Source organism: Streptomyces sp. NPDC048506 (assembly GCF_040651315.1).
In the GTDB taxonomy this organism is placed as follows: Bacteria; Actinomycetota; Actinomycetes; order Streptomycetales; family Streptomycetaceae; genus Streptomyces.
This window is the reverse complement of the sequence record NZ_JBEZIX010000037.1, coordinates 57,672-105,453: the sequence shown is the minus strand read 5'-3', so window position 1 is coordinate 105,453 and position 47,782 is coordinate 57,672. Positions and strand designations below refer to the sequence as shown.

The window sequence follows — 47,782 nt, the reverse complement described above, 5'->3', positions numbered from 1 at the left end:
TTAATGATCCGGCGCCCCCCGAGATCTACACATCCCACGACACACTCTTTCCCTCCCCGACGCTCTTCCGATCTGGTGGTGACAGCTGCGGTGGCGGCGCCGTACGGCGCCGCCTCTCTCACCTGCCCGGTCCCGGCTTCTCCCGGCCCTCTCCCGGCCTCTCCCGGTCGGGCACGGCTCGATCACATAGACGTCAGATCGGCATCAAGGGCGCCACTCGCTCCTGGCCCATCCGCGCGCGCAGGCCGGCGTCCGTCACATCGAGGCCCGCTTCCCGCGCCAAGCAGAGCAGAGTCGCCAGACCGGCGCCCGTACCCCCACATCCACGCCGCCGACCACGGTGACCACAACACACGGCCCCCACATGAACTCCGCTCCCCCAACACCCACTTGAAGCGGAACCACCGTTCGCTCTTTCTTCACTTGCCGGCTGCGGTCGAGGTCACACTGCTGCTTCTAAGGTTGCGCCGTGCCGCCCCCCTCGCTCGTCACTTCTGTCCGGAGGACAGTCATGACCGTAGTCAAGGCACCCCAGCGCAGGCGTCGTTCCCTCACCGCACTGGCCGGGGCCATGGCCCTCGCCGTCACCTCGATCGGCCTGTGGGCCACGACCGAGTCCACCGCCTCGGCCGTCACCCTGCCGGCGCCCGACCACGTGGTGGTCGTGGTGATGGAGAACCACGCGTACTCCCAGGTGATCGGCAGCTCCAGCGCGCCGTACATCAACAACACCCTCAAGGCGGGTGGCGCCAACCTCACCCAGTCCTTCGCCCTCACCCACCCCAGCGAGCCGAACTACTACATGCTGTTCTCGGGCTCCAACCAGGGCCGCACCGACGACAGTTGCGTCCCGGTCCAGTCCCTCTCCGCGCCCAACCTCGGCTCCGAGCTGATCGGCGCCGGCAAGACCTGGGCCAGCTACAACGAGGGGCTGCCCAGCCAGGGCTCGACCGTCTGTAGCAGCGGTCAGTACGCGCAGAAGCACAACCCGTGGTTCGGCTTCTCCAACGTGCCGCTCAGCACCGCGAAGACCATGACGCAGTTCCCGACCGACTACTCCACCCTCCCCAAGGTCTCCTTCGTCGTGCCGAACCTGTGCAACGACATGCACGACTGCTCGGTCTCGACCGGCGACTCCTGGATCCAGAACCACCTGGGCGCGTATGCGACGTGGGCGCAGACCCACAACAGCATGCTGGTCGTCACCTTCGACGAGGACAACAAGCAGTCGGGCAACCGCATTCCCACCGTCTTCTACGGAGCGCACGTCGCCCCGGGCAGCTCCAGCGGCACCACCTACAACCACTACAACGTCCTCCGCACCCTGGAGGACCTGGCCGGTCTGACCACGCACGCCGGCAACGCCGCCTCCGCCTCCGACATCGACGGCATCTGGAACTGAGGCCCGTGTACCTCACGGACTCCCGCAGCACCACGCCGACCGTCGTCCCGGACACCCGTCCGGGGCGGCGGCCCGCCGTCCCCGGCACGGTCCTGGCTCTCGGTGCGGTCAGCCTGATCACCGACATCTCCTCGGAGATGGTCACCGCCGTCCTCCCGCTCTACGTGGTCGCGGCCCTCGGCCTGTCGCCGCTCGGCTTCGGCCTGCTGGACGGCATCAACAACGGCGTCGGCGCGCTGGTCCGGCTGGCCGGCGGCCACCTGGCGGACCGGGGCGGCCGGCGGCACAAGGTGGTGGCGGGGCTCGGATACGGGCTCTCCGCCCTGTGCAAGCCGCTGTTCCTGCTCGCCCACGGCCTTCCCATGATCAGCGCCGTACTCGCCGCCGACCGCACCGGCAAGGGCCTGCGCACCGCGCCCCGGGACGCGATGATCTCGCTGGCCACCCGGCCCGAACACCGCGGCAGGGCGTTCGGCGTGCACCGCGCCATGGACACCACCGGCGCCCTGCTCGGCCCGCTGGTGGCCTTCGCCGTGCTCCGGGCGGCGGTCGACGGCTACGACGCGGTCTTCGCGGTCAGCGGCTGCGTCGCCGTACTCGGCGTCCTCGTCCTGGTGCTCTTCGTGCCCCGGAGGATCACCCCGGAGACCCCTCCGACCTCGACAAACACCGCTAACACAGCCAACACAGCCAACACGGGGAACACAGGGAATTCGACGGCCACGGCCCGCTCGATCACCGCTGTCGGGGCCACCCCGGCGCCCCGTACCGCATCCGGCCCCACCCTGCGCGAATCGCTCGCTCTGCTCCGCCGGCCCGGGCTGCGCCGGCTCACTCTGTGCGCCGCCCTGCTCGGTCTCACCACCGTCAGCGACTCGTTCCTCTACCTGCTCCTCCAGCGCGAAATGCACGTGCCCGCCCACCTGTTCCCGCTGTTGCCGCTCGGCACGGCCGCCGTCTTCCTGCTGCTCGCCATCCCGCTGGGCGCGTCCGCGGACCGTATCGGCCGCGGTCGGCTCTTCCTGGCGGGCCACGGCGTCCTGCTGCTCGGCTACGGCCTGCTGCTCTCCCCCGTCCACGGCGCCCCGGTCGTGGTCACGGTCGCCGTCCTCGTGCTGCACGGCGCCTTCTACGCGGCGACCGACGGGGTACTCGCGGCCGCCACCGCAGGCGCCGTCCCGGCCGAGCACCAGGGCGCCGGGCAGGCGCTGGTGGGCACCGGCCAGGCGCTGGCGCGCTTCGCCTGTTCACTCGCCTTCGGCGCCGCCTGGAGCCTGTGGGGCGGGCGAAGCGCCCTCGCCGTCACGGCCGCCGCACTGGCGGTCAGCGCGGTCGTGGCCTGGGCCGCCCTCCGATCGACCGGTGAGCCGCCGGCCGGCGAGGCGTCCGCCTGACCGGTGAACTGCCCCCAGGCACACCACCGTTGCCCCTCACCCCGCCCCCCTCGACACACGCACACCGTCGACCCGCGCACACAACGAGGTGCCGAATGACCCGAACCGCCCGCCTCACGATCCTGCTGGTCGCCGTACTGCTGTTGGGAACGGTCGGTGCCGCGGCGGTCCTGCGCGCCGCCGAGCGTTCCGGCGAACGCGACCGGCAACAGGCGGGTGGTCCGCCCGTCCGGACCGGCACGGTCTCGCTCCGCGCGCCCGCCCCCCACCGTCAGCTGCTGGTCCGCAACCTGGCCTGGGGCCCGCACCGCGACGAGATCGCCACCGTGGCCGCAGACCGGCCGAACGGGCCGCGCACCGTGTCCGGCGTCACGTGCCTGCGCTTCCACGCGGCCGCCGGCACCGGCATCTGCCTGCAAGCCGTGCACCACGCGCTGGAGGACACCTACCGGGCCGTCGTCCTCGACTCCCACCTGCGCCCACGCCATCAGTTCCCGGCGGCCGGCATCCCCACCCGCGCCCGTGTCGCGCCCTCCGGCCACCTCGTCGCATGGACGGTGTTCGTCAGCGGCGACTCCTACGCGGGCACCGCGTTCTCCACCCGCACCACCATCGTCGACACCCGCACCTGGGCGATCGACGACAACCTGGAGTCCTTCGCCCTCACCAAGGACGGCCGGCGCTACCGCGCCTCCGACATCAACATCTGGGGCGTCACCTTCGCCGACGACAACCGCTTCTACGCCACCCTCGCGACCGGCGGTCGGACCTACCTCGTCAAGGGGGACGTCGCCGCCCGCACCCTCACCACCCTGCACCGGAACGTCGAATGCCCCTCGCTCTCCCCCGACGGCACCCGGATCGCCTACAAGAAGCGCGTCCCGGGAGCCTCGCCCGACGCCCCGTGGCGGCTGTACGTACTCGACCTGCGCAGCATGACCGAGACCCGCACGGCCGAGCAGCGCAACATCGACGACCAGGCGCTCTGGGCCGACGGCTCCACCCTGGTCTACGCCCTCCCCAGCGACTACGGCTCGGACCTGTGGACCATCCCGGCCGACGGGAGCGGCAGGCCCCGGCGCCTGATGGTCTCCGCCCTCGCTCCGGCGTACCTCGGCACCAGGTGAACGACGCCGACGATTCCCCTGCGAACCTCACCACGACCACGTGCCGCCCGGAACGGGCCGTCGTTGCTCTCCTGGCGAGGGGTTCCAGGGGCGGGCTCGTGCCGACGTGCCCATGTGCCCTCACCGTCTGGGGCCACTCGGCCCATGCGCCTGCTCCCCCGGTCTCGCGATGCTGGAAGCAGGAGAGGAAGGGGTCCGCGGCTTCGACTCCGCGGAGGTGGATCATGAGCGGCTCAGTCGTCGTCGGAGTGGACGGCACCGGGAACAGCGTGCCCGCGGTGCGATGGGGTGCCGCCGAGGCGGCGGGCCGCGACCTGCCTCTTCACCTGCTGCATTCGTTGACCTCACAGCCTCCGAGCGTCCGCGACGCGCACCGGGCCACCGGCAGAGAGCGCTGCGGCGCCGAGGTGCTGAACGCGGCCGAAGCGGCGGCGCGCGCCGCGCATCCGGGAATCGTGGTGACGACCGAGCAGGTCTCCGAGGACGCGGTGGCCGCCTTGACGGAGCGCAGTGGACGGGCGTCGATGCTGGTGCTCGGATCGCGTGGGCACAGCGCCATCAACGGCTTCCTGCTGGGCTCGGTCAGTCTGCATGTGCTCGGAAGCGCACAGTGCCCGGTGGTCACCGTGCGCGAGGACCAGGCGGTCGCGTACGCCGAGCCGGAGGTCGTGGTCGGGGTACGGAACATGGGGCTGGCGGACGAGCCGGTACTGGACTTCGGGTTCACGGCCGCCGACACCCACCACACCGGCCTGCGGGCCGTGCGGGTGCGTCAGCCGGCCGAGCTCGGATACCTCGTACCGGACGCCGCCGACCTCTCCCCCGATGACCCGGAGCTCGTGCTCGGCGAGCGGAAGGCGCTCACCGACGCCTTGCGCACCTGGCGGACGAAGTTCCCCGAAGTCGACGTGATCGAGCACATGGAGAGCGGCAGAGTGGTGCCGGTGCTGCTGGCGGCCTCGTCGCGCGCGGGTCTGCTGGTCATCGGTCGCGGTGTGCGGCGCTCGCCCATGCTCCTCGGCCCCGTTGTCCTCGCCGTCCTGCACCACTCCCCCTGCCCCGTGGCGGTCGTTCCGGGCGCCTGAGCCCACCGTTCGACCGGCGGTACCAGCCTGTTCTCGCCATATCCCGCGGTCCGCAGACAACCAACCGCGCCGTTCCGCCATCTCTGCGGGTGACCAACGACTGGGGGAGACGATGAACTGGTCCAGGCTGATCGGGGCTGCGGCGGCCGGCCTTGTGCTGTGCGGGTGCGCCAGTTCGGCGGGCACGGCGGGAACGACCGGGGCATCGCGGGGCGCGAGCTCGTCCGCGCACGGCGCGCACAAGACCGCGGACGACACCACGCGTACACCTGCCGCCAAGCCCGCCGATCCCCTGTTGACGCTGAGCGGCAATCTCGACGCGCGCCCCGGGCAACGGGTCGACATACGGCTCGACGACGTCCGCTGCGCCCCGGAGGACGACGCGGTGACCGCCGAGTCACCCGCGTTCGGCAAGCCGGTGCGGCTGAAATGGCACGAGGGCGCCTGCGGGGCTCTGACGTCCCTCGCGATGACGGCGAAGCCCGGCTGGTACCCGCTCAAGGTCACCCTCGCCGGCCGCACCGTCGCCCACGACAAAATCCACGTCGTGCGCTCCCAACGCCCGTCGTTCACCCTCACTCTGGCGTCGGAAACGGCCCGGCCCGGGGAACCGTTGTGGCTGAACTTCGACGACCTGTACCCCGGTGAGCGAGGCACCGACTTCACCGTACGATCCGTGGCTCTGCGCCGGCCCGTGCGTCTCGCCCACAGCGAGCAGTACGACTACTACAACCCCCGGGCCTTCGTGGCCAGGTCGGAGCTCCTGCCCGGTCTGGCCGACGGCACCTACACCTTCGAACTGCACGGCCCGCACGGTCACCGCATGGCCGAGAAGCGCCTGACGGTCCGCGCGTCCCGCCCCGGCGACCCCGACTACCGCGGCAAGGCGCACGGCCCCGACCTCTACGCCCCGCCGACCGGCTACGCCGACAGCCCGCACGGGCACGGCTTCACGGTCCGTGCCGGAGGGCAGGTCGCGGTCATGTGGCACGACGTGTATCCGGACCCGGGCGAGGAGACCCGACTGACCGCCAGCTCCCCGGCGTTCACCCACGTACTCCACCTCAGAAGCGACGACAGCAAGGCCGCCGACGGCGACGACCCGCGCTTCGTCAACACCGCCACCGTCCGCCGCGACCTCAAGCCGGGCCGCTACCCCGTGACGGTCGTCGCCCACCACGGCCGTGTGCGGAAGACCAGCTATCTGACGGTGACGGCACGGTAGGTCGTCGGCGGGGGGCGCTGCTCCCCCGCAGCCCCGTGGCACCGCCGCGGCCGTCCACCGGCCCGGCCGGTGGCTCCCGTCTCGCTCGTGTCACTCGTGCGGGACCACGGCCACCGGGCACGTCACATGGTGGATCGCGGCGTGTGCGACGGGTCCGACGCGCGGTGCGAGCAACGGGCGGTGGCGTCTGCGGCCGACCGCCAGGAGTTCGGCCCCGGAGACCGTCTGGATCACGGCTCGGGTCGGGCTCTCCGGCAGCACCGTCAGCTGCACCGGTACGTCGGGGAACCGCGCCCGCCACGGATCCACGGTCTCGCGGAGTTCCCCGTCCGCTTCCTCGGTGATCTCCTCGGCCACATCGGGGTCGACTCCCCAGGGCGCGTAGGCGTGCACGGGGAGGGAGCGTCCGTGCACGGCGTGCAGCGGCAGTCCACGGGTCGCCGCGGCGTCGAAGGCGAAAGCGAGCAGCGGTTCGCAGGGACCGTTCAGGCTGACGCCGACGACGATCCGCGGCTGCTCGGCCGAGGGAACACCCTCCGCGGACGCGGACCGCTGCGGCTTCGCGCACCAACTCCCGCGGACCAGGACGACCGGCCCTTCGGCCCGGCCCACGACGTCGAGACTCACATCGCCGAGCACATAGCTCTCCCATGTGGTGAGCGCCCGCGTCCCGAGCACGACCATGCGGGACTCGTCCGCCGCACGCAGCAAGGCCACATCGGCCTCGGAACCCACCAGGTCCTCGACGACCTGAAGATGAGGATGGCGGTCCCGTACCTCGTCCAGCGCCTGGCGCACGATCCGGCGGGCTCCGGCGTTCTGGTCTCGTTCGGGTGGTGTGTCCGGTGCCTCGGCGGCGAGCAGTATCCACGCGTGGAGGAGCCGCAACACGGCGTTCCGCCGGTCCGCCTCGTCAGCAGCCCACCGTGCGGCCGCCAGACTCTCCACTGATCCGTCGAGCCCCACCGTGATGACTTCTGGCTCCATGGCTGTCCTTCTTCCGGGGCGGAGAGCGCGTGCACCTCCCGGGTCACCGCCGTGGCCGGCCCCTGTCATCAAGCCTGCTGGACGCCCCGCATCCGAGCAAATGATCGTGGCGCGCAGGGCGCCCCGTTCTCCTTCCACGGCCCTCGTTCACGGCCTGATGGTCAGTACCTCGTCCACCGGCCGGCGCGGCGTGAGCGGCCCCTGGGGGCCGTAGCCCAGGCGCAGGATCATCTGGACGTTGCCGGTGCCGTGGAGCGGGTCGCGCAGCAGCCAGCGCAGGTCCGGCCACTCCAGGGCCTGGGTCGCGAAGGAGCTGGCGAGCCCTTCGCGGGTGGCGAGCAGCAGCACGCGTTCCAGGGCCTGTCCGGCGCGCAGCCAGTCGGCGGGGCCGTCACGGGTGGTGCTGAGGGAGGCCAGTTGCGGCCGCTCCTCGAACGCGGCGTAGGCGCGGCCGGCGGGCGAGTGCCGGCCGGCGAAGTCCCGTACGGGGGCCGCGCCCCCGAACTTCGCGGGGCCGAAGGCGTAGTCCGGCACGCCGTCGGCGGGCGATTCGGCGGAGGTGTCGCGGGTCCAGCTCCGCTGTTCGGCCTCCCGGGCGTCGTCCATGCGGTCGTAGCCCTCGGCGTGCACGGTCAGGTCGAGCACGGCCTCGCGGTGCCAGGTGGTCAGGAACGCCAGCCGTGCCCCTTCTCTGGCCGCTGCCTCGACGAGGGCGTCACGGACGGCGTCCGGAATCCGTCGCTCGGCGAAGGGGTAGCGGCTGGTGTGCCGATCGCGCATCACGCGGTAGAGGCCGGAGAGCGACGCGTCCAGGGGCTCGTGCGGGGCGTCGAGGCGCAGCGCGGCCAGCAGGGCGGGAACGTGGGGGTCGGGCAAGAGGGTCGTCGCGGTCCGGATGCCGGCGTGTGCGGCGGCGGCGCGCAGGTTCAACAGGGCCGCGCCGCAACCGAGATGGAGACCTCGGGTGGTGGGGTCGGCCATCGGCATGGCGCGGTCGAGGTCCGCGGAGAGGGTGAAGGTGCGGCTCGCGCGGGAGTAGTCGAAGTGCCACGGCTGGGCGTTGTGCATCGACGGGGCCGTGATGGCATCGGCGACCAGGGCCTTCACGGCGGTGTCGTCGAGGGTGGTGTGGGTGAGCACCGGGGCCTCCCGGGCGGTGTCGGATCGTGCCGGGGCGGGGCACGGACGGTGGATCCACCGGCTCCTTCAGCGTGGGGTCGTCGTCGTGTGTGCAGTCAGGGGCCATAGGGCCCTTGTTGCGGACCGGTCGGCCTTCGGGGACGGCGCCGAGGCCGCCGAAGGGCCCTCCACGCGGCTCGGCGCGAGCGCCGGCGCCGCGTCGTACGGCCCGGATCCGACGCCCGGTCCCTCCGCTCACGAGGTGCCCCCCGGCTCGTCGCACTACCGTGGGTGGTGTGGCCGGGCCGTGGACGCCGGCCGCAGCGGAGGGTGTCGTGGGCGAGGATCCCGACCGGACGGAAGGTGCGCGTCCGCGTCTGGACGCGCTGCCCGACGACCTGCTGGAGCGCCTCCGCAGCGCGGAGCAGGCCACCGACCGGCCGCGTCACCTGCTGCTCGAAGCGGTGCTGTCGGTGGGCTCGGGGCTGAAGCTGTCGCATGTGCTGCGCCGGATCGTCGAGGCCGCCGTCGTGCTCTCCGACGCGGAGTACGGAGCGCTCGGTGTGATCGGCGAGGACGGCCGGCTCAGCCAGTTCCTTCCGGTCGGGGTCACCCAGGAGCAGATCGGGACCATCGGTGCCTTCCCGGCCGGCCACGGAATCCTCGGTGAGCTGATCCGTCACCCCGCTCCGCTGCGGCTGAGCAGGCTCGACGAGCATCCGGCGTCCTACGGATTCCCGCCCCACCACCCGGCGATGCACTCGTTCCTGGGGGTGCCGATCAGGGTGGGGGACGAGGTCTACGGCAATCTCTACCTGACCGAGAAGCGCGGCGGCGGGCAGTTCAGCGCCGAGGACGAGACCCTGCTGTCGACGCTTGCGGTGGCGGCGGGCGTGGCCATCGAGCACGCCCGGCTCTACGAGGAGGCTCGCTACCGCCAGGAGTGGCTGGAGGCCAACAGCGAGATCGTCGCCGGGCTGCTGCCGGGTGCGGACGACACCGACGTGCTCGCGACGATCGTCGAGCACGCGGTGCGCATCCTCTCCGCCGACCTCGGCGTCCTGGCTCTCCCCGTCGAAGGTGACCGCCTGCGCACGGATTTCGCGTCCGGTGTCGACGCCGAGGCGCACCGTGGCCTGGTCCTGCCCCACCGGGGGTCGTTCGCGGGCGCCGCACTCGACGCCCATAGCCCGCTGATCAGCGAGGACATCGAGCACGACCCCAGGGTCACCGCCGGCCCGCCGCGCTGGTGGGGGCTGGGGCCCGCCGTGGCGGTCCCGATGGCCACCGGCGAACGGGTCCGCGGAGTGCTCATCCTGGCCCGACTCCGCGGACGCCGTTCGTTCACCGAGCCGGAGACCGCGCCGCTGCTGACGTTCGCCGGCCAGGCCGCGCTGGCGATGGAACTCGCCGAGCAACGGGCGGCCGCGGAGCAGGTGACGCTGCTCAAGGACCGCGACCGGATCGCCCGCGACCTGCACGACCTGGCGATCCAACGGCTCTTCGCCATCGGCATGACCCTCCAGAGCGCGGTCCGCTTCGTGGACCACCCCGAGGCCAGCGAACGGCTGCTGCGCGCGGTGGACGACCTGGACGAGACCATCAAGATCATCCGGGCCACCATCTTCGGGCTGCGCACGCGCGACGCGGTGCGTGGCAGGCAGGGCCTTCGGGCCCGGACGGTCACCGCGTTGGACGAGGCGTCACGGTCGCTGGGGTGCACACCGTCGCTCCATATGGAGGGTCTCCTGGACACGGACGTACCGGTCGGGCTCGCCGAGCACGTCATGGCGGTCCTGGGGGAAGCGCTGAGCAATGTCGCCCGGCATGCACGCGCCAGCGCGGTGGACGTCTCCCTGGTCGTGCGTGAGCGTCGGATCACCCTGACCGTCGCGGACAACGGAGTGGGGATCCCCGAGCACGGCCGGCGCAGCGGCCTGCTCAACCTGGCCAAACGGGCGGAGAGCGCCGGCGGCGGGATGACCGTCGAGCCCGGACTGCACGGCGGCACCCGGCTGGTGTGGTGGGCGCCGCTTCCGGGGTGACGCCCCGGCGCCGGCCCTCCGAACTGCCGGGCGCCCGGTCCCGCCCGCGGCGACGCAGCTCGACTCCGTCCCCCTACCGTCTCCCCATCGGCTCCCCACCGTCGCTCTATCGGCCCGTCCCTCTATCGGCCCGTCTCCGTTCCGGGCAGCGGGCCGCCCCGTGTGGCGAGAACCGCGGCCTGGATGCGTCGCTCGACGCCGAGTTTGGCCAGCATCCGTGAGATGTGGTTCTTGACGGTCTTCTCGGACAGGTAGAGCCGCGCGCCGATTTGACGGTTCGTCAGCCCCTCGCCGATCAGGCCGAGGATCTCCCGCTCCCGTGGCGACAGTCCGGACAGCGCGTCCTCTTCGGGCTCCGCTTCGCCCTCCTCCTCACCCCGCAGCCGGCGCATCAGCCGTGCCGTGGTCGCCGGGTCGAGCATGGACCGCCCCGAGGCGACCGTACGCACGGCGGCGACCAGATCCGCCCCCTTGATCTCCTTCAGCACATAGCCGGCGGCGCCCGCCATGATCGAGTCGAGCAGCGCGTCGTCGTCGTCGAACGAGGTGAGGATCAGGCAGGCCAACCCGGGCAGGCGCGAGCGCAGCTCACGGCACACGGAGACGCCGTCGCCGTCCGGCAGGCGGACGTCCAGCACCGCGACGTCCGGACGCAGTGCCGGGCCCCGGGCCAGGGCGTGATCGGCCGTCCCGGCGTCGCCCACCACCTCGATGTCGGGCTCGGCATCGAGCAGATCCTGCACCCCGCGCCGGACCACCTCGTGGTCGTCGACCAGGAAGACGCGGATCGGCCGCCGTGGTGAGAATGTGCCCGTCTCGCTCATGACGCCCTCCGGGTGGGAAACGCGCCCCTGATTCATCCTGGCGCCCACGGTGGCGGTGCGCCAGGGCCGAAAGGTCCCGGCCGGGCCTGCCGCCCGCCCGCACCGGCACGATCGGGACCGTTCGGCCCTCTCCCGCGCCGGCCTGCGGTGGGATCCTCGGAACAGCAGGTGAAGGGGGTGCGAGATGGCTCCGGGAAAGCTCCATCCGCCGTGGCGGCGTGAGCCCCTCCGGCGTGGTACGGACGTGGCGCAGTCCTGGATGGCTCTGGTCACCGGGCTGGTCATCGCGGTGGCGGCGCCGGTCGCCGGGGTGACCGCCGGCCAGGCGGTGCACACCGCCTCCGTGCAGCAGCGCGCCGGCTGGCACACCGTCACCGCCGTGGTGACGAAGGAACCGCCCGCCCGCATCGGCGTGGACACCGGTGGCGGCGCGGGTGGCCGGGTGCACACGACGGTGCGGTGGACGGCACCGGACCGCTCGGTGCGGACGGGAGACACCGCCGTGGCGCCCGGCGCCCGCGTCGGGGACCGCACCACCGTGTGGCTGGACCGGCACGGCGCACTGGTACGGGACCCGGGTACGCCCGCGGACGCCCTGGCCGTGAGCGTCGCGGCCGGCACCGTGGCGGCCATGGGCACCGGACTGCTGCTCCTCGGCACAGACCGGGCCGCCGTCCGTCTGCTGAACCACCGGCGCTCCGCCCAGTGGGAGAAGGAGTGGGCGGAACTCGATGCGCAATGGCGGCGCCACCGGCAGTGAACGCACCGCTCCCGGAGTCCCGGCCGGAAGCCGCCCCGGCGATCACCTCGTCCCCCGCACAATGCCCGGCCTCAGCTGCCGGCCGGGGCGGAGCGGACGGGGCGGAGCGGACGGGACGGAGCGGGCAGGTCACTGACCTGCGGAACCGGACGACGACGGGGGGAAGGTCACGGTGAACTCGGTGTGCCCGGGGCGACTGGTCATCGCGACCCGCCCGCCGTGCGCGGTGACCACGGCCTCCACGATGGCCAGCCCCAGCCCGGTGCCGCCGGCCGCCCGCGAGCGACCGTGGTCGACCCGCACGAAACGGCCGAAGACCTCGTGCCGGACCTCTTCGGGCACGCCGGGGCCGTCGTCCTCGACGGTCAACCGGGTGCCACGGTCGTCGGCCGCCAGCCGCACCGTCACGGCGGTCCCCGGCGGGGTGTGCGTACGGGCGTTGGCGAGCAGATTGCCGACGACCTGGTGCAGTCGGTGTTCGTCACCGGTCATGGTCACCGCCGTCTCGGGGAGGTCGAGCAGCCACCGGTGGTCCGGACCGGCGGCCCGCGCATCGTCGGCCGCATCGAGTACCAGCCGGGTCAGATCCACCGGCTCGCGCTCCAGGGCGCGGCCGGCGTCGAGGCGGGCGAGCAGCAGCAGATCGTCCACCAGGCGGCTCATCCGCTCGGACTCGGCCTGGATCCGTTCCAGGGAGCGCCGGACCTCACCCGGCACCGGTCCCTGATGTCGGAGGGCGAGTTCCGCGTGGCCGCGGACGTTGGCCACCGGCGTGCGCAGCTCGTGGCTGGCGTCGGCGGCGAAGTGCCGGAGCCGATTCTCGCTCGTGTGGCGACGCGCCAGGGCGTTGCCGACGTGCCCGAGCATCCGGTTGAGGGCGGTGCCGACCTGTCCGACCTCGGTGCGCGGGTCGGCCACCGGGACCGGTGCCGGCATCGCCACCTCGCCGCTGGCCAACGGCAGTTCGGCCACGCTCGCGGCCGTGGCGGTGACGCGCCGCAGCGGGCGCAGCGACAGCCGTACCCACAGCGTCCCCAGCACTCCGGTGACCAGGAGGGCCCCGCCGAACACCGCGGCCTCGACCGCCTCCAGCCGGTGCACCGTCTCCTCGACCGGATGCAGCGGCAGGCCCGTGATCAGGACGTCACGGTCGTCGCCCGGGACCGCGTTGACCCGGTACCGCCCCAGCGCGGACAGCCGGATGCCGTGTCCGGAGCCGTCGGTCGGGAGGGCGGCCAGTGCGCGGCGGTCGTCGGCGGACAGCGGCACCGCGGCGTCCGTCTGGCTCCGTACGACGGCCGCCTGGGTCGGTGTGCCGCGCAGCAGCCGGGCGCCGAAGGTGCCCTCGGACTGGCCGCGGGTGTCCGGCCGGTTGTCGGCGTCCGGTCTGGACTCGTGCTCCAGGCTCACCGCGAACCGGCCGGCGGAGGCGGAGAGCTGCTGGTCCAGGCGACGCACCAGGAACCCTTCGAGCGCCACGACCGTGGTGACGCCGACCGCGAGGCAGGCCAGCGCCAGCAGCGCGACCAGGCCGGCGGTGAGCTGGCTGCGCAGCGTGCGGGGGACGAGCCGTTTCACGAGGGCTCCGGCTTGAGGACGTAGCCGACCCCACGGACCGTGTGGATCATCGGGGTCCGACCGGCGTCGATCTTCTTGCGGAGGTAGCTGATGTAGAGCTCGACGACGTGTGACCGGCCGCCGAAGTCGTAGGACCACACCCGGTCGAGGATCTGCGCCTTGGACAGCACCCGCCGGGGATTGCGCATCAGGAACCGGAGCAGCTCGAACTCGGTGCGGGACAGCTCGACCAGCTCGCCGCCGCGGACGACCTCCCGCGCGTCCTCGTCCATGACGAGGTCCCCGACGACCAGCCGGTCGCCCTCCGGCTCGTGTGCCATACCGGCCCGGCGCAGCAGACCGCGCAGCCGCGCCAGCACCTCCTCCAGGCTGAACGGCTTGGTCACGTAGTCGTCGCCGCCCGCGGTGATCCCGGCGATCCGGTCCTCGACGGCATCACGTGCGGTGAGGAAGAGGACGCAGACCGTCGTCAGCTCCCTGCGCAGCAGGTGCAGCACCTGCAACCCGTCGATGTCGGGCAGCATCCAGTCCAGGACGACGGCGTGCGGGCGGAAGGCCCGTGCGACGTCGAGCGCGGAGGCGCCGTCGGCGGCACTGCGGACCTCCCAGCCCTCGCCGGCCAGGGCGCCGGAGAGCACCTCGGTGAGGTCCGGTTCGTCGTCGATCACGAGGACGCGCACCGGAGTGCCGTCGGCGCTGTGCAGCGGGGCGGGCGTGCGGTGAGTGTGCATGGTGACTCCAGCATCCCGTCTGCGGGGGCGTGCGCGGGTATGAGCCGGCTCTGAGTTTCCTGTGAATCGCCCGGCGGGGGTGCTGCTCAGAAGGTCTTCAGAGGTTGCGCTGCCACGCTGGCGCCGACCACGGAAGGGAAAGACCCCATGAGCACCCTCTCGCACCCCCGCCGCGGTGCCCCGGGCAGCGCCCCGCCGCGCCGGCTGCCGTCTCCGGCGCCGCTGCTGGCGCAGGGCGCCGTCTGGGCGGGTGCCGTCGGCGTCCTGGCCCTGTGGTGGACCGGCACCGCGTCGGTGGTGGGTCCGGCGGGCTGGCTCACCGGCGCCGGCCGGATCACCGGTCTGCTGGCCGGCTACGGCTGCGCGGTGCTGGTCGCGCTGATGGCCCGCGTTCCGCTGCTCGACCACAGCCTGGGCACCGACCGCCTAGCGCGCTGGCACGCCATGGGCGGGCGCTACACCCTCTCCCTGGTGCTGGCACACACCCTGCTGATCATCTGGGGCTACACCCTCACCTCGCAGAGCGGTGTCCTGCACGAGACGACGACGCTCGTGCTCGACTACCCGGACATGCTCAAGGCCACCGCGGGCTTCCTGGTGCTGGTCGGCACCGGTGTCCTCTCGGCGCGGGCCGCCCGCCGAAGGATGAGCTACGAAACCTGGCACTACCTCCACTTCGCCACCTACCTGGCCGTTTTCCTCGCCTTCGGCCACCAGCTCTCCAACGGCGCCGACTTCGTGGGCCGGCGGCCCGCCCAGCTCGGCTGGTACGCCCTGTACGCGGCGGTGGCGGTGCTGATCGTCTGGTACCGCTTCGTGGTCCCGGTGCGACGGGCCCTGCGCCACCGGCTCCGCGTCGCCGACGTCCGCCCGGAGGCGCCGGGCGTGGTGTCGGTGCACCTCACCGGGGAGCGACTGGCCGAACTCGGCGCCCGGCCCGGCCAGTTCTTCCGCTGGCGCTTCCTGGCGCCGGGCCTGTGGTGGACCGCCAACCCCTACTCCCTCTCCGCGCCGCCGCACCCTCACCACCTGCGCATCACGGTGAAGGAGGCCGGCGGGCACAGCGCGGCCCTGGCGCGGCTGCGGCCCGGCACCCGGGTGTGGGCCGAGGGCCCCTACGGCGCCTTCACCGAGGCGCGTCGCCGGTCGGCCAAGGTGCTGCTGCTCGGGGGCGGCGTGGGCATCACCCCGCTGCGCGCGCTCTTCGAAACCCTCCCCGGCGAGGTCACGCTCGTCTACCGGGCGCGGCGCCCGGAGGACCTCGCGCTGCGCGCCGAGCTCGATGCGATCGCCGCCGCCCGTGGCGCGGCGGTCCACTACGTCGTCGACGAACCGGCGGCGTTCTCGGCACCGTTGACGGCCCGGGCGCTCAAGGGCCTGATACCGGACCTGGCCGCGCACGAGGTGTACCTGTGCGGTCCGCCCGGCATGACCGGCGCCGCCCGACGCGCCCTGCGCGGTGCCGGCGTGCCCCGGCACCGCATCCACCACGAGTCGTTCGAGTTCTGAGGAGCCGCCGTGCGCCGAGCCGTTGTGACCGCCGTGTCGACCAGTGCGCTGGTCGTCATCCTGCTGTCCCTCAAGCCGCACCAGCCCGCCGACCTGACCGGCGCCCCGGCCCTGCCGGGCGCCGCACCGGCCCCGTCGCCCACCGGGCGTCCGCAGCGGGGCGGCCACCCGGCCGACGGCACCTACACCGGTTCCCCGATCAGCACCCGTTACGGCACCGTACAGGTCGCGGCCACCGTCAAGTCGGGCAGGCTGACGGCCGTCACGGTGCTGCACGCGCCGTCCGAGAACGGCCGTGACCGGGAGATCGCCGCCTACGCCGTGCCGCGCCTGACGCAGGAGGCGCTCAACGCGCACAGCGCCCGCATCGACGCGGTGTCCGGTGCCAGCTACACCAGCGCCGGCTATATCCGGTCGCTCCAGAGCGCCCTGGACCGGGCCGGTGTCTGAGCCCCGGCGCGGCCTGCGCCACGTCGAGCGGGCGATGGGCACGGTGTTCTCGTTCGACATCCGCGACGCCCGCACCCCCGCCGTCGAGTCCGCCCTGCACGACGCCGTCGCCTGGCTCCACCACGTCGACGCGGTCTTCTCGACCTACCGTCCCGGCAGCGCCGTCAGCCGGCTCGCGCGGGGCGAGATCGGTCTCGACGCCTGCCCCGCCGAGGTGCGCGAGGTCCTCGACCTGTGTGAGCGGGTGGGGCATGCCACCGGCGGCTGGTTCAGCGCCACCCCGGACGGCACCCTCGACCCGTCCGGACTGGTCAAGGGCTGGGCGGTGGAACGCGCCGGGCAGATCCTGCGGGCCGCGGGCGCCCACCACACCTGCGTGAACGGCGGCGGCGACCTCCAGCTCAGCGGGGAGGCGGCACCCGGCACCCCCTGGCGCATCGGGATCGCCCACCCGCTGCGCCCCGGGGAACTGTGCACCGTCGTCACCGGACGCGACCTGGCCGTCGCCACCTCGGGCACCGCCGAGCGGGGCGCCCACATCCTCGATCCGCACACCGGCGCCCCCGCCCACGGCCCCGCCTCGGTCACCGTCGTCGGCCGCCGCCTGACCACGACGGACGCCTACGCCACGGCGGCCTTCGCCATGGGCGCCGGCGCCCGGGGCTGGCTGGCGGGGCTCGACGGTTACGAGGGCTTCGCCGTCACCCGGGACGGCGGGACCTGGCACACCCCGGGGTTCCCCGGAACGCAGCGTCGGCGCGGGCGGGATGACCGAGCCGAGGTCGATCTCATCCGCCGGTTGCGTCGGTGAGAACGGTGCGGAGCCGCTCGATGAGCGGGTTGGTGTCGTCGGCCCGCCACACCAGGTGCAGCGTGGTCGAGGTCTCGGCCAGTGGCCGGGGGGTCACGCCGATGCGGCGCAGCGCACGGTGCGAGTCGGCGAGCACCGCGGCACCGAACTTGGCCGCGACCAGGGCCAGCAGCGTCTGCACGCTGCGGCCTTCGGCGCTGATCTGCGGCACGACTCCGGCACCGTGACACAGCGCAATGATCTCGTCGTAGGACCGAGGTGAGACGTCTCGGGGCCAGATGACCAGGGGGATCTGGCCCAGTGCGGTGAGCGGGGCGGGTTCGGTGGGGTGCGCCAGCGGATGGCCGGCGGGCAGGAACAGCGTCAGCGGTTCCCGCCACCACACCTGGGTGGCCAGCCGGGCATCGCGCATCGGGAGGCGCTGGACCGCGAGGTCGTAACGGCCCTCCAGCACGCCGTTGGACATCTCGGCATCGTTGAAGCTCTCCTCCAGTTGCAGGTGCACCCGCGGAAGTTCCCGCCGCACGCGGCCCAGCGCTGCGCCGAGCGGTCCGTTGATGCCCGAACCGGCGAAGGTCACGACCAGCCGCCCGGTCATGCCCTGCGCGGCCAGCCGCACGTCCTTCAGGGCGGCCTCCGCCTCGGCGAGCACCGTGGCCGCACGCCGCACCAGCACCTGTCCGGCCTGCGTCGGGGTCAGCCCCCGCCCCTCCCTGACGAACAGCGGAGTGCCCAACTGGCGTTCCATCTCGCGGAGTTGGCGGCTGAGTGTGGGCTGCGTCAGATGCAGCCGCCGCGCCGCGCCGCTGATACTGCCCGCTTCCGCGATGGCAACCGCGTAGCCGAGTAGCCTTAGCTCCATCCATACCTCCTAGGCATGGCAAGTATAGACAGTCATGCTCGTGGAGCAGATCTGGACGACTCTCAGGCCAGGCTGGAGACAGCGCACCGGACGGACCGGAGCGCACACCTGATCCTGAGGAGAATCCATGAACCGCGAGGACCGCTACGGGTACGGCATGAAGGTGCTGGAGCAGGTCGACGGCGAGGCGGGACAGCGGATCGTCGACTCCCTCGCCGACACCTCACCGGAGTTGGGCCACCAGGTCGTGGCATGGGCGTTCGGCGACATGTACTCCCGCCCCGAACTTCCCCCGCGCGAGCGGCAGTTGGTCACCCTGGGCGTGCTCACCGCGCTCGGCGGCTGTGAAATCGAGCTGGAGGTGCACATCAACGCCGCGCTCAACGTCGGCCTCACGGCCACCGAGGTCACCGAGGCGCTGCTGCACTCGGCCGTCTACTGCGGCATGCCGCGGTCGATCAACGCCACACTCGTCGCCAAGAAGGTCTTCGCCGAGCGTGGCCTGCTCCCCCTCACCAACCTCGGCTGAGCGTCACCTCCCCAGTCGTCTCGATGCGTGACGGCCGTGGACGGGGTGCCGGAGCGGGAGGCCGAACGGAAGCAGCGGGAGCAGCGGGAGCAGACAAAGTCCACGGTCAGAACCCTTGGTTGCCTGGTCCTGCTCCCGGCCTTCCTCGCCGTGTGCCTCCTGCTCGTGTCGTGAGGGCGAGCGCGCGGGGCGGGCGCGCGCTCCGGTCCCGGGTGCGGCGGTGGAAGACGACCAGCCCCACACCGGTGAGGACGGCGAACCAGGCGAGCTGGAGGGCCAGGTAGTCGAGGGACGTGGCGGACGAGTAGCCGGCGGCCCTCGCCGCTTGGGTGGCACCGTGGGTCGGCAGTACGCGTTCGACGTCGCTCCCCGCGGCGTTGTTCGAGATCGGGTTCTGTAGGCCCGCGTCCACGATGCTGGTCATGATGATCAGGAACATGCCTTCGAGTTCCCCGCGCAACAGCGCCCCGAGCAGCACACCGAGCGCGCCGTAGGTGAGCGCCGCGGTGAACAGGCTGACGGCCAGCAGCCATGGCTGCCGCGGGTGCCAGAAGAGCGTCATGATCAGGGCCGCGTAGCCGGAGACGACCGTGGAGACCACGACCAGGGCGCACGACTTGGCCGTCACGAGATGGACCCGCGGGTATCCCGCGAGCGCCAGCCGGCGGTCGAACGCGCCCGAGGCGAAGGTGACCGAGAACATCATGAAGCCCGCGATCTGGGTGACCGTGTTGAGCGCCCCGGACATCTGACTGAGTTGGTTGCCGCGGGCCCACAGCGTGGCCCCCGTCGCGCGCAGGACGAACCGGACGGGAGCGTCGGAGATCACCAGATCGACCAGGAGCAGCCACATCGGCACGTACAACACGACCAGCCACAGGGCCAGCCGGTTGCGGAGGTGCTCGATCAACGCCATGCGGGTGGCGGCCAGGAAGTACATCTAACGGCCTCCCCCGGCCGTGGCGTCCGGCCGCAGCACACCGGCCCCCAGCCGGTACACCGTGTCGAGGCGTGCGGTGTCATGGGCGAGGTGCGAGATCACCAACACCGAGCGGCCACGGTCGCGCAGCTGCTGGGCCAGTTCCCAGAAGCGCAGGTAGGTGTCCCAGTCGAAGCCCTGGTACGGCTCGTCGAGCAGCAGCACCTCGGGGTCGTGCATCAGCGCGAGGGTCAGGTTGAGCTTCTGCCGGGTGCCGCCGCTGAGCGTGCCGACGCGTTCGTCCCGGCAGTCGGCGAAGCGCAGCCCGTCCATCAGCTCCTCACCGCGCCGTGTGTCGGGCAGCCGGTAGGCCAGCCGGAAGAACCACAGATGCTGGCGGACGGTGAACGCGTCGTTCAGCACGGCCTGTTGGGGGCAGTACCCCATCCGGCCGGTGTGGGAGGCCGCGCCGCCGGTCGGGGTCAGCTCGCCGCACAGGATGCGCAGCAGCGTGGTCTTGCCGGCGCCGTTCTCGCCCACCACACCGACCAGCGCGCCGTCGGGCACCTCGAAGGTGACGTCGCGCAGGACGAGCCGCTTGCCGTACGCATGGCGCAACTGCCGTACCTGTAGGGACATCGGACTCCTTCAGCGGTGGCGGTCCACGACGGAGAGGGCCAGTTCGGCGAGCCGAGCGGGGTGGGGCAGCGCGTCGAGTTCCGCGCGGGCGGCGTCGACGCAGGCGTGGGCCTGTCGCGCCGTCTCGACGGCCGCACCGGTCCTGAGCACGATGTCCAGCACGTCCCGATGCGCCGTGACGGGATCGACGTCACCGCGGAAGACCGTGGTGAGGCGCCGACGGTCGGCCTCGGACGCCGCCTGATAGGCCAGCACGACCGGCAGCGTCGGTTGCCGGTTGGCGACATCGCTCACCGCGGTCTTGCCGGTCACCCGGTCGTCCACCGTGTACGGCAGCAGGTCGTCGCGCATCTGGAACGCCTGGCCGATCAGCTCTCCGTAACGGCGCAGGTGTCCCTTCTGGGCGTGTGTGGCGCCCACCAGGATGGCACCGGACTCGCAGGCCGCGCCGATCAAGGCGGCGGTCTTGCCACGGATCACCCCGAGGACGGTGGACAGGCCACAGTCCAGGTCTTCCCGGATCTCCGTCTCCCTCATCATGGCGCGGCACATGCGGTTCAGCGCGTCGACCACCACGCGCACCGCCTCCAGCACGCGGTCCCCCGGCCGACCGCTGATCATCGCCGTGTAGCCCGTCATCGACAACGCGTCCCCGGCCAGCAACGCCTCGGCGATGCCGAACTGCTCGGCGGTCGAGGCCCGTCCGCGACGCACGGGGTCCTGGTCGACGATGTCGTCGTGGATCAGACTGGCCACGTGGAGGCACTCGAGGCCGGCCGCGAACGTGAGCACGGCGCCGACGTCACCGCCCACGGACTTCGCCGACTCCACGCACAGGACCGGGCGCAGGAGTTTGCCCGAGGGGAACAGCGCGTCCAGACAGACCAGTTCCAGGAGGTTCTCGCCATTGCCGACCCACCGGCGCAACTCGGCCTGGAGGAGCGGGATCAGAGGTTCGGAAGAAACGACCGTCATGCCTGGGCTCCTCCGCGTTCAGCAGGGAATCGTGCTGCGCCAGTGCGGCTGCCACACGGCCAGCGCGTCGGTGAGCGGCGGCCGCGGGGAGCGATGCAGTACGGCGGCGCCGTCGGCCAGTACCTCCCGCAACACCAGTGCGCAGTACTTCTCCACCACTCCCAGGAAACAGCCGCTGGTGCCGGGTTGCAGCGCGGCGACCAGGGTGGGAAGACGGCGGGTGATGCGTTCGGCTTCGAAGCGGACGAGTCCGGCCATACCGGAGGTCCACCGTCTCGCCCGGACGTCCTCGGCGCGGACCCCGAACCGGTCGAGATCTTCCAGGGGCAGGTACAGTCGCCCGTCGCGCAGGTCCTCACCGAGGTCGCAGAGCACGTCCATGAGCTGGCCCAGCTCGCCGAACTCGCGCAGCTCGGGCTCCAGTCGGCCGGCGACGTCGGGGCCCACCAGCAGTCCCACCATGAGGACCGTCGGGGCACCGGTCGAGTTCGTCGACCACCGGCGCAGCTCCTCGTACGTCGCGAACTCGGCGAAGTCGAGGTCCTGCCGCCCCGCGGCGAGGAAGTCCTCGCACAACGACACCGGCAGTCCGAAGGTACGGAACGTATGGGCTACGGCGTGCAGGACCGGGTCGGCCGCCCGGCCGGTGGCCAGGGCGGACAGCACGGCATCGGCGTACTCGTCGAACCGTCGCCGTCGCTGGTCGGCCGGGCCGGTGTCGGCACATCGGTCGACGGCGAACCCCATACTGATGACAGCCCCGACGTGGGGACGCAGCGCCGCGGGCACCGACCTCAGGCCCCACCAACGGGCGTTCCCCCCGTCCTGGTCGGCTGCGTCCCGAATGCATTCGACATAACACCGTCGCAGGGCCGGGTCGTAGATGCCGGCCTCATCCAGCCACCGTCGTACCAACACCCGCACAAGCCTTCCTGTCATATAATCGACTACTGTTGCGCACCTGCACCGAATGCCGTAGATGTTCGAACGGGCTCAATACTCGATTTCCGCACGTTCCCGCGCGCCGGAGAGCTCTGGGAATGTGGGGGCCTGTCGGCCAAGAGCAGTGCGCTCCGCCTCCGGAGCGCAGGGAAAGACGCGTGACGCGTCATCACGATAGTCGGCTGGGACCGCAGGCACCCAGGGCGCGTGACCTGGCGCGCGAGGCGGCGGCAAGCGTGCACGAAGCACACACGGCGCGTCGAGCCGTAAACGCGCGGATTCTTGAAGCGCCGGGAAATGCGCGCCCGGCCCGAAACCGGAAGAATTTCCCGGCGGCGCGCGGAGTCGTGCAGTCCGGCGTCCTTTCCCTGTGGCCGCCGCATAAAAGGGCGCTGAAGTCGCATCACGCATCGGGCCCGGGGAAGCGCGCCTGGTATCGGCATGACGAACTGATGCACACTTTTCCGTAACCGGTTCCTTCGCGGTCGATGCGACCACGTTCGGTTCGCGGGCGAGTGCGCTGCACCGGAGCCCGGGAGAGCCCGTGCCCGACTCGACGGAGGCCAAGGGTCACCGGGGAGGAGCGCTCGCCATGCCACAGGCCTTCTCACCGCCGCTGCCGACCCCCCGTGGCGCGTTGCCGCTGCTCGGACATCTGCTGCCCTTGCTGCGCGCTCCGCTGGCTCTGCTGGCTCTGCTGGCTCTGCTGGCCCAACACCCCGACGTCGCCCACCCGTTGCGCACCGAGGTCGACACCGTGCTCGACGGCTGGACGGCGGCCTACGACGACCTGCCCCGCCTGCACCTGACGGCGCGTGTGGTCAACGAGACCCTGCGCCTCTGGCCACCGGTGTGGGCCGTGCCCCGCGTCGTCACCACCGACACCCGACTGGGCGGCCATGACCTTCCCGCCGGCACCTTGGTCGTCTACAGCCCCTACCTCGTCCATCTCCGCCCCGAACTGTATGGCGACCCCGAGCGCCTCGACCCCGACCGGTGGATGCCGGGCCCCACCGCCCCGCCACGGGAGGCATGCGTTCCGTTCGGAGGGGGTGCTCGCAAGTGCATCGGCGACACCTTCGGCCTGACGGAAGCCACCCTCGCCCTCGCCACGATCACCCACCACTGGCATCTGGAGCCGCTGCCCGGCCAACGGGTCCGTCGTCCCGTACCGGGAGGCACCCTGCGACCCAGCCCGTTCCGGATGCGCGCGATCCGCCGACCATGGCGCTGATGAAGGGGCTGCGCCGGGACGAGGTACGGTCCGACATCGCCGCGGCGCGGGTCACCGCCCGGCAGTACGCCGGTGGTGGTGGCACGGCGATCCTCGGGTTCAGCGTCGGCGGGCACATCGCCATGCTCGGGGCAACGGCGATGCCCTTCGATCTGGTCGTCAACTACTACGGGGGGTGGCTGCTGGACGGTGGGATCCCGCTGGCCGAGCCGCTGCCTCCGGTCGCCGACAGCGAGGCCATCGCTGCGAACGCCGGCTTCGTGCTGGGGCTCTTCGGCGCGAACGACTTCGTGATGTCGCTCGACGAGTGGCACCGGATCGGCAGGCGCCTCGACGCCGCGGGCGTCGCCCATGAACAGGTCACCTACCACGAGGCGGGCCACGGCTTCTTCAACGACGAACGCCCCGACTACTACGACGCCGCGGCCGCCGAGGACGCCTGGCAACGGACGCTGAACGCGCTGGCGAAGCACGTCCGAACCGACTGAACGCGGTCGGCCCGGCGTCCTGGGTGCCGCCGGGGCCGCGGCCCCGGCGGCACCGTACTTCCTCAGTAACGCCGCGCCGCGCATGGAATCGACGCGATTCCGACACGGCATTTCCTGCCCGGGGTCAGGCGTCCGGCCGCCCACCGAGGGTGTCGCGCCACTGGCGGCAGGCGGCGGCGATGTGCTCGGCGGCGCCGTCGAGCAGCATGAGGCCGATCCGGTCGACGTGGCGGTTCCCCCACGACGCCCATTCCGTGCCGTCGACCCACTGGTTGAAGGCGCCGAGCGCGGGTCCGGTGTGGACCTGGTAGTTCACCGTGCCGGAGCTGTCCCCCGCCATGGCCAGGCGCGTGGTGTGGAAGAAGTACCACCGGAACACCTGGGCCATCTTCTGTTTGGGGTGCGCATCGGTCTCGGCGTCCAGCCCCCGGGAGCGGAGATAGACGCGGACCTCTTCCCAGACCTCCTCGATGCTCTTTCCGAAGTAGGTCCGCTCCAGGAGGGAACGCGTCTTTTCGGGGATCTCATCGAGGCTGTCGTAGTGGGAGTACAAGGAGAACAGTTTGTTGGCCCGGGTCGGGAAGAAGACGCCTTTCCGCAGTACCTGCACCTTGGCCCCCATCTCGAACATGTCGCCGGCGGGGGCGTATGCGGTATCGGCGATTCCGGCGTCCTGCAACATGTCCTTGACCGCGGGGCTCGTACCGGATTCCACCGTGCACTGGTTGATGGAACCGGTGAGCACATAGTCCGCGCCCAGCATGAAGGCCGCCGCCACCGCCGAGGGGGTGCCGAGGCCGCCGGCGAGGCCCATGCAGATCGCCTCGCGGTAGCCGTGGCGCTCCTGCGCCTGCCGCCGGAGGTCGAGCATGGCCGGCATCAGGACGGTGGCGACGCCGCCGTCCGTGTGCCCGCCGGAGTCCGCCTCGACGGTGATGTCATGGCTCATCGGCACCGTCCGGGCGAGCTCCACCTGCTCCTCGGTGAGCGCGTTCTCCCGGCGGAGCCCTTCCAGCACCGACTCCGGCGCCGGCGACAGGAACGCCTGCGCGACCTCCGGCCGCGAGACCTTGGCCACGACGCGGTGGTCGCACACGGTCTCGCCGTCCGCGCCGCGGCGCAGGCCACGCGCCCGGTAGAGGACGAGGGCGGGGGTCATCCGCATGAAGGCCGAGGCTTCGACGACGGGGACGCGGTGCCGCATCAGCAGCTCGACCAGCGCGCGCTCGGCGGCGGGGTCGTCGTGGTTGGCCAGCAGGTTGACGCCGTAGGGCTCACCGTCGGCCAGGCCCCGCTGCACGGCCCGCAGTTGTTGTTCGACCTCGGCCGGCGGCAGGCCGCCGGTTCCCAGGAAGCCGAGCATGCGGTTGCGGCCGAGCCGCACGACCATCTCGGCCGAGGCGATGCCCCGGTACATGCCGCCCACCGCGTACGCGTGCCGCACGCCCATGCGGCGGCGGAACACGGCGCTGCCCAGCGCCGCAGCCGGAGTGTCGGACGCCGGGACCGGGGTCCCGGACGCCGTAGTCGGAGTGCCGGACGCCGTAGTCGGAGTGCCGGACGCCGTAGCCGGCGTGCCGGAAGCCGCAGCCGGCCGCGGGGCCGAGCGGATCTGCTCGATCAGCCTGCCGAGCACCCGGCCGCCGAGTTCGACGAAGTCGGTCACGCCACGGTCGAGGAGGTGACCGACGCTCTCGGTCCAGCGCACCGGCTGCACGATCTGGTCGACGAGCGTGTGGGCGGTCCGGCCGGGTCCGTACGGGCGCGCGGTGGCATTGGCGATCACGGGGGTCCTGGGGTCGCCGAGGGAGAAGCCCGCCATGAAGTGGGCGAAATCCCGCTGTGCCGGCCGCATCAGCGGTGAGTGGAAGGCGCCGGACACGTTCAGCCGGACACAGCGCACGCCCCGCGACTCCAGATACGGCACCAGTGCGCCGATGGTGTCGATGTCGCCGGAGACGACCTTCTGCTGCGGCGCGTTGTCGTTGGCCACGGTCAGGCCGCCGAAGCCGCCGTCGTCGAGGAGCGCGCGCAGCCGTGCCGGCTCGGTGCCGACCACCGCCGCCATGCCGCCGTCCCGGGCCTGCGCCATCAGGGCGCCCCGCCGTTGGACGAGGCGCAGCCCGGTCGCGAAGTCGAAGGCGCCCGCGGCGTGCAGGGCGCAGTACTCCCCCAGGCTGTGTCCGGCGAAGTAGGCCGGCTCGTCGCCGTTCTCCTCGCGCCAGCGCCAGTAGGAGAGCGCACCGACCACGTACAGCGCGGGTTGGGTGTACTCGGTGCGGCCCAGCTGGCGCCGCGGGTCGTCCAGGCACAGTTCGCGGACGGAGTACCCGAGCACCTCGGAGGCCTCTTCGGTGAGCGAAGGGCAGGAATCGAACAACTCCCGTCCCATGCCGCGCTGTTGGGCTCCCTGACCGGGAAAGACCACGGCCTTCATGTCAGTGTCCTCCCCGTGCACGGCCCGCGGGGGCGTCGTCGGCGGCGTAGAGCCGGTCGCACAGGCGCATCAGCTTGTCGAGCGCCTGCGGGGCCGTCATGACGTCGGCGTGCATGGCGGTGTCGACGTCGATCGTGAAGAAGTCGTCGATCGCGTCGTGCCACTCCTGCCAGTAGGCGCTGCCGTCTACCGTCGGCAGGTCCGGGTTCGGGAAGAGCACCATGTGCTCCTCGAAGGCCCCGAAGAACCGGCCGCTGCGGTTGCGCAGGTAGTAGCAGCTCAGGTCGTCGCGCCGCGGCAGGGGGTCCACCGTGTACGTCTCGCCCTGTGTGGCCTCGAAGTAGCGGGCCAGTTGGCCGACCCGGGCGCGCAGTTGTGCCTCGGTCTTGTGGACGCCACGTGCCAGGGCGGCGTCGACGAGGGAGTCGAGGAAGCGTGTGCTGTCGAGCGTGGCGTCGACCTCGTCGCGGCGCAGGATCGGGGTGGTGCCCCCGTGGGCGTCGAAGCGGTTGGCGCCGAGGATCAGGTTGACCGCGCGGAACGCGCTGACCTTGGCCACCACCTCGGGGTCGAAGTCCCCTCCGACGATCAGGGCGTTGGCCTTGTTGGTCGAGGTCGCGTCCAGCGTGTCCAGCATGACCAGCGAGCGCACGGTTGCGTCCCGGAGCTGGAGCTGTCGGACGACCTCGTAGGCGAACAGGCCGCCGAGGGAGAATCCGCCGATGTCGTACGGGCCTTCCGGCGCCACGGCGAGGATGGCGGAGGCGTAGTACTCGGCCATGGCGTACTGGCCGGTGAGGATGTCGGTGGAGTCGATCCACCCCTTGGGCTGGATGCCGTAGAAGGGGCGCGGGCACCGTGCGGCGAGCGGGGCGTAGGACTCGACGCCGCCGTTGCCGTGGTGGATCCAGAAGACGGGCCTGCCCGCGGTTACACCGTTCATCCGGACCAGTTCGGGGAAGTCGTCCGGCGACGCCGGCTCGGCCGGACGGGCCGTGGGTTCGGCCACGCGGACCGGGCCCGGCTCCTCCGCCGCGGCGGGCTCCGGGGAGGTCGCGGTGGACTCCGGGGAGGTCGCGGTGGACTCCGGAGAGGCCGTGGCGGGCTCCGAGGACATCGCGGCGGGCTCCGGGGACGTCGCGGCGGCGATGGCGTCGGCGACCTGCTGCAACGTCTCGCAGTCGGCTATGACGTCGAGGGTGAGGGCCGGGTCCATCCGCGTCTGTGCCTGGCTGAGGAACTGCATCATGAAGATGGAGTCGAAGCCGTAGGTGTGCAGGGGCTCGTCCCACCGCAGGGTCTGCGCGTCGACCTCCAGCAGGGTCGCCATGAGTTCTGCCGTCACGGCCGCCACGGTCGACGGTGCGGCGTGCGGTTCCGGTGCCTCGCCCGGCTCCGCGCGCTCGCCTTCGGGCTCCGCGGTCGAAAGGAACCGCTCCCGCATCCGTGCGTGGTCACCGTCCAGGGCGATGGCGCTCGGCAGTCGGGCCGCCCAGAGGCGGTCCAGCGCGTCCACGCCCACGGACGACCGCATCGGCCGCATCCCGACGGACTCCAGCAGGCTCACGGTCGACGCGTCGGCGCCCATGCCGCCCTTCTCCCACAGCGGCCAGTCGACCATCAGGGTGCGCCCCGACCGGCGGCCCAGGTCCGTCAGGGCGGTGCGGTGGGCGGCGTAACCGTCCATGAAGGCGTTCGCCGCGGCGTAGTCGGCCTGTCCGACGTTGCCGAAGGCGGCCATCGAGGAGAAGCCGATGAAGCAGTCGAGCGGCGTGCCGGCGGTGGCCTCGTCGAGGTGGCACAGCCCGCTGACCTTGGCCGCGAAGACGTCCCGCAGATCCGCCGTGCTCTTCCGGACGACGAAGCCGTCGCGCAGCACTCCCGCGGCGTGCACGACGCCGTGCAGAGCGCCGTACTCGGCCTCGACCTCGCGCACGACCCGGAACACCTCGGCGCGGTCGGCGACGTCGAGGGTGCGGTAGGCGGCCCTGGCTCCCAACGCGCGCAAGGCGGTGAGCAACTCCTCCTGGTCCGGTCCGGCCTGGCTGCGGCCGCACAGGACCAGGACGGGTGCCTCGACGCGTCGGGCGATGTCCTCGGCGAACAGGGCACCGAGCCCACCGGCGCCACCGGTCAGCAGGTACACCCCGCCGTCCCGCCAGGGCCGTTCCGGGGCTGGGGGCGCGACTTCCCGCCAGTGGGACACCTGTCGGCGTCCTCCCCGGTAGCGCACCGCCTCCTCATCGGAGTCGGCGCCGTCGCGCCGGAGTCGTCCGGCCAGTTCGGCCGGCGAGGGGTTCCCGTCCACCTCGATCCACTGCGTCAGCAGCTTGGGGTGCTCCATGCGGGCCGTGCGGAGCATCCCGCTCAGCCCGCGCAGCCAGGGCGCGTGAGCGGGGGTGACGACCTGGATCAGGCGCGGCGGCCGGGCCGCCTCCTGCGCCTTGTCACGCAGCAGTTCCAGCAGGCGCACGGCGTATGCGGTACCGCGCGTGGCGAGCTCGCCGTCGGCCTGCCAGCTCTCACAGCCACCTCCCACGGCCTCGCCCAGCGCGGCGGCATCCGTCTCCGGCAGTTCGCACAGCACGACGTGCCGGATCACGTCGTCGCCGGGGTGCTCGGGTGCCGCGCTCTCCCGCCAGTCCGCCTGGATCAGCAGCGCGGGCGGGGCGGCGGAGGCGACGGCGGGCACCGTGCTGGGCGCCGGGGTGCGCTGGGTGCGCGTGCCGAAGCCCAGCAGTCGCACGCAGACCCTGCCCTGCGGGTCGCAGAGTTCGACGTCCAGGCGGCGTACCCCGGAGTCGGGGCGGTCGTCCGCTGCCCGCCGCACCAGCGCCCAGCCCTCGGTCGGGGTGGGAGCCAGCACCTGCACCTCGCGCACGGTGAACGGCAGCGCCGTGCCGGAAGCAGTGCCGCCCCGCTCGTCGAGCGCCAGGCCCAGCGTCGCCTGGAGCGCGGCGTCGAGCATGGCCGGGTTGAGCGTCAACGACGAGGCCGCCGTCCCCGGCAGGCGCAGGCGGGCGAGCGCCATGTCCTCGCCGTGGTAGAGCGCCTCGACGGCCCGGAAGGCGGGCCCGTAGCCCAGGCCCATGCGCGCGAACGTCGCGTAGCACTCGGCCGCGTCGCGCCGGGACGGGCAGCTCGCGCGCAGCGCCTCGATGTCGTGGGCGTCACCGGACGCGGTCAGCGCGGGGTCGGCCTGGGCGGTGCCCTTCGCGTGCAGGACGCGCTCCCCCTGGTGGTGGGCGTACACCTCGAACGTCCCGCCCGTGGGGTCCGTCTCGACGCCCAGTGCGCACGGCTCGGTGACCTCCAGGGGCCGCAGCCACACCACGTCGCGCAGTCGCACGCCGGTGGCGGCGGCGGTGGACGAGGTGGCGGCGAGCGCGTCGCACACGAAGGCGAGGTAGGCGGTGCCCGGCAGGACGGGTGCCTCGCCCACGCGATGGTCGCGCAGGTAGAACTCCTGCCCGTTCAGCTCCCGGCGGTAGGGCGAGGACCGCGTGCCCGGTGGTGTCCGCGTCGTGCCCTTCTCGTCGGCGGTCCAGTAGCGCTGTAGGCGGAACGGGTAGGTGGGCAGCGGGATGCGGCGCATCGGCCGTTCCCGGTACAGCCGCCACCAGTCGAGGGTGAAGCCGGCCACCCAGAGTTTGAGCAGGCCGGCGAACTTGCCCTTGGCCATCCAGCTGTCCAGGGCGACGGCGATGTCGTCGTCCCCGGCGAGCTCGCTCCACGGACCGATGCGCTGCGCCCGTCCGGTGTGGACGCCGCCGGCCCCGGAGCCGTCGAGGAATGCCGCCAGCTGCTCGCGCAGTTCGGTGAGCGAGTGGGTGAGGACGGCCAGCCGTTCGTCCATGGCGACGCGCCCCACTTGCAGGGTGTAGGCGAGGTCCGGCAGGTCGGCCTCGCCGATCCGGCCCGCGTCGAGCCAGTCGGCGAGCTGCTGGACCCGGGCCCGGAGCGTCTCGGGGCCGGCGGCCGACAGCACGACGGCCACCGGCCCCGGCGGGATGCTCGTGGGTGCCTCGGCGCGCGGCACGTACTCCTCCAGGACGACATGGGCGTTGACGCCGCCGAAGCCGAACGAGCTGACACCGGCCCGGCGCGGCAGCTCACGCCCCTCCGCGTCGCGCGGAGCGGGCCAGGGCTGCCGCTCGCGGACCAGGTGGAACGGGCTGCCCTCCAGGTCGATGTACGGGTTGACGCTCTCGCAGTGCAGGCTCTGCACCAGCGTGCGGTGCCGCATCTGCAACAGCACCTTGATCACGCCCGCGATGCCCGCGGCGAGTTCGAGGTGGCCGATGTTCGTCTTGACAGAGCCGATGCCGCAGTGGGCCTCCTCCACCGTCGCGCCGTGCTCCTCGTAGAGGGCACCGAAGGCCTCCTTGAGCCCGTTGATCTCGATGGGATCGCCCAGCGCGGTGCCGGTGCCGTGGGCCTCGATGTAGCCCACGGTCCGCGGGTCGATGCCCGCCTTCGCATAGGCCTGCCGGATGAGCATGGCCTGGGCCCTGGGGTTGGGGGAGGTCAGCGACTTGGCCCGGCCGCCGTGGTTCTCGGCCGTGGCGCGGATCAGGCCGTAGACGTGGTCGCCGTCGCGCTCCGCCGCCGAGAGCCTCTTGAGCACCAGCATGCCGACCCCCTCACCGCGGGCGTAGCCGTCGGCACGGTCGGAGAAGGTCCTGCACCGGCCTCCGGTGCTGAGCATCCCCGACCGGCTGAAGGTGAGGTGGCCGTCGGGGATCACGATGGTGTTGATGCCACCGACGACGACCAGGTCGCATTCGCCGCGTTCGATGGCGGCGACGCCCCGGTGGATGGCGACCAGGGAGCTCGAACAGGCGGTCTCGACCGGCTCGCTCGGTCCGTGGACGTCGAGGAAGTAGCTCATCCGGTTGGGGCCGACCGAGGGGACGCTGCCGGTGGGCGACACGCCCCGGCTGCCGCCGCTGCGTTCGGAGAGCAGGCCGTAGCCGGTGTCGCCCGTGCCGACGAACAGCCCGAGGCTGCTCCCCGCCAGGGCATCGGCGGCGTAGCCGGCGTCCTCCAGCGCCTTCCACACGTACAGCATCAGCAGCCGCTGCTGGGGGTCCATGTGCGCGGCGTCCTTCGGTGCGATGCCGAAGAACAGCGGGTCGAAGTCGGCGACGCCGTCCATGAAGCCGCCCCACTTGACGTCGGTGCGGCCGGGCTCCTTGAGGGGATCGCCGTAGTAGGCACGCCAGTCCCACCGGTCGGCGGGGACCTCCGCGATGCAGTCGCGGCCTTCGGAGAGGTTCCGCCAGAAGGCGTCGATGTCCTCGGACTGCGGGAAGCGGCCGCTGATGCCGACCACCGCGAGGGGATCGACGTCCCGCGGGTTCGGTCCGGTGGCGGCGAACGGGACCGGAGCGGATGCCGGCACACCGGCGGGTCGGGCGGACGGCGCGGCGACGACGGGTTCCCCGGCGGGCCCGGCGGCGGATTCCGCAGCGGGGACAGCGGCGGATTCCGCAGCGGGGACTGCGGCGGGGACGGTCGTGACGGGATCGGCGGTCCCTGCCGCGGGCGACCGCAGACCCAGGCGCGCGGCCAGCGCGGGACCGTGCTCCGCGGTCAGATGCGCGCTGAAGGCCCGGATCGTCGCGTGCTCGAAGAACACGGTGGGCGCGAGTTCGAGGCCGAGGGCGTCGTTCACCGTGTTCACCAGCTGGGTGATGACGATCGAGTCCAGCCCGTACTCGCTCAGGTCGACGTCCACGTCCAGGTCCGCCGCGCTCACCTTCAGCAGCTCGCAGACCGTCTCCACGACGACGGCGCTGACGCGTTCCGCCAGGGCGTCGGCGGCGACCCGGGCCTCGGCTTCGGCGGGGGCTCCGGAGGCCGGCCGGGTGGCCTGTGCCTGCTGCCAGCCGCGGATCAGGCCGAGCGCTTCGTCCCTGCCCACCCGTCCCTCACGTATGAGCCGATGCAGGTCGTCCAGGGAATCCACGGGCGTGGTGCTCATATCAGGCTCCTCTTGAACTCGTCCGCGCTCATTCCGCGTCGGCCGATGGCTTCGATCAGGTCCAGCAGATAGGCGTCGTCGGACCGCGACGAGGGCTCCGACGGTGGCTGGAGTGCCTGCCGGGCAGGCTCGCCGGTGGGGTGCGAGGGGTACCGGTGCTCGCCCGGGTCCGCGGTGTTCGTGTGCACCGGCGGGTGCGTCGCCGCGGCATCGGGAGCGTTCGCGGGGCGCGTGGTGTCGACCCAGTGGCGCCGCAGGCGGAACGGGTAGGTCGGCAGGGAGATCCGGCGCGGGCGCCGCCCGGCGTGGAGCCGGTCCCAGCTGAACTCCGCGCCCTGCACCCACGCCTGGAGCAGGCGTGCCCAGTCCCCCTCGTCCGCGGCGGCGAGGTCGTCCCGCGCCCCGAACCCGGCCGGTGCGGCCGGCAGGTCCGTGCCGCGCGGGACGCGGCCGCCGAAGACGTTGCCGGCGGGCTCACCGCGCAGCCAGGACTCCAGCTGCGCCCTGAGTTCGTCGACGGTGCGGGCCAGGCAGGCGAGACGCTCGGTCATGGCCGTGCGTCCCGTCTGCGTGGTGTGGGCGATCGCGGGGAGGTCGGTGTCGGCGTAGTCCCCGCGGCGGAGCGCCTCGACCCAGCGCGTGACGAGCGTCCGCAGCACGTCGGGGTGGGTCGCCGACAACAGGACCGGGATCCGCCCGGTGGGCGCCCGGTCCGGGGCGCTGCGCGGTACGTACTCCTCCAGGACCACATGGGCGTTGACGCCGCCGAAGCCGAACGAGCTGACGCCGGCCCGACGCGGCAGCTCACGCCCCTCCGCATCGCGCGGAGCGGGCCAGGGCTGCCGCTCCCGGACCAGGCGGAACGGGCTGCCCTCCAGGTCGATGTACGGGTTGACGCTCTCGCAGTGCAGGCTCTGCACCAGCGTGCGGTGCCGCATCTGCAACAGCACCTTGATCACGCCCGCCGCGCCCGCCGCCAGCTCCAGATGACCGATGTTGGTCTTGACAGAGCCGACGCCGCAGTGGGCCTCCTCCACCGTCGCGCCGTGCTCCTCGTAGAGGGCGCGGAACGCGGCCTTGAGGCCGTTGATCTCCACGGGGTCACCGAGTTTGGTGCCGGTGCCGTGGGCCTCGATGTAGCCCACGGTCCGCGGGTCGATCCCCGCCGTGCCGTACGCCTCGCGCAGCAAGGCGGCCTGGGCCCGGGGGTTGGGGGCGGTCAACGAGCTGCCCCGGCCGCCGTGGTTCTCGGCCGTGGCGCGGATCAGGCCGTAGATGTGGTCGCCGTCGCGCTCCGCCGCCGAGAGCCTCTTGAGCACCAGCATGCCGACGCCCTCACCGCGGGCGTAGCCGTCGGCGCGGTCGGAGAAGGTCTTGCACCGGCCTTCGGGGCTGAGCATCCCGGCCTTGGAGATGCTGATGTGGCCGTCGACGCTGACGATGGTGTTGACGCCACCGGCGATCGCCAGGTCCGACTGGCCCTGGCGGAGGGTCTGGACGGCCCGGTGGAGGGCGACCAGCGCGCTGGAACAGGCCGTGTCGACCGGCTCGCTCGGTCCGTGCAGGTCGAGGAAGTAGCTCATCCGGTTCGGGCCCATCGAGGGGGCCGCTCCGGTGATGTCGTACCCTTCGATCACCGGCGAGTAGCGTGTGACCAGGGTGCTGTAGCCGGTGCTGGTGGTGCCGACGATGAGGGCGGTGTTGCTGCCGGCGACCGCGTCCGCCGCGTAGCCGGCGTCCTCCAGCGCCTTCCACACGTACAGCATCAGCAGGCGCTGCTGGGGGTCCATCAACTCGGCTTCTTTGGGCGAGATGTCGAAGAACAGCGGGTCGAAGTCCCCCACGCCGTCCATGAAGCCGCCCGACGTCACATTGGACGTGTTGGGGTCCCTGACGGGGTCGCCGAAGTGCGCGCGCCAGTCCCAGCGGTCGGCGGGGACCTCGCGGGTGCAGTCGCGTCCCTCGCTCAGGTTCTCCCAGAACGCGTCGAGGTCGTCCGCCATGGGGAAGCGGCCGCTGATGCCGATCACGGCGATGGGTTCGTTCCCGGGCGTGCCGGCCTCGGACGCCCCGGCCGCCGGTGCACCGTCCTCCGCGGTGTCGGGCGCGGGCGTGCCGGGCCGCCGGGCGGGCGGTGCTGCCGCGGACGGCTCTGCCGGCTCCTCGGGCGCGCCGGTGACGCGGTCGGCGTGCTGGTCGAGAAGGTGCTCCACGAGCCCGTCCAGCGTGGGGTTCTCGAAGAACTGGGTGGGCGACAGGGAGAGTCCGAACTCCGCGTTGAGCTCGTTGGCGAAGCCGATGAACGAGAGCGAGTCGAAGCCGTACCGGGTCATCTCGGCCGCACCGGTGATCCGTTCGGCCGGGACGTCCAGCAGGACGGAGACGCGTGCGATGAGCTTCTTCAGCAGCGTCTTGTGCTGCGCCGCCCGGTCGGGCGTCGGCTCCGGTCCGGTCGGGCGCGGGGGCGCGGGCGGCGGGGCGAGCGTCCCGAAGCGGCGGGGATGGTTGTCGAGCAGGTGGTCCACGACCTCTCCCAGGGTCAGGTGTTCGGGGAACGGCTTGGGCGCCGCGGGCAGGGCGAACTCCGCGGTGAGCCGGTCGGCGAGCACGGTGAGCGAGACCGCGTCGAATCCGTACTCGCTCAACTCCACGGCGCCGTCGATCTCGTGTGCCGGGACGCCCAGCACGGTCGCCGCATGGCCGATCGTGCGGCCGAGGACCGTCGCGTGCAGGGCCGCCCGGTCGGGCGCGGCGACGGCGGTGGTCTCCGGTGCGGCCAGGAGGGTGGCGTCGATCCGGGCGCGGTCGCCGTAGACCGCCATCACATGCGGCTCACCGCTGCCGTAGGCGCGCATCAGCGCCTCCACGCCCTGTGGGGCACGCATCGGAGCCATGCCGACGGTCTCCCGCAGACGGCTCTCGGTGGCGGCGTCGACCGTCATGCCGCCGTCGGCCCACAGGGGCCAGCCGATCACGAGTGTGCGGCCGTGGCGTTCCTCGCGGGCCACCCGCTCCTGGCGCAGCGTCGCGTAGCCGTCCATGAAGGCGTTGGCCGCCGCGTAGTCGCCCTGGCCCGGGTTGCCGAAGGCCGAGAGCGAGGAGAAGGCGACGAAGCAGTCCAGGTCGAGGCCGGCGGTGGCCTCGTCGAGGTGCACCAGCCCGGCGACCTTGGCGGCGAGCACGTCCCGCAGGTCTGCGCCGCTCTTCGTGGCCAGGTAGCCGTCGCGCACCACACCGGCGGTGTGGACGACGCCGTCCAGGCGCCCGTGCTCGGCGACGATCGCGTCCACGCAGGCGGTCACGGCCTCGCGCCGGGCCACGTCCACCACCCGGTAGCTCGCCTGCGCTCCTGCGTCGGCGAGCGCGCGCACCAGCTCCCGCTGGCGGGAGCCCTCCGGTGAACGCCCGCACAGCACGAGGGTGGCACCGGGCGCCCGTGCCGCGATGTCGCGGGCGAACACCGCACCGAGCCCGCCGGCTCCCCCGGTGACGAGGTAGACGCCGCCGGCTTTCCAGGGCCGGACCGGCGGCGCGTCCTCGACGGCGGTCCACTGCGGCACCAGGCGCTGCCCGGAGGAGTACCGCACGGCCACGTCGTCGGGGCCGGCCGCGTCCGCGCGCAGGCGCTCGCACAGGGTCGCGGTGTCGACGGACGCCTCCACCTCGATGAGCTGGGTCAGCAGCCTGGGGTGCTCCATGCGGGCGGTGCGCAGCAGGCCGCCCAGGCCTGCGAGCAGCCGGTCCTCGCCGTCGGCGGGCACGACCAGCTGCAACAGCACCTGTTCGTCACGGGTCGCCGGGATGAGCTGCCGCAGCCGCGTCAGCACCGCCTCGGCGTGGTGGCCGTAGCGCAGGACCGGGTCGTCCTCCGCGGGCAGTGCGGCACACGGCACGCCCAGCCCGGCACCGACCTGCGCGGGATCCAACCCGTCCAACCCACCGAGCAGCACCTCGTGCCGCGCGACCGGACCGGACGCCCCGGTGGGCTCGGCAGGGCGCCAGCCGGCACGCATGAGGGTGAGCGAGGCGCCCTCGGACGGGGTGCCGGGCGCCCCTGACGTACCATCAACTACTGCCGTTTCACGCCTCGTTGACAGCACACGGGTACTGAAGCCGAGCAGGCGGACACACACCTGGCCGGCGTCGTCGCACAGCTCGATGTCGATACGGCGCACGGCCCCGTCGCGGTCGTTGGCGGCGGGCCGCACCACGGCCCACCCGCTGGCCGGGCTCGGCGCGAGCAGCTGCACCTCCTCCAGGACGAAGGGCAGTGCGGTGACCACGTCGTCGGTGTCCCGGGTCAACGACAGGCCCACGGTGGCCTGGAGCGCGGCGTCGAGCATCGACGGGTGCAGGGTCCAGGCGGCGCCGTCCCGTGCGGCCGGGGGCAGTTCCAGCCGCGCCACGACGAGCCCGGCACCGACGTGGATCCGCCGCAGGCCCCGCAGCGCGGGACCGTAGCCGATGCCCATACCGTCGAAGATCCGGTAGCAGTCCTCGTGTTCCACGGTGCGCACATCGCACTGGGCGCGCAGCGCGGCGACGTCCAGGCGGGCGGGCGAAGCCGCCGTGGCCGGTTCGAGGAGCCCCTGACCGTGCACCACGGGCCGCTCGTCCCCGGCCGCCGTGGTGATCTCGTAGCCGAAGCCGTCGTCCGACCGCCGCCGCAACGCGATCCGGACCGGGGTCGGCCCGGTGATGCGTGCGGGGCGCGACCAGACGACGTTGCGCAGGCGGACGCCGGTGGGCTCAAGGCCTTCGGCCCGGGCCGCCGCGTACGCCATCTCCAGGTAGGCCACGCCGGGGAGCACCGGCACGCCGTGCACGCGGTGGTCGTCGAGGAAGAACTCGCCTCCCGTCAGGTCGAGGGCGAAGGACGACGAGCCGGACTCGCCGGGTCGCCTTCGGCCTTCCAGCGGCGACCCGGCGGCGGGGGCACCGGAGCGGGGCGGGCGCGGGGCGGCCCAGTAACGCTCACCGGCGAAGGGGTAGGGCGGAAGGGAGAGGATGCGGAAACCGCCGTCGTCGAAGAGCGGGGCGAAACGCAGGTCGAGTCCCTGCGCGAAGAGCGCGGCCAGCTCGGTGAGGCCGTCGGTGCGGTGGCGCTCGGCCATCAGACGACCCGCCCGGGCGTGCCCGGCCGGGTCCTGGTGGCGGCGCCCGTCGGCCGCCTCACCGGTGACCACGCCCTGCGCCCGGCCCTCGCGCAGCCACGTCCGCAGGGCGGCGATCAGCTGTTCGCGGTCCGCCGCCACGCAGGCCCAGCGGTGGCCGCAGTGCCGGCGGCCGGTGGCCAGGGTGTGGGCCACGTCGCCCAGGTCGAGGTCCTCGTGCGCGAGAGCGTGCTCCAGCAGGCGCTCCACCTGGGCGCGGCGTGTGGCGTCGTCCTGTCCGGACAGCAGGATCAGCCAGCCCGGCCGCGGGGCGTGTCCGGCGGTCTCCGTGGCGGGGGCCTGTTCGATCACCGCGTGCGCATTGGTACCGGCCGCGCCGAAGGAGCTGACAGCGGCGCGGCGCGGACCGTTCTCCGGTGCCGGCCACGGGCGCAGACGGGTGTTGACGTAGAACGGGCTGCCCTCCAGCGCGATGGCCGGGTTGCTGCGGCGGTAGTGCAGCGACGGCGGCAGCTGTGCGTGGTCGAGCGCCAGCAGCACCTTGATGACTCCGGCCACGCCCGCGGCGAACTGGGTGTGCCCGAGGTTGGTCTTGACCGACCCCAGGGCGCAGCCGCCTTCCGGGGCGTCACCGAACGCGGCGCGCAGCGCCTCGAATTCGATGGGGTCGCCCAGCGGGGTGCCGGTGCCGTGCGCCTCGATCAGCTGGATGCCGGCGGGGTCGACACCGGCGCGGTCGTAGACGCTGCGCAGCAGGCGTTCCTGCGACCGGGCACTGGGCGCGGTGAGCCCGTTGGTCGTTCCGTCCTGGTTCACGCCCGACCCGCGGATCACTCCGTGGATGCGGTCGCCGTCGCGCAGCGCGTCGGCCAGGCGCTTGAGGACGACCACCCCGGCGCCCTCGCCCGGCACGAAGCCGTCGGCGCGCTCGTCGAAGGTGTGGCACCGTCCGCGGGCGGACAGCATGTTGGCGCGCACGGCGGACCGGTAGAAGATCGGCGTGGACTGGATGAACACGCCGCCCGCCAGCGCCATCGAGGTGTTGCCCTGGTGGAGGTCCTGGCACGCCTGGTGGATGGCCACCAGCGAGCTGGAGCAGGCCGTGTCCACCGACAGTGCGGGCCCCTGGAGGTCGAGGAAGTAGGAGATCCGCGAGGCGATGACCGAGGAGATGTTGCCCCACAGCGTCTGCGGCGGCGCGTCGTCCCCGATCAGCTGCTGGTAGTCGCTGGGCGAGCCGCCGACGTAGACGCCGCAGCCGCGGCCGTCGAGCCGTTCACCGGCGTAGCCCGCGTCCTCCAGTGCGTGCCAGCACTCCTCCAGGAAGATGCGCTGCTGGGGATCGGTGCAGGTCGCCTCCTTGCCGGACATGCGGAAGAACCAGGCGTCGAAGCGCTCGATGTCGTCCACGAAGCTTCCGTACTGGCGCGGCGCGTCGGCACCCAGTGCGTCGCGCAGGTCCCAGCGGGTGACCTCGCCGACCAGGTCGTCGCCCGCGGCGAGGTGCGCCCACAGGGTCCTGGCGTCGGGCGAGCCCGCGAAGCGGGCGGCGATGCCGACCACCGCGATGCCGTCGTCGGCGGGTCCGTTCGCGATCGGTGCGGGGGTGGTGGGTACAGAGGCCACGGACCGGGGTGCCGCCGGCTCGCTCACCGCGACCGCGGTGGCGTCGTCGGCCGGCGCGTCGCCGTGGGGGGCGGGCACCGTCCCGGTGGCCCGCTCCGGCGCTCCGCCGGCCTCGCCCACAGCCTCGCGCAGCACGCCGGACGACCGCAACCGGTCGCCGTACCGGTCGAGCAGATGGTCCGTCAGACGGTGCAGCGAGCTGTGCTCGAACAGCGCGGTGCTGGCGAGGTCGACGCCGAGAGCGCCGTTCACGGCCTCGACGAGCTTGACGCTCAGGATCGAGTCCACGCCCATGTCGGAGAACGACGCCTGCGGATCGATCTCGTCGGGCTCCATCACCAGCACACCGCACACCTCGGTCAGCAGGCGGTCGCCGACCAGGTACCGCAGCGTCGGTGCGTCGGTCTCCGCGCTCCGCGGCGCGGGGGCCGGGTCGGCGGGCGCCGGCGGCGGGGAGGCGAGGGCGGATACGGGCGGCGGGGCGGAGAGGACGGGTGCGGTCGTCGCCACCCAGTAGCTCTTGCGCTGGAAGGGGTAGGTCGGCAGCGGCGTACGGCGCACGTCGAGACCGGAGAACAGCGGCGCGAGGTCCACCGTGGCGCCGTCGAGGTACCGGTCCCGCGCGCTGTCCAGCACGGCATCACCGCTCCGGTCGCCGGCACCGGCCGGCTCGTCCGCGAGCCAGGCCGTCAGCCGGCGCAGCAGCGCCTCGCGGCTGCCCGCGACGAACGCGGCGCGGTGGGCGAAGTGGTCCCGGCCGACGGCCAGCGTGTAGCTGACGTCCCCCAGTGCGGCGCCGGGGGTGCCGCGCAGGTGCGCCAGGAGGTCCTCGGCGCGCCGGCGCAGCGCCTCCGGCTGCTGGGCGGAGAGCACGAACAGCAGCTCGCCCGCCGCCTCCCGGCGCTCACCGCGGTCGGGGGCGTCCTCGACGACGAGGTGCCCGTTGGTGCCGCTGAAGCCGAAGGCGCTCAGGGCCGCCATGCGCCTGCCCTCGCCGTTCGGCTGCCAGGTCCGCAGCTCGGTGTTCACGTGGAACGGGCTGCCGGCGAGCCGGATCGCGGGGTTGGCTTCGTGGAAGTGGAGCGAGGGCGGGATCTGCCCGTGGCGCAGGGAGAGCACGATCTTCAGGAGGCCCGCCACGCCCGCCGCGGAGGTGGTGTGGCCGAGGTTGGTCTTGAGGGAGCCGAGCGCGCAGGAGCCGGGGCCGCCGGCCGGGCCGAACGCGTCGACCAGTGCCCGGCATTCGATGGGGTCGCCCAGCTGGGTGCCGGTGCCGTGCGCCTCGACCAGGCCGATGCCGGCGGGGTCGATGCCGAAGTCGGCGTGGACCTGACGGATGAGCCGCTCCTGCGACAGTGCGCTCGGTGCGGTGATGCCGTTGGTCGCCCCGTCCTGGTTGATCGCCGAACCGCGGATCACCGCGTGGATGTGGTCGCCGTCGGCCAGGGCGTCGGACAGCCGCCGGAGCACCACCACGCCCACGCCCTCGCCGGGGACGAATCCGTCGGCCCGGGCGTCGAAGGTGTGGCACCGGCCCGTGGGCGACAACATCCCGCCCCGGCCGGCCGCCAGGTAGGTCTCCGGCGTGGTCTGCACGCTGACCCCGCCGGCGATGGCCAGCTCCGTCTCGCCGCTCCACAGTCCCTGGCAGGCGAGGTGGACGGCGACCAGCGAGCTGGAGCAGGCCGTGTCGACCGCGATGGCGGGGCCCTGGAGGTTCAGGTGGTAGGCGATGCGCGCCGGGACGACCGAGGGTGCGTTGCCCCACGCGGCCTGGGCGGGCGGTGCGCCCTCGAACCAGCGGGGGTAGTCGCCGCCGGTGCAGCCGACGTAGACCCCGCACCGGCGGCCGTCCAGCGCGGAGCCGGCGTATCCGGCGTCCTCGATGGCCGCCCATGCCTGTTCGAGGAACAGCCGCTGCTGCGGGTCGGTGTAGGTCGCTTCGAGGCCGGTGAGGTTGAAGAAGCGGGCGTCGAACCGGTCGATGCCGTCGAGGAAGCTGCCCGTGCGGCAGGAGAGCTCGTCCCGGCCGTAGCCGGAGAGGTCCCACCGTTCGACCGGGCCGACCAGGTCGTGGCCGGCGGCCAGGTGCTGCCACAGCGCGTCGACGTCGTCCGACTGCGCGAAGCGGCCGCTGATGCCGACGATGGCGATGGGCTCGCGCCCTGCGGGGCGAGGAGTCGCTGCGGCCGCGTCGGAAGTCGTGGTCCGCACGGCGGAGGCCGGCACGGCAGGCGGCGGGGCGGCGGGTGACGAGGTAGCAGGCGACGCGGAGTTGGGCCTCGGGGTGGCAGGCGGTGCAGCTGCGGGGGCGGCCGGCACTGCGGGCGCGGGCAGGTGCGGCCGGTGGCGGTCGACGATGTGCGCTGCGAGCTGTGCCACGCTGCGGTAGTCGAAGATCACCGTGGTCAGCAGGTCGAGCCGCAGCTCTTCGTTGAGGCGCTGGACGAACCGGGCGCCGACGAGGGAGTCGAGGCCGTAGTCGGCGAACGCCTGGCCCGGATCTATCCGGTCGGCGGACATCCGCAGCGCATCGGCGAGCTCCGCCAGCACCACGTCGGCCACCGTACGTGCCGGGTCCGGTGCCGGAGCCACGGCGGGCGCGGGAGCCGGCGCCGAGGGCGCGTCGAACGCCCGGGCCGGACGGTCGTCCAGGGCCGGTGCGTCGGCCGGCGGCCGGGGGCTGCGGGACAGGCCGTCGCTGTGGGCCACCACGACCTGCTGCCCCAACGACAGGGCGTCCCCGGCGGGTTGGCCGATGTCGGTGAAGCCCTCCTGTTCCAGCACCAGGCGCCAGGCCGCCGGCGACAGCGCGGGGCTGCCCGGCACGCGCAGCTCGGCGTCGTCGTAGAGCCACCATCCGTCGAGCAGACCGAAGGTGAGGTGGTTGACCAGGTAGAAGCCGCTGATCTCGTTCAGCGCCAACAGGCCGTTGCCGCGCAGCAGCGCCTTGGCGTGCCGGAGGGCCGGGCGGATGTTGTCCGTGGCGTGCAGCACATTGGCCGCGATCACCACGTCGAACGCGCCGGTGTCGAGCCCCTGGCCGTGCGGGGGCCGGCTCACGTCGAAGAGACGGTACGTCAGATGGCCGTGGTGCGGCCCGAACGTGTCCTCGGCGTTCTGGAGGAACGCCGGCGACAGGTCGGTGAAGCAGTACTCGGCCGGTTCCAGTCCCTCGCGGGCCAGGCGGTCGAGCACCGGGCCGGTGGTGCCGCCGGTCCCGGCGCCGATCTCCAACACCCTTAGGCCGGCGCCTGGTTCGGCGTCCCGGCGGGCCCGCAGGAACGCCGCGACGCGGTCGGCCAGCACCACGTTGAAGTGTTCGGCCACCCGGTTGTCCCGGTAGACGCCCTCCACGAGGGAGAACGAGCCCTGGGGGAAGAGCACGTCGGTGGCGCGCGTGCGGCCGCAAAGGATGTCGGTGAGCGCGGGCAGGGTCGTGTCCAGCAGCGTCAGCGGTGCACGCAGATCGGGGTTGGCCGCGGCCCACCGGTCCCGCTGCCCGGCCCAGTCGGCGCGGTATGCCTCGGCGTCCTGTGCCGCCGGGCTGTCGCTGCTCCAGCGGCCCTGGTCGTCGACCATTCCGTGCTCGGCCAGGGTGCGCAGGGTGGCCGAGAGCCAGCCGTCGAACCGCGCGTCGATGCGCTGCCGGTCCTTCCACCGGGCCAGGCCCCGGCGCGGCTCGTCGAGACCGGCGCGGCGCAGCTCGGCGACGAGGCGGCGGCGGAGGAACCCATCGATCTCCCCCGGCACCGGGCCGGCCCGGTGGGCGGCGAGGGCCGCGGGCAGGGGCACGGCCGCGGGGCCGACCGGCGCCGCCGCACCGTGCGGGTGCGGGGTCAGGGTCTGGCCGGTCAGCACCCCCTCGACGGGCAACGGCCGGCCGAGGCGCATAAAGCCGATCTGGTGGAGCGGGCCGGCCAGCAGGCGCTCCAGTGCACCCATCGCCGTGGCCGGGGCGATCGGGGCCAGTCCCATCGAGGTCACGTCGCGCAGCAGCGGTTCGGGCACGTTGCCCCAGTAGCCCCAGTTGACGACCTTGACCGGGCAGTCCAGCGCGGTGCGCAGCGCGTCGGCGTGGGCGTCCTCGAAGGCGCAGGCCGCCGAGTAGTGCGCCTGGTCCGGGTTGCGGATGAAGCTCACCAGCGACGAGATCAGCAGGACGAAGTCCAGGTCGCGGCCGGCGAAGACGTCGGCGAAGTGCGCGCACGGGTCGACCTTGGCCCCCAGCGTGGCCTCCAGCTCCTGCTCGGTCATCCGCGCGAGCGGCGTGTGGCTGAAGACCATCGCCAGGTGCACCACGCCGTCGATGCGGCCGTGGCGGCGGACGACCTCGTCCCGCATGCCGGCGAGTGCGTCGGGGTCGGAGGCATCGGCGGAGAGGTAGACCGGTGTGCGCCCGCCCGCGGCGATCTGTTCCGCCTTGGTCCGGATGGCTTCGTCCTCGGCGCGCCGGCCGACCCACACGACGCGTGCGTCGTACCGGCGGACGAGGTGTTCGCTGAGCAGCACGCCGAGGTCACCGGCGCCGCCGATGAGGACGTAGACGCCGCCGCGCCGCAGCACGGGTCCGGCCGGGGCCGGGGTGGGGTCCACCGGCAGGAGCTGCCGGCGCAGCCACTGGCCGCCACGTCGTGCGAGCGGGTGGGCACGCCGGTCGGCGGGCAGCGCGAAGACCTCCTCCACCACGAACGGCTCGTCGTCGGCGAGGTCCACCGCGCGGATGCGCCACTGCGGCTGTTCCTTGGCCAGCCCGCCGATCAGACCGTGCAGGCTCGCCTGCGCCGCATCCACCGGGCCGGAGGCGCCCGCGTCGAAGGCGCCGCGGGTCACGAGGGTGAGCCCCAGCCGCTCTTCGTGCCGGCCCAGGGCCGTCAGTGCCTTCAGGACGCGGAACATCCGCCGGATCGCACCGCGCTGCACGCCGATCCGCGCCGCGGTGTCGTGCGCGGCGGGGGTCGGGAACTCCATGACGACGTGGTCGAACCCGCCCACCGCGGCCAGTTGGTCGCGGACCTCGTCGACGGACGCCGCGCCGGTGTCCAGCACCGTCGCCTGCGGGTGACGGGCCGTCAGCTCCGCCAGCGCCTCCGGGGCGAGGCCGATCGCCACCACACGGGCCGACCCGGACGGATAGGGGGTGCCCCGCAGCAGCCGCGCGGGTTCCCAGACCGGGTGCAGGGTGAGGTCACCGGCGGGGAGCTGGTGGGAGCCCACCGGCTGGGCGGACGCGGTGTCAGGAGCGGTGGACGCCGCGGCGGGGCGGGGCGGCACCACCGGGGGCGGCGGCGCCACAGGGGGCTGCGCCGCGGGGAGCGGCGCGACGGGCCGCGCCGGGGGTTCGGACCAGGCCTCGGCCGCCATGTGCTGGGGCGGTGCGGGGAGTTCGGGCAGTCCGTCGGTGTACCAGTAGCGCTCCCGGGCGAAGGGATAACCCGGCAGCCCGACCTTCCGCGGCCGGGGGCCATCGGCGTGCAGACGGCTCCAGTCCACGGCGAGGCCGGTCGTCCAGGCCTCGGCCAGCGGGGCCAGCTTTCCGCGCCGCGCCCAGCGCACGACGGTCTCCTGGAAGTCCTCGTCGCGGAGGAAGTCCTTGACCGCACCGCCGCGGTCGCCACCGGAGTTCAGGAACGCACCCGCGGGCAGCCCGCCGCCGCGCGCACAGGCGTCGAACGCCTCGATGAGCGCGGGCAGTTCGGTGACCACCACGGCGAGCCGTGCGGCCATCGCCTCCCGGCCGGTCTGCAACGTGTAGGCGATGTCGCCCAGGTCGCCGCTGCTCCACCGTCCGGTCCGCAGTGCGTCGCGCAGCCGCCCGGCGGTCTCGCGCAGGCGCTCCTCGTCGAACGCGGACAGCACCGCCACCACGGGCCCGGCGCGGTGCCCGGCTGCCTCGGGCCTCCTGGCCACCTCGGTGCGCTCCTCGGTGTGCTCCTCGACGTACTCCTCGACCAGGACGTGCGCGTTGGCACCGCCCGCGCCGAAGGAGGAGAGACCGCCGAGCCGGGGGCGACCGCCGGTCCTCGGCCAGGGTGCGGCCGCACGTTGCAGCACGAACGGGCTGTCGGCGAAGTCGATGTTCGGGTTGGTGCGTTCGGCGTGCAGGGACGGCACGAGGGTGCCGTGCCGCAGTTGCAGCAGCAGTTTGGTGAGGCCGGCGATGCCCGCGGCCGACTCCAGGTGGCCGATGTTGGACTTCGCCGAGCCGAGGGAGCAGAAGTTGCGGGCGTCGGTGAACTCGGCGAAGGCCGCCGTCAATCCGGCGACCTCGATCGGGTCGCCCAGCGCGGTGCCGGTGCCGTGCGCCTCGATGCAGCCGATGTCCCGGGGGTCCACCCCGGACCGGCGCCACGCACTGCGGATGACCGCGGCCTGCGCCAGCGGGTTGGGCACGGTGAATCCGTGCGTGTGCCCGCCGTGGTTCAGCGCACTGCCGCGGATCACCCCGAGGATGCGGTCGCCGTCGGCGACCGCGTCGGCGAGCGGGCGCAGCAACACCGCGCCGACGCCCTCGCCGGGCACATAGCCGTCGCCGCCCTCGCCGAAGCTGCGGCAGCGGCCGTCGCCGGAGGCGAACTGCCCCTCACCGATCATCAGGTACTTGGCCGGGTGCAGCGACAGGTTGATCCCGCCGGCCAGGGCCGCGCCGCACTCCCCGCGCCGGAGCGCCTCGCACGCGAGGTGGATCGCGGACAGCGCCGAGGCGCACATGGTGTCGACGGTGAGGCTCGGGCCGCTCGCGTCGAAGAAGTACGAGACGCGGTTCGCGATGGACGCGAGGCTGCCCGGGACGACGATCGGCTCGCCACGCACGCTGTACTCGGCACCGTACAGCTGGTACTCGGAGTACATCGCGCCCACGAACACCCCGATGTCACCGGCGTCCTCGGCCACCCGGGTTCGGGCGACCGCGCGCAGGGCGTCGCGGGTGTAGCCGGCGTCCTCCAGCGTGTGGTGGGCGCACTGGAGGAAGAGCCGCTCCTGCGGGTCCATCGTCGAGGCGGCCTTCGGCGAGATGCCGAAGAACAGCGGGTCGAACTCGTCGACTCCGTCGAGGAAGCCGCCCCACTTGCTGTAGGTCCTGCCCGCCACGCCGCGGCGCGCATCGTAGTAGCGGGCGTGGTCCCAGCGGTCACCCGGGATCTCGGTGATGCTGTCGCGCCCGGCGAGCAGGTTGTCCCAGTAGGCCTCCAGGTCGGGCGCGCCGGGGTAGCGACCGGCCATGCCGACGATCGCGATGGGCATCTGCTGCTCCGCGGGGGCGTCGTGCGCCGGCTGTGCGGTGACGGCGGCGGTACGGACGCCGGGGCGGGACGCCGCGGTGGAGGCCGGGGCCTCGGTGGAGGGCTCCGGGGTGTCGGGCGGCTCAGGCGCGGTGGCGGTGGCGGTGGCAGTGGCAGTGGCAGTGGCCGACGCGGAACCGTGGTCCGGCAACCCGACCAGTTTCGCGAGGGCTTCGGGCTGGGTGCGCAGGAAGTGCCGCACCAGGCCGTCGACCGTCCGCACCTCGAAGAACAGCGTGCTGCCGACGTTGTCGAGGCCCTGGCGGACCGCCTCGGTCAGTTGGACGACCAGGATCGAGTCGATGCCGTAGCGGTCGAAGGGCACATCGGCCCGGATGTCGGAGACCGGCAGTTGCAAGGTCTCCGCGACCAGGGTGCGGAAGTGGTCGCGGGCCAGGTCCGCCAGCAGATCGTCGTCGCGCGCGCCGCCGGCGGCGGCAGTGGCCGGAGCGGCCGTCGGGACGGACGACGGGGCGAGTGTCGAGGCGGGTGTCGGTGCGGGCGGTTGCGGCTCGGTGGACGGACGCCCGGCCTCGGGGAGGGCTCCGCGGAAGGCGGACACACCGTCGGGGCGCGGCTGACGGATCGCGCCGTCGCTCTCGGCGACGATCACCTGCTGGCCGAGGTGGTCGGCGCCCTCGGCGGCGACGAACGCCCCGCGGAAGCCGGTCTCGCCGAGCACCCGCCGCCAGCTCTCCGGCGCGAGGCCGGGAGAACCGGCGATGCGCGGCGCCGGGTCGTCGTAGAGCCACCAGCCGTCCAGCAGGCCGAACGTCAGATGGCTGAAGAGGATGTTGTCGCTCAACTCGTTGAGCAGCAGCAGGGCGTTGGGGCGGGCGGCGGCCTTGGCGTTGCGCAGCGTCCTGCGGATGTTGCGGGTCGCGTGCAGCACGTTGGTGGCGATCACCACGTCGTACTCGCCGGGGGTCACCTGCTGGCCGGCGAGCGGCTGCTCGGCGTCGAAGAGCCGCGGGTCCAGGTACGGCGCGATCTCGGCGTACTCCCGCCTCGCGTGCAGCAGGAACGCCTTGGAGATGTCGGTGTAGCTGTACTGCTCGATGTGTTCGGCCCACGGCCGCAGCCTGCGGAACACGGTGGCGCTGGTGCCGCCGGTGCCCGCGCCGATCTCCAGGATGCGCAGGCGTGCGGACGGATCGTCGGCCAGCCGGCGTTCGAGGTAGCCGACGAGGGTGTCGGCGAGCACGTCGTTGAAGTAGTCGGCGACCGGGTTGTTCTTGTAGACGCCCTCGACCAGTTCGAGGGAGGCGTTCGGGAACATCACGTCGGTGGCCGGGCGGCGGCCGGTGAGGATGGCGGGCAGCGCGCGCAGCGTGGTGTCGACGAGGACGGCCTGCGGGCGCTTGGCCGCATCGGCCAGCCACGGCTGCCGCTCCCGGTCCCAGTCCGCCCAGGCGTCGTCGAGGGGTGCGGCGCGGGTGTCGAGGGCCGCGAACCGGTCGTCCCCCTCGCGGCGCAGGAGGCCGGCGTCGGCCAGCACGATGAGGGTGTGCGCCGTCCAGCGCTGGTAGCGGTCCTCGATGCCGCCGGCGGCGCGCCACTCGGCGGCGGTGGCCGCGCGGCCGTCACGGAAGAGCCCCAGTGACCGAAGCAGCGCCCAGGTGATCCGTACGAGCGCGTCGTGCATGACCGCGGCGTGCCCGCCGGCCTCGGCGCGCAGGCGCTCGATCTCCGCGCGCCGGT

26 protein-coding genes (1 of these 26 running past the window's edge) are annotated in these 47,782 nt (G+C 72.9%); 13 read left to right on the top strand and 13 right to left on the bottom strand.

What is annotated here, in order from left to right; genetic code table 11:
- Positions 1-511 precede the first annotated feature (511 nt).
- From AB0C96_RS27730 to AB0C96_RS27710, 5 genes are all read left to right on the top strand, one after another.
- Positions 512-1,402, top strand: coding sequence for an alkaline phosphatase family protein (locus tag AB0C96_RS27730; protein ID WP_362920921.1), 891 nt, complete (start codon positions 512-514; stop codon positions 1,400-1,402).
- Positions 1,403-1,407: 5 nt separating this feature from the next.
- Positions 1,408-2,796 carry an MFS transporter gene (locus AB0C96_RS27725; RefSeq protein WP_362920919.1) on the top strand — a complete coding sequence of 463 codons (1,389 nt, stop codon included), beginning with the start codon at positions 1,408-1,410 and terminating at the stop codon, positions 2,794-2,796.
- A 95-nt stretch (positions 2,797-2,891) separates the two neighbouring features.
- Positions 2,892-3,923, top strand: coding sequence for a TolB-like translocation protein (locus tag AB0C96_RS27720; RefSeq protein ID WP_362920917.1), 1,032 nt, complete (start codon positions 2,892-2,894; stop codon positions 3,921-3,923).
- Between the two features lie 224 nt (positions 3,924-4,147).
- Entirely contained in the window at positions 4,148-5,008 is an 861-nt protein-coding gene (locus AB0C96_RS27715) for a universal stress protein (protein WP_362920915.1), read from the top strand.
- A 112-nt stretch (positions 5,009-5,120) separates the two neighbouring features.
- A complete protein-coding gene (locus tag AB0C96_RS27710) occupies positions 5,121-6,233 on the top strand; it encodes a hypothetical protein (RefSeq protein ID WP_362920913.1) in 1,113 nt (370 codons plus the stop codon).
- A 90-nt stretch (positions 6,234-6,323) separates the two neighbouring features.
- Here the strand turns inward: AB0C96_RS27710 and AB0C96_RS27705 are convergent, their stop codons facing one another.
- Both AB0C96_RS27705 and AB0C96_RS27700 read right to left on the bottom strand, forming a co-directional pair.
- On the bottom strand, positions 6,324-7,220 hold the full coding sequence (locus AB0C96_RS27705) for a universal stress protein (RefSeq protein WP_362920912.1): 897 nt from the start codon (positions 7,218-7,220) through the stop codon (positions 6,324-6,326).
- A 147-nt stretch (positions 7,221-7,367) separates the two neighbouring features.
- Entirely contained in the window at positions 7,368-8,360 is a 993-nt protein-coding gene (locus tag AB0C96_RS27700) for a nitroreductase (protein ID WP_362920911.1), read from the bottom strand.
- A 314-nt stretch (positions 8,361-8,674) separates the two neighbouring features.
- On the opposite strand from AB0C96_RS27700, the gene AB0C96_RS27695 reads away from it, so the two are divergent.
- Complete coding sequence (locus AB0C96_RS27695) at positions 8,675-10,384, top strand: GAF domain-containing sensor histidine kinase (RefSeq protein ID WP_362920909.1); 1,710 nt, start codon at positions 8,675-8,677, stop codon at positions 10,382-10,384.
- Positions 10,385-10,506: 122 nt separating this feature from the next.
- Here AB0C96_RS27695 and AB0C96_RS27690 read toward each other — a convergent pair whose 3' ends face one another.
- Positions 10,507-11,208 carry a response regulator transcription factor gene (locus tag AB0C96_RS27690; protein WP_362920907.1) on the bottom strand — a complete coding sequence of 234 codons (702 nt, stop codon included), beginning with the start codon at positions 11,206-11,208 and terminating at the stop codon, positions 10,507-10,509.
- A 184-nt stretch (positions 11,209-11,392) separates the two neighbouring features.
- On the opposite strand from AB0C96_RS27690, the gene AB0C96_RS27685 reads away from it, so the two are divergent.
- On the top strand, positions 11,393-11,968 hold the full coding sequence (locus AB0C96_RS27685) for a hypothetical protein (protein WP_362920906.1): 576 nt from the start codon (positions 11,393-11,395) through the stop codon (positions 11,966-11,968).
- Between the two features lie 129 nt (positions 11,969-12,097).
- On the opposite strand, the gene AB0C96_RS27680 is transcribed toward AB0C96_RS27685, so the two are convergent.
- Complete coding sequence (locus AB0C96_RS27680; protein ID WP_362920905.1) at positions 12,098-13,546, bottom strand: HAMP domain-containing sensor histidine kinase; 1,449 nt, start codon at positions 13,544-13,546, stop codon at positions 12,098-12,100.
- A complete protein-coding gene (locus AB0C96_RS27675) occupies positions 13,543-14,277 on the bottom strand; it encodes a response regulator transcription factor (RefSeq protein ID WP_362920903.1) in 735 nt (244 codons plus the stop codon). The genes AB0C96_RS27680 and AB0C96_RS27675 overlap by 4 nt, the downstream gene beginning before the upstream one ends.
- A gap of 147 nt (positions 14,278-14,424) precedes the next feature.
- Between AB0C96_RS27675 and AB0C96_RS27670 the strand changes: the two genes are divergently transcribed.
- From AB0C96_RS27670 to AB0C96_RS27660, 3 genes are read left to right on the top strand one after another with little or no spacing between them, the layout of a single operon-like run.
- Positions 14,425-15,786 (top strand): ferric reductase-like transmembrane domain-containing protein, encoded by a 1,362-nt coding sequence (locus AB0C96_RS27670; RefSeq protein WP_362920901.1) that lies wholly within the window; start codon positions 14,425-14,427, stop codon positions 15,784-15,786.
- 9 nt (positions 15,787-15,795) lie between these two features.
- Positions 15,796-16,236, top strand: coding sequence for an FMN-binding protein (locus AB0C96_RS27665; protein WP_362920900.1), 441 nt, complete (start codon positions 15,796-15,798; stop codon positions 16,234-16,236).
- The gene (locus AB0C96_RS27660) at positions 16,229-17,047 is read left to right on the top strand and encodes an FAD:protein FMN transferase (protein WP_362920898.1); all 819 of its coding nucleotides are present in this window, start codon (positions 16,229-16,231) and stop codon (positions 17,045-17,047) included. Before AB0C96_RS27665 ends, AB0C96_RS27660 begins: the two co-directional genes overlap by 8 nt.
- On the opposite strand, the gene AB0C96_RS27655 is transcribed toward AB0C96_RS27660, so the two are convergent.
- On the bottom strand, positions 17,025-17,909 hold the full coding sequence (locus AB0C96_RS27655; protein ID WP_362920896.1) for a LysR family transcriptional regulator: 885 nt from the start codon (positions 17,907-17,909) through the stop codon (positions 17,025-17,027). The two genes, AB0C96_RS27660 and AB0C96_RS27655, sit on opposite strands and share 23 nt — an antisense overlap.
- A gap of 127 nt (positions 17,910-18,036) precedes the next feature.
- On the opposite strand from AB0C96_RS27655, the gene AB0C96_RS27650 reads away from it, so the two are divergent.
- Positions 18,037-18,438 (top strand): carboxymuconolactone decarboxylase family protein, encoded by a 402-nt coding sequence (locus AB0C96_RS27650; protein WP_362920895.1) that lies wholly within the window; start codon positions 18,037-18,039, stop codon positions 18,436-18,438.
- Positions 18,439-18,544: 106 nt separating this feature from the next.
- Here AB0C96_RS27650 and AB0C96_RS27645 read toward each other — a convergent pair whose 3' ends face one another.
- Genes AB0C96_RS27645 through AB0C96_RS27630 form a run of 4 tightly spaced genes read right to left on the bottom strand, consistent with a single transcriptional unit; the run spans position 18,545 to position 21,889 of the window.
- Positions 18,545-19,378: an ABC transporter permease gene (locus AB0C96_RS27645; protein WP_362920893.1), complete on the bottom strand. Its 834-nt coding sequence runs from the start codon at positions 19,376-19,378 to the stop codon at positions 18,545-18,547.
- Positions 19,379-19,996, bottom strand: coding sequence for an ABC transporter ATP-binding protein (locus tag AB0C96_RS27640; protein WP_362920891.1), 618 nt, complete (start codon positions 19,994-19,996; stop codon positions 19,379-19,381).
- Positions 19,997-20,005: 9 nt separating this feature from the next.
- On the bottom strand, positions 20,006-20,971 hold the full coding sequence (locus AB0C96_RS27635; protein WP_362920889.1) for a polyprenyl synthetase family protein: 966 nt from the start codon (positions 20,969-20,971) through the stop codon (positions 20,006-20,008).
- 18 nt (positions 20,972-20,989) lie between these two features.
- Positions 20,990-21,889 (bottom strand): squalene/phytoene synthase family protein, encoded by a 900-nt coding sequence (locus AB0C96_RS27630; RefSeq protein WP_362920888.1) that lies wholly within the window; start codon positions 21,887-21,889, stop codon positions 20,990-20,992.
- Positions 21,890-22,457: 568 nt separating this feature from the next.
- Here AB0C96_RS27630 and AB0C96_RS27625 point away from each other — a divergent pair.
- Both AB0C96_RS27625 and AB0C96_RS27620 read left to right on the top strand, forming a co-directional pair.
- On the top strand, positions 22,458-23,147 hold the full coding sequence (locus AB0C96_RS27625; RefSeq protein ID WP_362920887.1) for a cytochrome P450: 690 nt from the start codon (positions 22,458-22,460) through the stop codon (positions 23,145-23,147).
- On the top strand, positions 23,138-23,635 hold the full coding sequence (locus tag AB0C96_RS27620) for a dienelactone hydrolase family protein (protein WP_362920886.1): 498 nt from the start codon (positions 23,138-23,140) through the stop codon (positions 23,633-23,635). Before AB0C96_RS27625 ends, AB0C96_RS27620 begins: the two co-directional genes overlap by 10 nt.
- Positions 23,636-23,759: 124 nt before the next feature.
- On the opposite strand, the gene fabD is transcribed toward AB0C96_RS27620, so the two are convergent.
- The 3 genes in view from fabD to AB0C96_RS27605 are tightly spaced (at most 1 nt apart) and all read right to left on the bottom strand, a layout consistent with a single transcriptional unit that may run on beyond the window.
- Positions 23,760-26,072: an ACP S-malonyltransferase gene (gene fabD / locus AB0C96_RS27615; RefSeq protein WP_362920885.1), complete on the bottom strand. Its 2,313-nt coding sequence runs from the start codon at positions 26,070-26,072 to the stop codon at positions 23,760-23,762.
- Position 26,073: 1 nt separating this feature from the next.
- Positions 26,074-32,058 (bottom strand): SDR family NAD(P)-dependent oxidoreductase, encoded by a 5,985-nt coding sequence (locus tag AB0C96_RS27610; RefSeq protein ID WP_362920884.1) that lies wholly within the window; start codon positions 32,056-32,058, stop codon positions 26,074-26,076.
- Positions 32,055-47,782, bottom strand: partial view of an SDR family NAD(P)-dependent oxidoreductase gene (locus AB0C96_RS27605; RefSeq protein WP_362920883.1) — the 3' portion only. 7,786 nt of this gene lie beyond the right edge of the window; only the last 15,728 of its 23,514 coding nucleotides appear in the window; its start codon lies off the right edge, out of view; the stop codon is at positions 32,055-32,057. The genes AB0C96_RS27610 and AB0C96_RS27605 overlap by 4 nt, the downstream gene beginning before the upstream one ends.

Bases quoted from the DNA above. Each gene is read 5' to 3' on its own strand.
- AB0C96_RS27685 (WP_362920906.1), top strand. From the start codon at position 11,393: ATGGCTCCGGGAAAGCTCCATCCGCCGTGGCGGCGTGAGCCCCTCCGG.
- AB0C96_RS27705 (WP_362920912.1), bottom strand. From the start codon at position 7,220: ATGGAGCCAGAAGTCATCACGGTGGGGCTCGACGGATCAGTGGAGAGT.
- AB0C96_RS27645 (WP_362920893.1), bottom strand. From the start codon at position 19,378: ATGTACTTCCTGGCCGCCACCCGCATGGCGTTGATCGAGCACCTCCGC.
- fabD (WP_362920885.1), bottom strand. From the start codon at position 26,072: ATGAAGGCCGTGGTCTTTCCCGGTCAGGGAGCCCAACAGCGCGGCATG.
- AB0C96_RS27720 (WP_362920917.1), top strand. From the start codon at position 2,892: ATGACCCGAACCGCCCGCCTCACGATCCTGCTGGTCGCCGTACTGCTG.
- AB0C96_RS27715 (WP_362920915.1), top strand. From the start codon at position 4,148: ATGAGCGGCTCAGTCGTCGTCGGAGTGGACGGCACCGGGAACAGCGTG.
- AB0C96_RS27635 (WP_362920889.1), bottom strand. From the start codon at position 20,971: ATGACGGTCGTTTCTTCCGAACCTCTGATCCCGCTCCTCCAGGCCGAG.
- AB0C96_RS27675 (WP_362920903.1), bottom strand. From the start codon at position 14,277: ATGCACACTCACCGCACGCCCGCCCCGCTGCACAGCGCCGACGGCACT.
- AB0C96_RS27670 (WP_362920901.1), top strand. From the start codon at position 14,425: ATGAGCACCCTCTCGCACCCCCGCCGCGGTGCCCCGGGCAGCGCCCCG.
- AB0C96_RS27610 (WP_362920884.1), bottom strand. From the start codon at position 32,058: ATGAGCACCACGCCCGTGGATTCCCTGGACGACCTGCATCGGCTCATA.
- AB0C96_RS27655 (WP_362920896.1), bottom strand. From the start codon at position 17,909: ATGGAGCTAAGGCTACTCGGCTACGCGGTTGCCATCGCGGAAGCGGGC.
- AB0C96_RS27690 (WP_362920907.1), bottom strand. From the start codon at position 11,208: ATGAGCGAGACGGGCACATTCTCACCACGGCGGCCGATCCGCGTCTTC.
- AB0C96_RS27710 (WP_362920913.1), top strand. From the start codon at position 5,121: ATGAACTGGTCCAGGCTGATCGGGGCTGCGGCGGCCGGCCTTGTGCTG.
- AB0C96_RS27640 (WP_362920891.1), bottom strand. From the start codon at position 19,996: ATGTCCCTACAGGTACGGCAGTTGCGCCATGCGTACGGCAAGCGGCTC.
- AB0C96_RS27620 (WP_362920886.1), top strand. From the start codon at position 23,138: ATGGCGCTGATGAAGGGGCTGCGCCGGGACGAGGTACGGTCCGACATC.
- AB0C96_RS27730 (WP_362920921.1), top strand. From the start codon at position 512: ATGACCGTAGTCAAGGCACCCCAGCGCAGGCGTCGTTCCCTCACCGCA.
- AB0C96_RS27650 (WP_362920895.1), top strand. From the start codon at position 18,037: ATGAACCGCGAGGACCGCTACGGGTACGGCATGAAGGTGCTGGAGCAG.